This is a genomic window from Actinoplanes oryzae (genome assembly GCF_030757795.1).
GTDB lineage: Bacteria > Actinomycetota > Actinomycetes > Mycobacteriales > Micromonosporaceae > Actinoplanes.
The window spans coordinates 1-56473 of the sequence record NZ_JAUQWH010000011.1 but is presented as its reverse complement, the minus strand read 5'-3'; the positions used below and the strand labels follow the sequence as shown (position 1 = coordinate 56473).

Genomic DNA, 56473 nt, shown 5'->3' with positions numbered 1-56473 from the left:
CGCGCTCTTCAAGGCCACGCTGTTCCTGGTCGTCGGCATCATCGACCGGACGACCGGCACCCGCGACCTCCGGGAGCTCAGTGGCCTGGGCCGCGCCCATCCGGCGCTCGCCGCCGTGGCCGTCCTCGCCGTCGCCTCGATGGCCGGACTTCCGCCGCTCGCCGGCTTCGTCGGCAAGGAAGCGCTGTTCGCCGCGTTCGAGGGCCACCCCGCGGTGCTGGTTGCGCTGGTCGCCGGGTCCGCCCTGACTGTCGCGTACGGCCTCCGCTTCCTGTGGGGAGCCTTCGCCACCAGGCAGGACGTGCCGGCGCTGCGCCCGCTCAGCGCCGCCCTTGTCGCGCCCGCAGCCGTACTTGCCGTGGCAGGCGTGGCAACCGGTGTCATGGCGCCGTGGCTCGACCGTCTGCTCAACCCGGGCGCCGGCTACCACCTGGCCCTGTGGCACGGCTTCGGGCTGCCGGTGCTGCTGTCGCTCGTCGTGTGGGGTGCCGGCATCGGCGTGCACGCGTGGCAACGGGCCGGACGCACGTGGCCGGGGCGGGTGCTGCCCAGCGGAGAAGGCCTCTACCACCGGATCATGCGCGGGGTCGACCGGACGGCCGTCGAAGTCACCGGCGCGTCGCAGCGTGGGTCGATGCCGTTCTCGCTCGGGCTGATCCTCGTGACGCTGGTCGTGCTGGGCGGCGTCACGCTGCTGCTCGGCGCGCCCCGCCCGACCGGCCTGCGGCTGTGGGACACGCCGCTGCAGCTGGTCGTGGGCGTGGTGGTCGGTGCCACCGCGCTGATCGCCGCGCGGGCCCGGCACCGGATGACCGCGATGATCCTGGTGGGAGTCTGCGGTTACGGCGTCGCGGTGCTGTTCGTGCTGCACGGCGCGCCGGATCTGGCGCTCACCCAGTTCCTGGTGGAGACGGTCACGATCGTCATGTTCGTGCTGGTGCTGCGGCGGCTGCCGGTGCGCTTCTCGGCGCGGCCGCTGCGGGCCAGCCGGCTGCTGCGGGCGACGCTGGCAGCGGCGGCGGGGCTGGTGGCAGCGGGCATGGCCTACGCGGCGGTCAGCGGGCGGACGGCCCCGCCCATCTCGGGCGGCTTCCCGGATCTCGCGGTGTCCTACGGCGGGGGCCACAACATCGTCAACGTCGCCCTGGTCGACATCCGCGCGTGGGACACGATGGGCGAGATCTCGGTGCTGGTCGTGGCCGCCACCGGCGTGGCCAGCCTGATCTTCCGCCGCAGCTCGTCGCTGCGACGCCGCAGCGCCGAGCAGAACGTGCCCACCGCCGAGACCGGGCCGGGCTGGCTGCGCGCCGCGGACACCCCGGAGGAACCGCGACAGTCGATCATCCTGCAGGTCGTGGCGCGGCTGGTGTTCCACACGATCGTGCTGTTCTCCGTGTACCTGCTCTTCTCCGGTCACAACGCGCCCGGTGGCGGGTTCGCGGGCGGGCTGGTCGCGGGGCTGGCCCTGGTCACCCGCTATCTGGCCGGCGGCCGGCGGGAGCTCGACGCGGCGGCCCCGGTCGACGCCGGCCTCCTGCTGGGCGGGGGGTTGCTGCTGTCCGTCGGTACGGGCGCCGCGGCGCTCCTGGCCGGGGGAGAGGTGCTGCAGAGCGCGCTGCTCGACCTGCACGTGCCGCTGCTCGGCCACCTCCACGTGGCCACGTCGGTGTTCTTCGACATCGGCGTCTATCTGATCGTGATCGGCCTGGTGCTGGAGATCCTGCGCAGCCTGGGCGCCCATCTGGACCACGTCCACGAGGAAGAGCGAGTGACCCCGTGACCCCGAACCTGGTGTACGTCGTCCTGGTCGGCATCCTGTTCGCCACCGGCGTGTCGATGCTGCTCGAGCGCAGCCTGACCCGGGTGCTGATGGGCATGATCCTGCTCGGCAACGGGGTCAACCTGCTCATCCTGCTCGGCGGCAAGGCCGGCACCCCGCCGATCGTGGGGGACGGGCCGGCCGGGGCGATGGCCGACCCGCTGCCGCAGATCATGATCCTGACCGCGATCGTCATCACGCTGGGGATGACGGCGTTCCTGCTGGCGCTCGCCTACCGCAGCTGGGCCATGTCCGGCCACGACGAGGTGCAGGACGACGTCGAGGACCGCCGCATCATGGAACTCGCCGAGCGCGACGAGGGCTCGGGCGCCGACGACGACACGTCCGACGACCCGGCCACTTCTGCGGCTCCGCAGCCCGTGGGGGCCCCGCGATGACGTGGCTCGTTCCGCTGCCCGTGGTGCTGCCGCTGCTGGGTGCCGCCCTCACGCTCATGATGGCGCGGCGGCCGCGCGCCCAGCGTACGGTCAGCCTCTCGGTCCTGACCGTCACCTTGCTGGTGTCGGGCGCCCTGCTGTGGCTGTCGACCGTCGAGGGCCCGCAGGTCGTGGCCGTCGGCGGGTGGGTGGCCCCGCTGGGGATCGTGCTGGTGGCCGATCAGCTGGCCGCGCTCATGCTGGTCGTCTCCGCGGCGGTGACGGTGTGCGTGCTCGTCTACTCGATCGGGCAGGGCATGGCCGACGGCAGCGAGGAGACGCCGCTGTCGGTCTACCACCCGGCCTACCTCGTGCTGACGGCCGGCGTGACGAACGCGTTCCTCGCGGGCGACCTCTTCAACCTGTACGTAGGCTTCGAGATCCTGCTGGTCGCCAGCTACGTGCTGCTGACCCTGGGCGGCACGGCGTCGCGCATCCGGGCCGGCACCACGTACGTGGTCGTCAGTCTGTTGTCGTCGGTGATCTTCCTGACCGCGATCGGGCTCGTCTACGCCGCCACGGGCACGCTGAACCTCGCCCAGCTGGCATCGCGCCTCGACGAGCTGCCGGACGGGCTGCGGCTGATCCTGCAGGCGATGCTCCTGCTCGCCTTCGGCATCAAGGCGGCCGTGTTCCCGCTGTCGTCGTGGCTGCCGGACAGCTATCCGACCGCGCCCGCCCCGGTCACCGCCGTCTTCGCCGGGCTGCTCACCAAGGTCGGGGTGTACGCCATCATCCGTACGGAGACGCTGCTCTTCCCCGGCGGACGGGCGACCTCCGTGCTGCTCGTCGCGGCGCTGCTCACCATGCTCGTGGGCATCCTCGGCGCGGTGGCGCAGACCGACATCAAGCGGCTGCTGTCGTTCACGCTGGTCAGCCACATCGGCTACCTGCTCTTCGGCGTGGGGCTCGCGACGCAGCTCGGCCTGGCCAGCGCCATCTTCTACGTGGTGCACCACATCACCGTGCAGACGACGCTCTTCCTGGCGGCCGGCCTCATCGAGCGGCGCGGCGGCAGCTCCGCCCTGGACAAGCTGGGCGGTCTCGCCAAGCTGTCGCCGGTGCTGGCGATCCTGTTCCTGATACCCGCGCTCAACCTGGCCGGCATCCCGCCGTTCTCCGGGTTCCTCGGCAAGCTCGGCCTGATCCAGGCCGGCGTCGCCGACGGCAGCGTGCTCGCCTGGCTGCTCGTGGCGGGCGGGGTGCTGACGAGCCTGCTGACGCTCTACGCCGTCGCCCGGGTCTGGAACCTCGCCTTCTGGCGCACCCCGCACCCCGACATGCCCCGCACCGCGCTGCCGAAGCTCATGGTGTGGCCGACCGTCGCCCTGGTCACGCTCGGGGCGGGCCTGACCGTCGCCGCCGGGCCGCTCTTCGCCCTCGGCGACCAAGCCGCCGCGGAGCTGCTCGAGCGCACCGGCTACGTCGAAGCGGTGTTCGGAGGAGGACTGTGAGGGCCCGGGCCGTCGCGGCCGCCGGGCTGACCGTCATCTGGATGCTGCTCTGGGGCTCGTTCACCCCGCTCACCCTCGTCGGCGGCGCGGTGATCGCCGTGATCGTCCTGGCGGTCTTCCCGCTGCCGGCCGTCCCGCACACCGGCGCCGTCCACCCGCTCGGGGTGCTGCGCTTCGCCGGCCGCTTCGCCGCCGACCTGGTCGTCTCCAGCGTTCAGGTCGCCGTGCTGGCCTTCCGCTTCGGGCACGTCCCGCGCAGCGCCATCATCGCGGTGCCGCTGCGCGCGCCGTCCGACCTCGGCCTGACCCTGACCGCCGAGGCGCTGTCGCTGGTCCCGGGCAGCCTCGTCGTCGAGGCCGACCGCGCGCGGGGCGTCCTCTACGTGCACGTCCTCGGCGTCCCCGACGCGGCCGCCGCCGACCGCTACCGCCAGAGCGTCCTCGACCTGGAGGACCGCATCGTCCGCGCCTTCGGAGGCCACCCATGATCACCACCGTCGCCGTGCTCAGCACCGCCCTGCTCGCCACGGGCGCCACCCTCGCCCTGATCCGCGTCGTGCGCGGCCCGTCCGTCCTCGACCGCATCGTCGCCACCGACGTGCTCCTGGCCATCATCGTCGTGGCGATCGCCACCGAGGCGGCCTTCACCCGCGACGCGACCGCCCTGCCCGTCCTCGTGGTCCTGTCGATCCTCGGCTTCGTCGGCTCGGTCAGCGTGGCCCGCTTCTCCGGCAGGCCGCGATGACCGCCGCCCTGGACGCCGCCGCCTGGGCCTGCCTGCTCGCGGGCGCGCTCCTGAGCCTGTCCGCCGGGGTGGCGCTGATCCGCTTCCCGGACCTGCTCTCCCGCATGCACGCGGCGACGAAGCCGCAGGTGCTCGGCCTCCTCCTGGTCCTGCTCGGCTGCGCCCTGCGCCTGCGCGACCTGGTCGACATCACGACGCTGCTGCTGGTCCTGATCTTCCAGCTGGCCACCGCCCCGGTCGCCGCCCACATGGTCGGCCGAGCCGCCTACCGAGCCGGCCACCGCCGCGACGACCTCCTCGTCACCGACGAGCTCCGCACGGCCGCCAACCCGGCGCCACGCGCGGCGGGCGAACCGGCTCGGGAGGGCCGACGTTGAGCGACCGGCGACCCGTGCCGGCTGATCGCCTGTTCGGGGTTCTGTCGCACGAAGTGTGGACGGCACTCGTCGATGGGCGTTCTACAACAGGTCCAGCATGGTGTTGATCCGTGCTTCCAGGATGGTGTCGATGGCTCCGTCGATGCGGACGCTGACGATCGGTGCTGCGCGACCGCCGCCGGGTCAACCCATCGACCTGCTCGACGACGTGTCAGAAGACCCTCTGTTCGTGCCGGCGGCGAGGGCGAGACGGACGGTAATGCGTTCGTGTGCATGATCGGTACGCTGCAGAATGACGCCACCGTGATCATTTGAGGCTCGGCATGGGATGTGAACGACGCGATGGTGCTCATTGAGCCGCTGCGGAGCTGGCTGCGCACCGTGGCCGACGGGCCCGGTGTGCCTGACTACCTGCCCGAGCTCGCGGCACCGGGTCGGCTTCACGCGACAGCCAGTGGTGCCGACCTCGATGCCGGACCTGCGGAGTCGGCGACCGCGCTGCTGACGTTGGCGCGGGATGGCGATCTGGCGGCGCGAGGTGCAGCCCTGGATGCTCTTGGTGAGGCGGCGGTCAACTGGTGGCTGGCGCTCGACGAGGCTTTGCGGCAGCGCTGGTGGTGGGCCCCGCATTGGTCGCGCCGTATCGCCGCCGACCTGGTCGACGGCGATCTCGACACCTTGCGCTTGGTGGTGGCGGGCTGTCATCACGACGGGCGGATCCGCGAGGCGGCGGTCGTTCGGCTCGCCGAGCAGCGGCATCCGGTCGCGGTCGCGGTGCTGGCGTTGCGCGCCTGCGATCGGGTGGCGGAGGTACGGCAGGTGGCTCGGACGGCGATGACCGGCTGGTCGTCGCCGCCGGACGGCCCGGCGTTCACCTTGTTCGCGGAGTTGGCGTTCGCGTTGGGGGCGCGGCGTGAGGGCGCCTGGCTGGCCGAGCGTGTCGACGGGATGCTGCTGGACCTGCCGGCACCGCGGTTGGAGTTGTTGCTGGTGGCCCGGGATCGCCGGGTTCGGCGAGCGGCTTTTCGGGCCGCGATCGCGGCCGGTCAGTTGGATCAGGACCGGCTGATCGAAGCAGCAATCCGGGAGCAGGACCCGCTGATCCGGATGAAGTGCGCGCGTGTCGCGGTCGCTGCGGCCGATGCCGGACAGTTGCGTGCCTTACTTGCCAGCCGGACTGCGCTGGTACGAGCGGAGGCGTTGCGCGCCCTGATCGCGCGCGGGGACCTGGCGGTGGCGGAAGCGGCGTTGACCGATCGGCACCCGCTGGTGCGGGGAGTCGCTCAGTCGGCCCTGCGGCGGGCCGGTGTGGAACCATCCGAGCACTATCGGCGGTTGGCGGCGCAGACAACTCCGGCGCCGTCGGTGATAGCCGGACTCGGTGAGACCGGCAGGTCCGATGACGGCGAAGTAGTGATGCGGTGGCTGTCGCATCCTCAGGCCCGCGGACGCGTCGAGGCGATCCGGGCGTGGCGTCGCCTGGGCGTCACGCGTCCTGCCTCGCTCGTGCCGATGCTTCACGATGAGTCGGCGGCGGTCACCCGGCAGGCGGTGGCGATCCTGCGGCGCTACCCGGACGCCGTTGATCCTTCCGACCTGTGCTCCTTGCTCGGCGCGGCGAACCCGCCGCACATCCGGTTCGCAGGCTATCGGTTGTTGACCGGCGGCGATGTGTGGCAGCGGCTGGCCACGGGCTTGCGGCTCGTGGAGGACGCGGATCAGCGGTTGCGTGCCACTGCGAGAGCCGATCTCGCGGCGTGGCTTGAGCGGGAGGCGGCCATCTCCTATCGCGGGCCGAGCCGGGATCGCGCCGCTGAACTCGATCGCCTGATCGACAAGGCGCGCCCGATCCTCGGCGAGAGCAAGGTCCGGCTGTTGCGGTTCCACGCCGGTCTCGACAGCAGCGGCTGACCAGTCAGGCAAGGACTGCCGCCGGCCGGTCCAAGAGCTCTTCCCGCCTCGCCCTCGACCACCACCTGGAGGGCGCTCATCGCCTTGCAAACTCAAAGTTCGCCGAGAACGACGACCACCCGCAACCGGTCGAGCGCCAACGCCGTCCGGTCAGCAACGGGGTCTCGCTGACCGAGCGGCGCCTTGCGCAGCTTCCCGCCGACACCAGGCCCCTGCCGTCGGTCACCGCCTATGACGAATTGCTCCGCCTGCCTCATGCCGAGACCGCGACTATGCCGAAGCTTCTCCGCGTGCCCATGGCTGGACCCTTGGAGGAGGGGTCGCTTGTTGGCATAGTCTCCTCTCGTGTCGCCGGCGGACGGTGGATGCGGAGAAGGCTGAGGTTCCCAGCCGAGTGGGTCGATAGCCGATGTCTACCATTTCCGCATGGATCCAGCCGATCGAGGGTTGAACGCCGAGGAGTTGGCGGTCGCCGTGTGGGCGGCGACGGAACCCATGTCAGGGCGGTTCCACCCCACTGAGAAACGATCGGACTTGGCGGCGCTTTCGAATCGCTTCATTGAGCTGCGGCGCCACGGGCAGGGATACCTCGAAATTGGATTGCCGGACCGGGAGTACCCGCTCTTGACCATGGGGTTCCGGGAGAACCATGCGGTCATCCATCTCTTCACCAATGCTGATCAGGTGCTTCTCCTTGAAGGAGACGGCACTGCTCCCTCGACTGCTGAGGTTGAGGTCCCGGTCATTGATGACGCGGCGGTGTTCACCGGCGACTTCGTCCTCGATGTTGATCAGGCGTGGGATCGTGTTCGCAGCTTCGTCCGGACGGCATCGCCCAGTTGTCTGGGCCAGTGGTGCGAGCTGTAGCCGGCCGTGGAGACCTGGTTGAGGAACGCCGACACGGTCTCCGCGTGAGGTCGTTCCAGTCCAGGTTTGCGGGCGCGGTGCCGGTGCGCTGCTGGACGAAGACCAGCAGCAGGCGCAGCGCGTCGCGGTAGGCGGCGACGGTCCGCGGGCTGACCTGGCGTTGCCGGCCCAGCCGGTCGGTGAAGAACGCTTGCAGGATGGCCGCGATCAACGTCATGAGCGGGCCGCCTTCCCGATGCCTTCCCGGCGGGCCGCGGCCAGCGCGAGGAGTTCGGGCGCCGCGGACAAATACCAGTAGGTGTGGGCCGGTTCGCGATGTCCCAGACAGGTCGACAGCGACGGATCTTGGCCTGGACGTTGTCCTCGGTGCGATACCAGTGCAGCAGGGTTTGGATGGCGAAGGAATGACGCAGGTCGCGCAGCCGTGGTGGGTGAGGTGCGTCGATTCCGACGCCGGCGGCCGTGACGAGTTGCCGGAAGGCGGGGCTGACAACGGCGTAGATCAGCCTGCGGTTCGTGCGGGAGATGAAGAACGCGGGGTCCTTGGGCTGCGGTGCGGTCGCGGAGCGCAGCGTGTCGTATTCGCGTAGCGCCTGCATAACGCCGTCGTGCAGCGGAACCAGTCGAGACTTGCCGAACTTCGACCTTCCTGTGGCGTACCGGATCCATCCGCCGGCCTGCTTCCGCGCATCCTGCTGTCGTGGGGGCGTGCACTTTGGATCAGGGCCTCAGCGGGAGCGGCGCAGGAGCCAGACGAAGTAGGGGGCGCCGATCAGGGCCATCATCAGGCCGGCCGGGACCTGGGAGGGGGCGATCACCGTACGGCCGAGGGTGTCGGCCACGGCCACGAGCAGGCCGCCGAGCAGCATGGCCACCGGGACGATGCGGCCGTGGCGGGCGCCGACCAGGGCGCGGGCCAGGTGCGGGGCGACGAGTCCGGCGAAGCCGACCACGCCGATCGCGATGACGCTCACCGCCGCCGTGACGGCTGCGATGGTCAGGAGGGTGAGGCGCGCGGCTTCCCGGCGTACGCCGAAGATCCTGGGGGTGTCGTCGTCGATCGAGAGCAGGTCGAGCTGGCGGCGCAGGCCGACGACCGCGGGAGTGGCGAGCAGCAGCACGACCGTGACCGGCAGCACGTCGGCGAAGGTGCGGCCGTAGGTGGTGCCGGAGAGCCAGGTCAGGATGCGGGGCGTGTCCCACGGGTCGGCGCGCAGCAGCAGATAGGTGCTGATGTTGGTGAGCGCGTAGCCGCAGCCGATGCCGATGAGCAGGAAGCGGTCCGGCAGCAGGCCGCCGCGCCAGGCCAGGACGGCGATGACCGCGAAGGTGGCGAGGCCGGTCGCGACGGCGGTCACGACGAGGACGGGCCGGCCGGAGTCCAGTGCGATCACCGCGCCGAGGCCCGCACCGGCGGTGATGCCGAGCACGCCCGGCTCCGCGAGGGGGTTGCGGACCGTGCCCTGGACGACGGTTCCGGCCAGGGCGAGGGCGGCGCCGGCGGTGACCGCCGCCGCGACCCGGGGGGCGCGGTCGTCGAGGGCGAGCGCGATGAGGTCCGGCGCGGTGCCCTGCAGCCAGAGGGCGATGTCGCCGGTGCGGAGCCACAGGCTGCCGGCGAGCAGGCCGACGAGCGCCGCCGCGGCCAGCAGGACTGCCGCGACGATGACGACGAGCAGGAAGCGGCGGCGTGAGCGGACGGCGACGGGTGTCCGGGGTGCCTCGCGGGTCGCTCCCGCGTCGCGCAGCCGGAGGGCGAGGACGACAATGATCACGGCGCCGAGCAGCGCGGTCGGGATGCCGGTCGGGATCGAGGCGGCCGCCTGGGCGCCGAGGACCGCGCGGAGCACGACGTCGGCGAGCAGCACCAGCAGGGCGCCGGCGAGGCCGCACGCCGGGATCAGGAAGACGTGCCGGTTCAGGGCGCCGATGCGGTGGGCGACCAGGCGTACGGCGACGGGCGCGGCCAGGCCGACGAACGCGATCGGCCCGGCGAGGGTCACCGAGACGCTGGTCAGCAGGACCGCGCAGAGCACTGCGGCGACGCGGGTCGCCCGCACCGGTACGCCGAGCGAGGCGGCCGCGTCGTCGCCGAGCCCGAGCACGTCCAGGCGCCGGGACAGCAGCAGGGCGACGGCGAGCACGGCGACGATGACCGGGGCGGCGCGCGTGGCGGCGTCGAGGTTGAGCTGGGCGAGCGAGCCGCTGCCCCAGGCGTACAGGCCGGTGGTGCTGTCCTTGAACAGGATGAGCAGCATCGCCGTCGCCGCGTCGAGCGCCATGGCCACGGCCGAGCCGGCCAAAATCAGCCGGGTCGAGGCGAGGCCCGAGGCGGCGCCGACCAGGCCGAGGACGAGCACCGCGGCGAGCAGGCCCCCGCCGAAGGCGACGGCGCCCGAGGCCCACAGCGGCACCGAGAGGTGGAAGGCGGCGACCACGACCAGGGTGAAGTAGGCCCCGGCGGTGACGGCGAGGGTGTCCGGGGCGGCCAGCGCGTTGCGGGTGACCGACTGGAGCAGCGCGCCGCCGGCGCCGAGGGCCGTGCCGACGGCGATCCCCGCGGCCATGCGCGGCAGGCGCGAGCCGGTCAGCACGTCACCGATCGGGACGCCGCCGACGGTCTCGTGCGCACCGAGCAGGTAGCGCAGCAGGTCCCAGGTGCCCACTCCCGAGGTGCCCTGGGTGACGTTCCACAGCCCGGCGACGAGGACCGCGGCGAGCAGGGCGGCCAGGACGGCCGCCCCGCTCACGAGCCGGCGGGGGGTGGCGCTCACTTACCGGTCAGGATCTTCACGTAGGCGTCGATCGCCTGCTCGTTCGACTTCGGGCCGCCGGCGCCCCAGACGCCGTCGGGGAAGGAGTAGGCGCGGCCCTCCTTGACGGCCGGCAGCGACTTCCAGATCGAGCTCTTCTCCAGTTCGGGGACGTAGCTGTCCGGCACCTCCTCGCCGGCGTAGATGAGCATCGCGTTGCCCACGGCGGTGAGGCCCTCGATGTCGGTCTGCGCGAGCCCGTAGGAGGGGTCGACGCCGCCGCTGCCGTAGCTCTTGTTGATCTCGTCGGTCCAGGCCGGGGTCAGGCCGAGCTGCTCGCCGATCTCGGTGAAGAGGGCCCCCTTGCCGTACGGGCGGATGACGACGTTGCCGCCCTCGATCCAGCCGTCGAAGTGCAGGAACTCCTTGACCGGCAGGTCGACGCCGGCGACCTTCTGCTTCGCCTCGGCGAGGTGCTCGTCGAAGTGCTTGATCAGCTGGTCGGCCCGCTCGGTGCGGCCGGTGGCCGTCGCGATCGTGGAGAAGACCTTCTTCATGTTGGCGATCTGGCCCTTGGCGTCGGCGCCGACGGTCGCGAGCACGGGGACGCCGCGCTTCTCCAGCTTGGCGAGCAGCTCGTCGTCGGGCTGGTACGCCTCCATGACGATCAGGTCGGGCTTGGTGGCGTACAGCGCGTCGAAGTCGGGCTCCCCGCGCTGGCCGGCGTCGGCGACGCTCGCGGGCAGGGTCTCCGCCTTGACGTACGTGGCGTAGCCCTTCGGGTCGGCGGCCGCGACCGGCGTGATGCACAGCGAGAGCAGGTCCTCGGTCTGCTGCCACTCCAGGACCGCGACGCGCTGCGCGGGCTTGGCCAGCTCGACCTTGCGGCCGAGGCCGTCGGTCAGCGACACCGGGCCCGTCGCGGTCGTCGTGGTGTCGTCGGCGCAGTTCTGCGACGCGGGGGCCGACGGGGCGCCCGCGGCGGGCTCCTCGACGTCCGTGGTGCCGCAGGCGGTGAGCGCCGCCGCGGCCAGGGCCAGCGTCGCCGCCGAGGCCGCGAGACGGGTGGTGATCATGCTTCTCCTGAGAGGACGTGACGGGCGGGGTGCCGCCCGACGGGGTCGATGCGCAGGCGGCCGGTGCGCGGGTCGGTCGCGACCTCGACGCGCAGGTCGTACACCTCGCTGAGATGCTCGGCGGTGAGCACGTGCAGGGGGTCGCCGGCGGCGTGGACACGGCCGTTGCTCAGCAGCACGAGCGTGTCGGCGACGCGGGCGGCGTGGTCGAGGTCGTGCAGCACGATGCCGACGGCGACGCCGTGCTCCTCGGCCAGGTCGCGGACCAGGTCGAGGGTCTCGATCTGGTAGCGCATGTCGAGGTGGTTCGTCGGCTCGTCGAGCAGCACGACGCCGGTCTCCTGGGCGAGGCAGGCGGCGAGCCACACCCGCTGGAGCTCGCCGCCGGAGAGCTCGCCGACGGGCCGCTGGGCCTTGTCGCGTACGCCGGTGAGGGTCATCGCCCGGTCGACGGCCGCGCGGTCCGCGGGGGAGGGCCCGGCGAAGCGGCGCCGGTGCGGGTGCCGCCCGAACGCGACGACCTCGCTGACCGTCAGCCCGTGCGGCGCCTGCCGCGACTGCGAGAAGAGGGTGACCTCCCGGGCGAAGTCGCGGGCGCTGAGCAGCGACACGGCCCTGTCCTGGAGGACCACCTCGCCGCCGTCGACGCGGTGCAGCCGGGCGAGGGCGCGCAGCAGCGTGGACTTGCCGCTGCCGTTGGGGCCGATCAGCGCCGTGACGTGACCGGGCGTCAGCGTGACGGAGACGCCGTGCACGACGGCCGTCTTGCCGTAGCGCAGGACCAGCTGGTCGCCGCGCAGGACCGTCGTCCGCATCACCGCTCCGAAGTTAGGGTTGCCTTGCCTTACGGAGGCTAGGTGATGATCAAGTTTTTCCGCAATCCCGAAGTCAGGACAGGCGATACGGGATTCCGGACATCGCCCGGGCGGGCGTCACCTTCATCACCCGGCGGAAGGCGGCGATGAACGTGCTCGGCTGCGCGTAGCCCAGCCGCTCGGACACCTCCCGCACCTCGGCACCCGCCGACAGCAGAGCCAGCGCCTCGTGCACGCGCAGCGCCTGGCGCCACTGGGCGAACGACAGCCCGGTCGCCTCACGGAACGCCCGGGTGATCGTGCGGTCGCTCGTGCCCAGGGCGGCCGCCCACTCCAGCAGGCCGCGCTCGTCGGCCGGGTCCAGGAGCAGCGCCTCGGCGATCGGGTCGATCCTGGAGTCCCCGGGCAGATCCAGCGCGAACTGCCGCTCCGAGGGCTCGATCACGTCGAACACGACCGCCTCGGTGCGGGCGCGCGCCTCGATGGCGAGGTCCTCGCGGGTGAGGCGGAGCAGCAGCGACTCCAGCAGCGGGGTCACCGCGATCGACGTCGGCCCGGCGAACTCGACGGGGGTGCGCTCAGGCGCGAAGAAGGCGGCGTGCAGCTCGACCCCGGCCGTCAGCCGGCCGCCGTGCACGACGCCGGCGGGCACCCACAGGCCGAAGCCGGGCGGCACGGTGAAGATCCTGCCCCCGATCCGCGAGGTCAGCGTGCCGCCGCGCACCCAGACCAGCTCGTGCGCGGGATGCGTGTGCGGCGACCACTCCGTCGGCACCGCGAGCAGCCCGGACTCGGCGATGATCGCGAGCGCCGGCTCACCCGCCGGCATCGGCTCCCCGGCGAGCACCACCGTGCCCGGGTCTCGCCGCCATGTGCCGAGACCGACCTCCTGCGTCACCATGCGACCGAGCCTATTTCGTCTACTGTGGACCGCAATAATCCCTGGGAGGAGCAGCGTATGGACGAGGAGACGGCGCGGGCACTCGGGATCGACACGAGCGTCACGCACCCGGCGCGGCGATACAACTATCTGCTCGGCGGCACCGACAATTTCGCGGCCGACCGCGAGTCCGGCGACCTGATTCTGCGGGCATTTCCCGAAGTACGCGACACCGTGCGGGAAAATCGGAGATTCCTCGCGCGGGCGGTGCGATTCCTGGCGGCCGAGGCGGGCGTCGACCAGTTCCTCGACATCGGGACCGGGCTGCCGACCGCCGACAACACGCACGAGGTCGCGCAGCGGGCCAACCCCGCGGCCCGGGTGGTCTACGTCGACAACGACCCGCTGATCGCGCATCACGCCCAGGCCCTGCTGACGAGTACGCCCGAGGGCCGCACCCACTATGTCGAGGCCGACCTGCGCAACCCGGCCGCCATTCTGGGGCACCCAGCGCTGCGGGACGTGCTCGATCCCGGCCGGCCGGTGGCGGTGGTGCTCGCGGCGGTGCTGCACTTCTTCGAGCGGGACGCCGAGGCGGAGGGCATCGTGCGGACGATCGTCTCGTCCTTGCCGCCGGGCAGCTACCTGGTCGCCTCGCACGCGACCGTCGACACGGCCCCGCCGGAGGTGCGGGCGGCCTCCGAGGCGCTGAAGCTGGACGCATGGCCGCGGACGCGCGAGCAGTTCGGGCGGTTCTTCGCCGGCCTGGAGCTGGTGCCGCCGGGGATCGTGCTGGTGTCCGACTGGCGGCCCGAGGGCGAGCCGCTGCCCACGCCGCAGATCGGCGGCTACGCGGGCGTCGGCCGCAAGCCCTGACGTGCCCCGCCCGGCGCGCCTTGTCGGCACACCGGGCGGTTCGCTGTCAGGCGTGCGGGCACGCCAAGCGATTCGTTGTCAGGCGTGTGGGCGCGCCGGGCGGTTCGGCGTCAGGCGGTCGGCAGGTGCCAGGCGCCGGCGAGGCGGTCGGCGGCCTCGGGACCCCACGACCCCTCCTCGTACGGGTGCGGCTCGCTCGCCGAGTCCAGCACCGGCCCGACGATCCGCCACTCCTGCGCGATCGTCTCCTCGTGGGCGAAGCGCAGGTGGCTGCCGTCCATGGCGTCGTCGAGCAGCCGCTCGTACGCCTCCCGGCGCGCGCCGAAGACGTCGTCGAAGCCGGCCGCCAGCGCCACGGGCGTCGTGACGACCTCGGCACCCGGCTGCTTGGCCTGCAGGCTCAGCGTGATGCCGTCCTTCTTGCCCAGGCGCAGGCGCAGCAGGTTGGGCTCCGGGTTCGTGGCCGGCACCAGGCTGTGCGACGGCTGCTTGAACTCGATGACGACCTCGGTCGCCGTAGCCGGCAGCAGCTTGCCGGTGCGCAGGTGGAACGGCACGCCGGCCCAGCGCGGGGTGTCGATCGCGAGCGTCGTGGCCACGTACGTCTCCGTGCGCGAGCCCTCGGCCACGCCCGGCTCGTCGCGGTAGCCGGCGTACTGACCCAGCACCGTCGTCGCCGGGTCCATCGGCGCCGTCTTCTCCAGCACCGCCACCTCGGCCTCGCGGAAGCCCTCCGGGGACGCCGGCGGCTCCATCGCGAGCAGGGCGACCACCTGCAGGACGTGGTTCTGCAGGACGTCGCGGACGGCGCCGACCTTGTCGTAGAAGCCGGCGCGGCCCTGGGTGCCGAAGCTCTCGGCCAGCGTGACCTGCACGTTGGCGATGTGCTCGGCGCTCCACAGCGGCTCGAGCACCCGGTTGCCGAAGCGCAGCGCCGCGATGCCCTCGACGGCCTCCTTGCCGAGGTAGTGGTCGATGCGGAAGATCCGGTCCGCGGCGAACGCGCCGTTCAGCGTGGCGGCCAGCTCGGCCGACGACGCCAGGTCGTGCCCGAACGGCTTCTCGACGACGACCCGGCCGCGCCCGGCCAGCCCGGCGCCGGCGATGCCATGCACGACCGGCTCGAACACCGCGGGCGGGATCGCCAGGTAGAACAGCGGCGCCTGCGCGTCGCGCAGGGCGTCGGCGAGACGCTCGTACGTCTCGGGGGCGGCATAGTCGCCGGACAGCATCCGGAACCGGCCCGCCAGCGCCTCGAAGGCGTCCTCGTCGATCGGGCGGCCCGTCTCCACGACGGCCTTGCGCGCCGCGGCGATCAGCTGCTGGTCGTCCCAGGGTGAGCGGGCGACGCCGATCACCGGGCCGGTCAGCCGGTCGCGGCGGGCGAGCTCGTAGAGGGCCGGGAAGAGCTTCTTGGCGACCAGGTCGCCGGTGACGCCGAACAGCACCACCGCGTCGGAACGCGTGTCCATGGAACGGTCTTCTCTCACGCAACGGATTCGTTCTTCTTCCCGCGTGAACCTAAAGGCGCCCCCCGGGGATTCCACATACCGTCCCACCGTGATCTTGATTACGTCCGGTCGCGGAAAAGTGTCGTACCCCCGGCGCATGATGACCGGTATGGCGCAGCCCGCGACACCCTCCGGTCCTTCGTCCGCATCGGGATCTCCGCTGCCCGGGGCCCGGCACGAGCTGTCCGTGCAGGAGGCGCGGGCCCGGCTGGTGCCGCTCGCCCGCATGGCCGGGCTGACCGGGCAGGTGACGGTGCTCACGGAGGGCGGCCGGGCGGTCGCGGCGCTGGTCCCGGTCGCGATGCTCGACCGGTCCGGCGTGCCGTTGCCCGAGCCGCAGCGCGCCCGGTCGCCGGATGAGCAGCGCGTCGAGTTGCCGGATGGGCAGCGCGCCGGGTTGCCGGATGGGCAGCGCGCCGGGTTGCCGGTCGAGCAGCGTGTCGCGGTGCGGGAGCAGGGGCGCGCCCCGGTGCCGGAGCAGCGCGAGCCGGAGCGGGAGGGCGAGGCGGCCCGGCGGCGGGCCGTGGCCGAGGGGTGGCAGCGGCGGCTCGTGGCGCTGCGTGAGCAGTTGCTGGTGCAGCACCGGGCGCGGACGGCGGAGCTGCGGCGGGCGCTCGCCCAGGCGTGGGCGGCGCTCGACGAGGTGTGCCCGCCGGGCCGCGACCGGGCGCTCGACCAGCTGCGGGCCGAGCACCGGGCACTGGCGGCGGAGGAGCCCGGCACCGGACCGGCCGGCCGTCCGGCGGCCCGCTGAGCGCGGCGAGGACCCCTGCCGGACTTGACCGGTTGAGTGGGGTGTGAGCAGTGATGTGCCGGGGCTGACCAGTTACTGATCTTCCAAGTAAGCAGCTACCCGCCGGATCATCGCCGACTGCGTCACGGGGCCGGTGGATCGATCGAGGGGGAGCGAGCACGTGCGGAGTCCGGTAGGGATGGTGCAGGCGGATCCGGCGGGCCGCGACCCGTGGCAGGCCGGCCAGGCCCGGCTCCCGGGCGGAGCGCCGGCCACGGGGGGCGAGGTGCGGGTCGTGGTCCGGGCGCAGGACAAGCTGGATCTCGCCGGTGCGCGCGCGGTCCTCACCGCCGCGGGGGCGACCGTCACCGAGCGCCCGGAGCGGGCCCAGGTCGCCGTCCTCGTCGTGGACACCGATCCCGCCGCGGTCCTCGGCGAGGCCCCCGCCGGCCTCCCGGTGGTGATGGTCACCCCCGAGCTGACCGCGGAGCAGGCCGAGCCGGCCGCCCGCCGTCATGTCGTCGTCGCGCTCCCCAAGGCCGCGGTCACCGCCCGCGGCCTGGGCGCCGTCGTGGCCGCCGCAGCCCGGAGCGCGGCCCGTCCGACGGCCTCCCAGCTCTACGCGCAGTACCTGCACACGGTCGCCGAGGCCGCCGCCCGCCGCCGCGCCCAACCGGCCGCTCGCCTCGCCGGCCCGGCATCGGGGCGCCACCGCCCGCCGGCGTCAGCCCGGGCCGCACTCCCGGCGATGCCCTCCCGCGCCACGTCCGCCGGGGCGCCGCGCGGCACGACCCCGGCAGCCTCCCCGGCCATACCCCCGGCGCCGGCCGGCCAGTGGATGGCCGCGGACGGCGAGCCGGCCTGCGAGCTGACCGAGCGCGAGACGACCGTCCTCCGCCACGTCGCGAACGGCCTCGACACCGAGGAGATCGCCGCCGAGCTGGGCTGCAGCCGCCGCACCGTCATCAAGTGCGTCGGCGACGTGATGCATCGCTACGGCCTGCACAACCGCCCCCACGTCATCGCCTTCGCCATCCGCGCCGGCGCCCTGTGAGCGGTGGGTGATCCGTGCCGACGAGGCCACGGTTCGGCGCACAATCGTCAGCACCGTGAGGTGGTTCGTCTCCCGAACGAAGGATCGGAAGCCTGAGGGCGCCGATTCAAGAGCGGATCAGCGTCCCGCAGCATCACCGCGCGACATCGTGGGCCGGTGCGGTCTCTTCCGGGCGATCGGTTGCCCGTCTTTTCTCGGAATCACTGCAACCTGACGGGGGTCGCCACTCCTCTAGCACTCGACGAGAGGAGCACGACCGAGTGGACGCCGAGGCCGAGGAGGCTTTCCGGGAGTTCGTGAGCGCCAGGTTCCCGTCGCTGCGCGCGCTGGCGTACGTCACCTGCGGCGACTGGCAGGCCGCCGAGGACGCGGTCGCGGGGTCGCTCTCCCGGCTCTACCTGCGCTGGGGCAAGGTGGCCTCCCCGGACGCGTACGCGCGCACCATGGTCGTCCGCGCGGCGATCGGGGAGAAGCGCCGGCCGTGGCGGCGCGAGCGGTCGGCCGGTGACGCGTTCCCGGACGTCGCCGGGCCGGATCCGTCGGCGGACGTCGACGAGCGGTTGCGGCTGCGGGCGGCGTTGCGGCAGGTGCCGCCCCGGCAGCGGGCCGCGCTGGTGCTGCGGTTCCTGGAGGGGCTGAGTGTCGAGGAGACGGCCGAGGTGCTCGGCTGCACCGAGGGCACGGTGAAGAGCCAGACGAGCAGGGGGCTGGACACGCTGCGGGCGGTCCTGGCCGACGACGAGCTGCAGGAGGGAGCGGACCGTGTCCTTTCGGGTCGAGGACGTGTTTGAGGCCGTCCAGCACGGCGCGCCCGCGCCGCGGACCAGCACGGACGACATCATCGCGGGTGCGCACCGGATCCGGCGGCGGCGCCGGACGGCCGCGGTCGCGGGGGCGGGCGGTGCGGCCGCCGTCGTGGTCGCGCTGGTGACAGGCTTGACGGGTACGCCGCGGAGCGCGCCCCCGGCCCCGCCCGCCGCCACGGTCACGACCCCGCCCGTCGCCCGCAAGGTGTTCACCCAGCCGGCGGGCTTCGCGGCCGCCCTCGCGTCGTTCCGGATCGGGAAGTACCAGGTCGGCCCGGTGAACCAGGTGACGGCGGGCTACCAGGTGCTGCCCGTCTACCGCGACGGCTACGTGATCGGGGTCGACGACGAGGAGTACCCGCTCGCGGACGCGACGATCACCGTCTACCGGCCGGGCGTCTACGACCCGGCGATGTTCGGGGCGAAGGGCGAGTTCACCACCGCGTACGGTCCCGTCTCCACCGTGGACGTGGGCGGCTCCCGGGCGCTGGTCCGGGATCTGACGTACGCGCTGCCGGATCAGGACGCCATGAAGAAGTGGCTGGCGGGTCGCAAGGACGGCGACCAGGCGGCCGCCCGTGACCTGCCCCAGCTCAAGTACACCCGGACGGCCGTCGCCTGGGAGTACGCCGACGACGCCTGGGCGACCTTCCTGCCGGGCCAGGTCCGCGACCCGTTGACGCGCGCGGACACGCTGGCGATCGTCGCCGGGGTCAGCCCGGCGGCCGGGCGCCCGCTGCGGATGCCGTACACCTTCGGCTGGCTGCCCGGCGGCTGGCAGACGGTGGGCGTGACGCAGAACGCCGAGGGCATGTCCGACGTCGTCTCGCAGGTGGTGCTCCATGACGGCCCGCTGACCCGCGAGGAGCAGGCCGGCCCGGTCGACGACAGCCTGCCCGGCGGGCTGCTGCGGGTCTGGACGGGCACCCCGAAGGGCAGCGCCGAGCGCGACGCGGGTCAGCGGATCACCTGTGACGAGCAGATCGCGAACTGCGTGATGGTGCTCGACCCCGATCACTTCGCCGAGTTCCAGGGGGTCGGCAAGGGCGTCACGGTCAAGGACGCCCTGCGGATCCTGACGTCGCTGAAGCCGGCCCGGGTCCGCGACCAGTCGGCCTGGCCGCGCGCCGAGTGACGGCCGGTCCGGTCGAGCGGCCAGCCGGGCTGGCCGCGAGCCGGGTGACGGTCGGCCCGGTCGAGCGATCAGTCGGCCTGGCCGCGGGCAGAGTGACGGCCGGTCCGGTCGAGCGATCACCCGGCCCGGCCGCGGGCCGGGTGACGGTCACTCCCGGTCGAGGGTGTCGACCAGCAGGTCGAGCACCTGCTTGAGGGCGGCGATCCGCTCCGGGTCGCCGCCGTAGCGCCGGCTGATGCTGCCGGGGATGTCGCACGCCCGGGCGCGCAGCTGCGTGCCGGCGGGCGTGAGGGTCAGCAGGACGCGGCGCTCGTCGGCGCTGTCGCGGACGCGGTCGATCAGGCCGGCCGTCTCGAGCCGCTTGAGCAGCGGGGTGAGCGTGCCGTTCTCCATGTGCAGGCGGGCGCCGAGCTCGCCGACGGTCAGCGGGGTGCCGGCCTCCCACAGCGCCAGCATCGCCGTGTATTGCGGGTAGGTCAGGCCCAGGTCGGCCAGCAGGGGCGCGTATGCCCGGGTGACCAGGCGGCTGGCCGTGTAGAGCGAGAAGCACAGCTGATCGTCGAGCCGCAGCGAGGCAGTCATGTCTTACACGATACTATCGTGAACGATAGTTAGCCTCGAGCGAAGGAGTCCGCCATGCAGGCGATCTACACCGCTGTCGCCACCGCCTCCGGTGACGGCCGCAACGGTCACACCCGGACCGACGACGGCCAGCTCGACCTCGACGTCCGCATCCCCAAGGAGATGGGCGGCCCCGGCGGCGCCACCAACCCCGAGCAGCTGTTCGCCGCCGGCTATGCGGCCTGCTTCCACTCCGCGCTCAAGGGCGTCGCGCGGCGGGCCAAGGTCAGCATCGACAACACCGAGATCACCACCCGCGTCGGCATCGGGTCGATCGGGGAGAACCGGTTCGGCCTGAGCGTCGAGCTGGACCTGCACGCCCCCGGCCTCGACCGGGAGACCGCGCAGCAGCTGCTCGAGGCTGCGCACCAGGTCTGCCCCTACAGCAACGCCACCCGGGGCAACGTCGAGGTCACCCTCAGGGTGATCTGATCCGGGGGACGTGTCGATCGGCGGCATGCCGGGTCGTCATCGTGGTGGAAGGCCCACACCGAGGAGGATGACGACATGCGCTACACGCTGCTGATGCACTACACCGAGCAGACCGACGAGACGCTCGGCGCCGAGGCGATGGCCGAGGGGCGGCGCGCCATGACCGACTACACGGCGACGCTGCACCAGGCGGGCGTGCTGATCGCCGCCGAGGTGCTGCAGCCCTCGGCGGGCAGCACCACCGTCAGCCGGGCGGGCGGGGAGCTGCGGATCCAGGACGGGCCGTTCGCCGACACGAAGGAGCAGCTCGGCGGCACCTTCGTCATCGACGTGCCCGACCTCGACGCGGCGATCGAGTGGGCGGGCCAGGTGCCGGCCGCGACCTGGGGCACGGTCGAGATCCGGCCGGGCGCCATGTACGTGGCCGACGGCGTCTGGCGCCCCAACGCATGAGCGGCGACGCGGCGCGGGCTGCCGCCGAGCGGGTGGCCCGCACCGCGTACGGACGCCTCGTCGCCCTGCTCGCCGCGCCGGCCGGGGACCTGGCGCTCGCCGAGGACGCCCTCGCGGGGGCCTTCGAGCGGGCGCTGAGCACCTGGCCGGGCGCCGGCGTGCCCGCCAATCCCGAGGGGTGGCTGCTGACCGTGGCCCGCAACCGGATCCGCGACGTGTGGAAGTCGGCCGCGCACCGCACGAGCGCACCCCTGGAAGACGCCGCCGGGCACGACGCGGTGACGCCGATCGACGACCTCGACCCGGACGCGATCCCCGACGAGCGCCTGCGCCTGCTCTTCGTCTGCGCGCACCCCGCCATCGACGCCGCCGCGCGTACGCCGCTGATGTTGCAGACCGTGCTGGGCTTCGAGGCCGCCCGGATCGCCACCGCCTTCGCCGTGCCACCCGCCGCCATGGCGCAGCGGCTGGTCCGGGCCAAGCGCAAGATCCGCGACGCCCGGATCCCGTTCACGGTGCCCGACCGGCAGGCGATGCCCGCGCGGCTGCCGGCCGTGCTCGAAGCGGTGTACGGCTGCCACGCCCTCACCTGGGACCAGGGCGACGGGGAGGCGCAGTACCTCGCGGTCACCCTGGCGGCGCTGCTCGGCACCGAACCCGAGGCGTGGGGGCTGGCCTCATTGATCACGCTGTCGCTGGCCCGGGCGGGCGGCCGGGGCGAGCGCTATGTCCCGATCGAGCGGCAGGACCCGCGTACGTGGGATGCGCAGTTGATCGTGGAAGGCGGCCTGCTCCTGCGCCGGGCCGGCAGCGGGCCGCCCGGGCGTTTCCAGCTGGAGGCCGCGATCCAGGCCGTGCACTGCGACCGGGCCCGCACCGGGGTCGTGGACTGGGCGGCGCTGCGGGTGCTCTACACGGCGCTGGTGCGGGTGGCGCCCAGCCTGGGCAGCCGGGTCGCGCTGGCCGCCGTGACCGGGCGCACCGACGGGCCGGACGCCGGCCTGACCGAACTCGCCACACTCGACGCGGCACAGGTGGCGTCGTTCCAGCCCTATCACGCCGTCCGCGCGGACCTGCTCGCCAGGGCGGACCGTCCCGCCAAGGCGGCCGAGGCCTACCGGACCGCGGCGGCGCTCGCGACCGATCCGGCCGTCAGGGACCACCTCGCCGCCCGTGCCGGTGATAGGAATGGCGGGTGAACCCCTTCAACGATCTGGACGCGTACGTACGTCTGCCCCGCCTCGAAGGGCTGCACCTGTCCCCGGACGGGCACCGCCTCGTCGTGGCAGTGGGCACGCCCGCCAAGGACAACTCGTCGTACGTCACCGCGCTCTGGGAGGTCGACCCCGGGGGCACCCGCCCGGCGCGCCGGCTGACCCGCAGCGACAAGGGCGAGTCGGCGGCCGCCTTCACCCCCGCCGGGGACCTGCTCTTCGTGTCCGCGCGGCCGCGGCCCGGCGACGACGCCGAGGAGCCGGGATCCGCGCTGTGGTCGCTGCCGGCCGGCGGCGGTGACGCCCAGGTGGTGGCCGCGCCGCGCGGCGGCGTGCGGCAGGTCGTCGTCGCCGGCGACGGGACGGTCCTGCTCGGGTCGGCCCTGCTGCCGGCGGCGGCGAGCACCGAGGCGGACGCGGAGGCGCGCACCGGGCGCAAGGAGGCGGGCGTCTCGGCGATCCTGCACGAGGAGTTCCCCGTGCGCTACTGGGACCACGACCTGGGACCCGACCGCACCCGGCTGCTGGTCGCCGGCGTCGCGGAGCGGCTGGAGCTGCGCGACCTCACCGGGCACGCGGGCTCGGCCCTGGACGACACCAGCCGGTGGGACCTCGCGCCGGACGGGCGTACCGTCGTCACCACCTGGAGCGTCCCGGAGGCCGGCGGCTCGCGACGGGTCACCCTCGTGGCGATCGACACCGAGTCGGGGGAGCGGCGCACGCTTGCGGACGACCCCGGCCACGACTACGAGGCGCCGCGCATCTCGCCCGACGGCACGCAGGTCGCCTTTCTCGCGCAGCGCCGGTCCACCCCCGGGGAGCCCGGCGACTCGTGGCTGGCGCTGGTGCCGCTGGCCGGCGGCCCGGCCCGCGACCTCACCGCCGGCTGGGACAGGCTGCCCGGCCGGCCACGGTGGACGCCCGACGGCGCCGCGCTGGTCACGGCCGCCGACGACCTCGGCCGCTCGCCGCTGTGGCGCGTCGACGCGGGCACCGGGGAGGTCACGCGGCTGACGCCGGACGAGGGCGCGTACTCCGACGTCGTGGTCTCGCCGGACGGGCGCTGGGCGTACGCGTTGCGCTCGGCGATCGACAGCCCGCCCGCCCCGGTACGCGTGGCGCTGAGCGGTGCCCCCGAGGTGACGCACCTGCCGGGGCCCGCCGAGCCGGTCACCGTCCCCGGACGGCTCGAGGAGATCACCACGACCGCCGCCGACGGCACACCCGTACGCGCCTGGATCGCGCTGCCGCACGAGGCGAGCGCGGAGGCACCCGTCCCGTTGCTGCTGTGGATCCACGGCGGCCCGCAGAGCTCGTGGAACGCCTGGTCCTGGCGCTGGAACCCGTGGCTGGCCGTGCAGCGCGGCTACGCGGTCCTGCTCCCGGACCCCGCCCTGTCCACCGGCTACGGCACCGCGTTCATCCGCCGCGGCTGGGGCGCCTGGGGCGCGGCGCCCTACACCGACCTGCTGAGCCTGACCGACGCCGCCGAGGCCCGGGCCGACATCGACGCCACCCGCACGGCCGCCATGGGTGGCTCCTTCGGCGGCTACATGGCCAACTGGGTCGCCGGGCACACCGACCGCTTCCGGGCGATCGTCACGCACGCGTCGCTGTGGGCGCTGGACCAGTTCTCGGGCACGACCGACGCCTCGTACTACTGGACGCGCGAGATGACCCCCGAGATGACGCTGGCCCACTCCCCGCACCGCTCGGCCGCCTCGATCACCACCCCGATGCTGGTCATCCACGGCGACAAGGACTACCGCGTCCCGATCGGCGAGGGGCTGCGGCTGTGGTGGGAACTGCAGTCGGGCGAGCACCCGGAGCGGCACAAGTTCCTCTACTTCCCGGACGAGAACCACTGGATCCTCAAGCCCGGCAACGTACGAGCCTGGTACGAGACGGTGTTCGCCTTCCTGGCCCAGCACGTCCGCGGCGAGAAGTGGGAGCGCCCGGAGCTGCTCGGCTGAGCTGACAGCCGGGGGCGGGTCCTACGCGGGCATCCGCAACAGCAGCGACCCGCCCCACACCAGCGCGCCGATCGTGCCGGCCAGCAGCACGAAGCTCCACACCGCCGACGGGACGAGAGTGAGCTCGCTGAGCCGGGTCGTGTCGTTCTCCTTGACCGTCCAGTCCCCGCGCGTGGCGTGCAGGATCATCCGCTGCACGGCACCGATGAGCAGGAGCCAGACCCACACGTAGGCGGCCAGCATCAAGTGCTCCTCCCGCGCCTTCGTGGTCACCTGGAAGAGGACCACCAGCAGCGCGGGCACGATCAGCCAGCCGATCAGTCCCCGCAGCGTCGGCAGCATCAGCACCAGGAAAGCCATGCTGGCCCACAGCACCATGACCGGCTCGGTGTGCAACAGAAGCCACGCGGCGAACAGGCCGAACAGCGAAGGCCCCGCGTAGCCCGCTGCCGCGATCACGATGCTGAGCGGCCAGAACGGGATCTCGTGCAGGGTGCCGCCCTGCCCGTCCCGGGTAAAGGTGATCTTGCGGACGGCTCGCAACAGCGCGACGGCGGCCATGGCGTGCCCGCCCTCGTGCGCGACGACGACCACGAACTTCGTGATCGGCCACAGGGGCACGGCGAGGATCCACGCGAGCATGGCCGCGTGCCACATCGCCGTGTCCGTCCCGACCGCCATTCCGGCAGGCTAGGCCGGGTGCGGGCCAGATCGGGATCGGCCGACGGGACCGGCCGTTCCGGCTAGGGTCCGCGGTTCGGACGGGGCGTCGGAACCAGGCCGCGTCCGAAACGGACCCTACGGGGCCCGCATGGCGGGGGAGGCGTAGACGGACGGCACCCGGAAGCCGGCCAGCCAGGCGGTCAGCCGCGCGGCCTCGTCGTCGAGCGCGCGCCGGGCCCGGGCGGAGACCCGCTCGAGCAGCCGCACCTCGACCACCCCGGCGGCGTCCTGGACCCAGCACCCGACGACCCGCCCGTCCACCCAGGCGGTGGACCCGGCGTTGCCGCTGCGGTCGAACAGCGGGTCCCGGTGCGGCCCGAGGTAGAAGTCGCGCTCCTTCCAGCCCATGACGGTCGGGTCCAGGACCGGCAGCAGCGCCGCCCAGTCGCCCGGGCCGGCCGGCTCGGCCACGTCGTCCGGCAGCACCCATCCCGTCCGGCCGCCGTCCAGCGTCACGGCGACCGCGTCGAGCTCGGTCAGGGCCGTGCGGACGGTCGTCTTGGTCGACCCCAGCCACCACACCAGGTCGTCCTCGGTCCCCGGGCCGAAGGTGCGCAGCCACCGCCGCACGATCTCCCGATAGCCCTCCTCCGCCTTCGCGGGCTCGGGATCCGCACCCAGCCAGTGCCGCGTCAGCGTCCAGCGTGGCCGCGACGTGTGCCACCCGCCCGTGTTGGCGCCGCGCATCACCTCACCCGAGGCCCCGAGCTGCGTGAGGATCCGGGACGCCGTCCAGCTCACCCCGGGCGTCACCGCCACCTTCACATCGATCATCGGTACGGCCCGCCGCACCTCCGCCGCGGTCAGCCCCTCCGGCGCCGCGGCCAGCACGTCGAGCACCTGCTCCCGGGCCCGGTCGAGCCACCCCTCGCCGTCCGCGTCGATCCCCGCCTTGACCACGTCCTTGACGATGGCGACCCGCTCGTTGCGCGCCACCCGCGCCGCCGGCCCGCCCCACGCCGCCGCCACCAGATCCCGCGGAAACACGAACAGCGTCCGCCGCATGGCCAGCTGCTTGACCACCGCCCGGTCCTCCTGCAGCGCCGCCGTCACGTCGCCCGCCGTCAGGCCCGTCGCCCGCGCCCAGCTGGAGAGGTAAACCGTCGCCGGCTCGGTCGCGTGCAGCACCGTCATGGCCCGCACGACATCCTCCGCCGTCGTGACCCGGTGCCCGGGCGCCAGCGCATGCCGCGTGGCCAGCCGGGCCCGCCGCTCCTCGTCCGTCACGTGCCGCATGCCGTCATGCTGGCACAGGGGTATGACACAACCGGCTCAGTCGTCCTCGGCGAAGACGAGCTTCCTCGGTTCCTCCTCGGCCGGGCGGCCGCGGAGGCGGGCGATGATGCGCGGCAGGTACGGCACGACGAAGGCGAGGACCGCCAGCGTCAGCAGCGCAGCGGTCAGCGGCCGGTCCACGAAGGTGGTCAGGTCGCCGTTGGCCACCAGGAGGGCCCGGCGGAACTGGACCTCCATCATCGGGCCGAGGATGAGGCCGAGAATGACCGGGGCGATGGGGAAGTCGAAATGGCGCATGCCGAAGCCGATGACCCCGATGGCGTACGCCAGGAAGACCTGGTTGACGCTGCCCGTCGCCGCGTAGACGCCCAGGGTGGCGAAGACGAGGATGCCGGCGTAGAGGATCGGCCGCGGGATCTGCAGCACCTTGACCCAGACGCGGATGAGCGGCAGGTTCAGGACGAGCAGCAGGACGTTTCCGACGTACAAGGAGGCGATCAGGGCCCACACCAGTTCGGGCGAGGTGTCGAACAACTGCGGGCCCGGCTGGAGGTTGAAGATCTGGAAGGCCGCCAGCATGACCGCGGCCGTCGCGGAGGTCGGGATGCCGAGCGTCAGCAACGGGACGAGGACGCCGGAGAAGGCCGCGTTGTTGGCGGCTTCCGGGCCGGCGACCCCTTCGATCGCGCCCTTGCCGAATTCGGCGCGATGGGCGGCGCGGTGCTTCTCCCAGGTGTACGACAGGAAGGTCGGCACGTCGGCACCGCCGGAGGGCAGGGCGCCGAACGGGAATCCGAGTGCCGTGCCCCGCAACCACGGGCCCCACGAGCGGCGCCAGTCGTCGCGGCTGAGCCACGGCGACTTTCCGGGGGTGACCGGTGCGAGGCGAGCGGGCAGCGGGCGGCTCGCGACATGGAGGGTCTCGCCGATGGCGAAGAGGCCGACGATGACCACGACGACGTCGACGCCTTCGAGCAGTTCCATGGTGCCGAAGGTGAAACGGGCCTGGCCGGTGAGCGCGTCGATGCCGACCAGACCCAGGAACAGGCCGAGGATCAGGGACATCAGCCCGCGTACGATCGATCGTCCCACCAGGGCCGTCACGGCGACCATCGCGAGCAGGGCCAGCGCGAAGTAGTCCGCCGCCCGGAAGGTCGTGGCGAGCCGGGCCACCGGCTGGGCGAGCAGGCTGAGCAACAGGGTGGAGATCGTGCCCGCCACGAAGGAGCCGATGGCCGCCGTGGCGAGGGCCGCCTTGGCGCGTCCGCGGCGGGCCATCTGGTGGCCCTCGATCGCGGTCGCCACGGAGGCCGATTCGCCCGGGGTGTTGAGCAGGATCGACGTGGTCGAGCCGCCGTACATGGCGCCGTAGTAGATGCCGGCGAACATGATGAACGTCCCGATCGGATCGTCGAGGCTGAATGTCACGGGCAGCAGCAGGGCGATGGTGAGCGCCGGGCCGATGCCGGGCAGCACGCCGACGAAGGTGCCGAGGGTGACGCCGGCGGCCGCGTACAGCAGGTATTGCGGGCTGAGCACCGTGCCGAAGCCGGACAGCAGATCGCCGAAGACGGTCACAGCGGCAGCACCCCCGCGGGCAGGAAGATGTCGAGCAGCCGCGTGAAGGCGAAATAGATCGCCACCGGCAACAGCACGGCCACCGCCGCGTCGCGCAGCGGATTGCGGCTGCCGAGGACGCGGGCGACCACGAGGACGAAGGCGGCGGCGGAGACGACGAATCCGGCGTACTCGAGGGCGATCGCGAATCCGGCCAGGCTCGCGGCGACCCCGGCCGGGCCCCACCAGTGCGGCCTTTCCTCCGGTTCGTCGCCGGCGGCGCGGAATTGCGAGACCAGGTACGCCGCCGCGACGCCGGCCCACGCCACCGCGACGACCACCGGGGCCAGGCGCGGACTCTGCAGGCCGAGGTCACCGTCGGCCGCCGCGAGCGCCGACCACGTCAATCCCACCCCGGCGAGGACGAGCACCGCGCCGAGAACCACGCCGCCGGTGCGCAGGCGGGTCTCCATTCAGCCGAGCCCGATCTCGGTCAGCACCGTGGTGATGCGCTGGTTCTCGCTCTTGAAGTACGCCTTCGCCTCGTCCCCGCTCCGGTAGAAGTCCTCCCAGCCCTGTTGCTGAAGCGCCGTCTGCCATTGCGGGGACGAGTGCAGCTTGTCGACGAAGGACGCGACTGCTTTCTCGGTCGGCGCGTCGAGGCCGGGCGGGGCGACGACGCCGCGCCAATTCATGAGCTCGACGTCGTACCCCTGCTCCTTGATGGTGGTGGCCGGCGCCCCAGCGCCCACATCGACGCCCGTCGCGCCGGAAACCGCGAGCGCGCGCACCTTGCCGGAGGCCACCAGGTCCTTGAACTCGCTCTGGCCGGACACCGCCGCGGTCAGATCCCCCGAGAGCAGGGCCGCCTTGGCCTCGCCGCCGCCGGAATAGGCGACGTATTTCATCGCCGCCGGATCCGCGCCGGCCGCCTTGCCCAGCAGTCCGACGAGAATCTGGTCGGTGCCGCCCGCGGAGCCGCCGCCCCAGCTGATCGACGCGGGGTCCGCCTTGGCGTCGTCGAGCAGCTGGCGGAGAGTCCGATATTTCGAGCTCGCCGGGACGACCACGATCTCCTGCTCGGCGGTCAGCGTGGCGATCGGCGTCACCTGGTCGAGCGTGACCGGCGACTTGTTGGCGACCACGCCGCCGACCATCACCAGGCCCATGACCATCAGGTGGTGCGCGTCACCGGCGTTCTTGGACACCAGCTGCGCCAGCCCGATCGTCCCGGCCGCGCCGGTGACGTTGTAGACCTCGACGGCCTCGCCCCCGGCCAGCTTGGCGTCGGTCAGGGCCTTCTGCATCGTCCGCGCGGTCAGGTCCCACCCGCCCCCGGGCGCGGCCGGCACCATGAGCTGCAGCGTCTTGGCCGGATAGGCGACGTCACCCGATTCCGTACGCCCGCCCGCGGTGTCTTTCTCGCACCCGGCGGCACCGGCGGCGAGCACCACGGCCAGCCCCGCGGCGACGACATGCTTCCTCACGACCGCACCTCCGCGTTACGTCCATGTTGCAGAGATGCTGCACGCGCGGGCGGGCGCCGGTCACCGTTCCGGTCGTGAAGGTTCTTCTGGTCTTTGTGGTACGGACGCCAGCAGCGTCAGTTTGTCGGCGTCCTCGGTGCCGGGGTCGGCGTGGTAGACGGCGACGGTCAGGTGCTGGGCCTCGGCGACGATCAGTTTCTCCCGGTTGAGCCGGAGGTCGCCGACGAGCGGGTGCCGCAAGCGCAGGACCGCACCCTGCCGGCCGCCGATGTCGTGGCGGCCCCAGAGCCGGCGGAAGCGGGGGCTCTCGCGGGAGAGCCGGTCGACCAGCTCCACGCAGCGGGGGTCGTCGGCGCGGGTGCCCACCGACTGGCGGAACGCGGCGACGATGCCCGTCGTGGCGAGCTCCCAGTCGACGAAGAGGTCGCGTTCGCCCGGGTCGAGGAACACGTCGAGCAGCCGGTTGCCCCCCTCGGCCAGCCGGGGCGACAGGGCCGTCGCGAGCGGGTTGGCGAGCAGCACGTCGAGGTGGCGGCCCTCGACGAAGGCGGGCAGGGGCAGCGCGCCGACCATCTTGCGGACGCCGTCGGGCACGGTCTCGGGGCTCGCGTGCCGGGGCTTCCGCTCGCCGGCCAGCGCGAGGAGGTACGCGACGCTCGCCTCGTCGAGCCGCAGCACGCGGGCCACGGCCTCGAGCACCTGCGCCGACGGGTTACGGTAGCGCCCCTGCTCGAGGCGGAGGTAGTACTCGTTGCTGATGCCGGCGAGCATGGCGACCTCCTCACGCCGCAGCCCGGGCACGCGGCGCACCCCGGCGGCGGTGATGCCGGCCTGCGCCGGGGTCACCAGCTCGCGGCGGGCCCGGAGAAAGTCGCCCAGCGGGTTCGTGGTCACACTTCAAGGTAGCCGGACTACCAGGATCGAGGCGGTACTGCCTGGTTTCCGCGGTGGCGCCGACAGTTACTCATATGCACATTCTGGTCACCGGGGGATCCGGGTTCATCGCGGGGCACTGCATTCTTCAGCTGCTCGACGCGGGACACGACGTTCGTACCACTGTCCGCTCCCTGTCGCGGGAGGCCTCCGTACGCTCGGTGCTGGGTGACGATCCCCGCCTGAGCTTCGTCGCGGCGGACCTGACCCGGGACGAGGGCTGGCCCGAGGCGGTGGCCGGCGTCGACGTCGTGCTGCACGTGGCGTCGCCGGTGCGCCCCGGGCACGTCGAGAACGAGGACGACGTGATCGTGCCGGCGCGGGAGGGCGCGCTGCGGGTGCTCCGCGCCGCCCGGGACGCCGGCGTCCGCCGGGTGGTGCTCACCTCGGCGTTCCATGCCGTGGGCTGGGGTCATCCGCGGTCGGACCACGTGTTCACCGAGGCCGACTGGACCGTGCTGGACGGGCCGGGCGTGGACGCGTACGCGAAGAGCAAGACCCTGGCCGAGCGGGCCGCCTGGGACTTCGTCGCGGGGACCCCGATGGAGCTGGTCACGCTCCTGCCGGTCGCGGTGCTGGGACCCGTGCTGGGCGGCGAGGTGTCCGGGGCCAACCACGTCGTGCAGCGCATGCTGGCCGGGGCGATGCCCGGGTTCCCGCACCTGTTCCTGCCGATCGTGGACGTCCGGGACGTGGCCCGCGCGCACGTGCTCGCGATGACGGTCCCGGCCGCGGCGGGGGAGCGCTTCCTGCTCTCCAACGGGCCGGCCCGGGAGCTGAAGGACATCGGCGCGACGATCCGGACCCGGCTCGGCGCGGCGGCGGCGAAGGTGCCCACGCGTACGGTGCCGAACGTCGTCGTCCGCGCGGCGGCGCTGGTGAATCCGGAGTTCCGGGCCTTCGCCCCCGAGCTCGGCTTCGCGAAGCGCACCTCGAACGAGAAGGCGCGCCGCGTGCTGGGGTGGTCGCCGCGTGATCCGGAGGAGGCGATCGTGGCGGCCGCGCGGAGCCTCGCGCCGGCCGTAAGAGTGTGACTTCCGCCACTCTCGCGACGTTCCTGCTGGTCCGCGGCTTTCGGGCGCCCCATATTGCTTTGTCCTGACGTAGGGGGAGGTTGGCAGAGTGGTCCCCGTGGACACACGGGGACCCGCACGCTTCCTCTGGGCGCTCGGCCGGCAGCTGCGCGGCCGGGTGCTGCTCGGCGCCATGTTCGGCACGCTGTGGTACGTCAGCCTGGCCTTCACGCCGTGGCTGATCGCCCAGGCGATCGATCGGGGCCTCGCCCCGCGCGACCCCGGGGCCCTCGCCGCCTGGATCGCGGTGGTGCTGGTGGTCGGCCTGTCGAGCGCCGGGCTGGGCATCATGCGCCACCGGTCGATGACCAAGCTGCGGCTGGGCGCCGCCCTGCACACGGCCGAGGCGGTCCTGGCCCACGCCACGCGGCTCGGTGCGGCCCTGCCCCGGCGGGTCACCTCCGGCGAGGTGGTGACCATCGGCATCGCCGACGTGTGGACCGTCGGCCGGGCGATGAACGTGGGCGGCGTCGGGGTCGCGAGCGTCCTGGCCTATGTGACGGTGGCGGTGCTGCTGTTCCGGACGTCGCCGCTGCTGGCCGTGGTGGTGCTGGCGGGCGTACCGGTGCTGGGGCTGGTCCTGGCCCCGCTGCTCGCGCGCGTGCAGGCGGCCGCGTCGCGCTATCGCCGGCGGCAGGGTGACCTGGCGGCGCAGCTGGTCGACGTGCTCGGCGGCCTGCGCATCCTCAACGGGCTGGGCGGCAAGGAGGGGCACCTGGAGGCGTTCCGGCGCAGCTCCGCCGAGCTGCGGGAGCTGGGCTACCGGGTGGGGCGCTCGAGCAGCTGGGTCGGCGCGCTCGGCGAGGGGCTGCCCGGCATCTTCCTCGGCGTCGTGGTCTGGCTGGCGGCGCGGCAGGCGGCGGCGGGCGAGCTGACGGCGGGGGAGCTGGTCGCGGTCTACGGCTACACGGCCATGCTGACCATCCCGGTCAACGTGCTGATCTTCTGCGGCTTCGACATCACGCGCGGGCTGGTGGCGGCCCGGCACGTGATCGCCTTCCTGGCCCTGCCGCCCGAGCCGGTCGCCGGGCAGCCCGGGCCGGCCGGACCCGCCGCGCTGCACGACCCGGCCTCCGGCGTCGTCGCGGAGCCCGGCCGCCTGACCGCGCTCGCCGGGGCCCGCCCGGCCGATGCCGCCGCGGTGCTCGAGCGGCTCGGACGCTACGGGCCGACCGACGCCACCTGGGGCGGCGTCCGGCTCGACAGCATCTCCCGCGACGAGGTCCGCGCGCGCATCCTGGTCGCCGAGCACGACGCCGGCCTCTTCGCCGGCTCCCTGCTCGACGTGGTGACCGGCGCCGCGCCGCCCGGGCGCTTCGACGCGGCGATCGCCGCCGCGGCCGCCCACGACATCGGCGCGCCGGAGCACCCGGTCGAGTGGGCCGGCCGCAACCTCTCGGGCGGCCAGCGGCAGCGCGTCCGCCTCGCCCGCGCGTTCCACCAGGAGCCGGAGACGCTCCTGCTGCCCGAGCCCACCTCCGCCCTCGACGCCCACACCGAGGCGGCCATCGCCGGGCGGCTGCCCGCGGCCCGGGCCGGGCGCGCCACCGTCGTCGCCACCACGTCCCCGGCCCTGCTCGACCGCGCCGACGTGGTGCACTACCTGGTCGACGGGCGGGTGGCCGCCAGCGGGACGCACCGCGAGCTGCTCGGCGCCGCCCCGGGCTATCGGCGCCTGGTCGCGCGCGTGTTCGGGGAGGAGGACCGATGAGCACCACGCTGCCCGTCGCCGGCACCCGGCAGGTCGTGCGGGCCGCCGGCCGGCTGATCGCCGCCGACCGCCGGGCCGTCGCCGTCATGATGGCGCTCAACGCGCTGGCCGCCGTCGCCGCGCTCGGCGGGCCCTGGCTGCTCGGCCGGATCATCGACGCCGTCGCCGCGGGCGAGGGCGCCGCCGGCGTCGACCGCCTGGCCGTCGCCGTGCTGACCTGCGCGGTCGTCCGCACGGTCGTGTCCCGCTACGCGCTGCGGATGGGCTACCGCTTCGGCGAGCGCACCGCCGCCCGCATCCGCGAGGGCTTCCTGCGCCGGTCGCTGGGCCTGCCCGCGTCGGTCATCGAGCGCGTGCCCACCGGCGACCTCACCGCCCGCGGCACCACCGACGTCGACGCGGTCGCCACCACCCTGCGCGACGTGCTGCCCGAGCTGCTCGTCGGCTTCGTGCAGCTGGTGCTGATCGCCGTCGCCGTGCTGGTCCTCAGCCCGCCGCTCGGCGCGGTGGGCCTGGTCGGCTTCACCGGCATCTGGTTCATCACCCGGTGGTACCTGCGCCGCGCCCGGGCGGCCTATCTCACCGAGGGCGAGGCCAACTCCGTCATGGCCGAGGAGCTCGCCGCCACGACCGCGGGCGCCCGCACGGTCGAGGCCTTCCACCTGCGCGAGCAGCGCCTGGCCGCCGGGCACGCGGCGCTGGCGGAGACCCGGCGCACCCGGATGGCGACGCTGCGGCTGCGCACGATGTTCTTCCCGATGGTGGAGATGTCCTACGTGCTGCCGGTCGTCCTCATCATGGCCGTCGGCGGCGCCCTCTACTTCCGCGGCTCGGTCACGCTCGGCACGGTCGCCGCGGCGATCCTCTACCTGCGCCAGATCGTCGGCCCGCTCGACAGCATCATGATCTGGATCGAGCAGTTGCAGAGCAGCAGCGCCTCCTTCGCCCGGGTCGAGGGCCTGGCCGCCGTGCCCGCCGAGCCGCCCCGGGCGATCGGCGCGCCGGCCGGTGACCGCATCGAGGTGCGGGGCGTGCGCTACGCGTACGGGCCGGGGCCGGACGTGCTCCGCGACGTCGACCTGACCGTCCGCCCGGGTGAGCGCCTCGCCGTCGTGGGCCTGTCCGGCGCGGGCAAGTCCACCCTCGCCCGCCTCATCGCCGGCGTCGACCGCCCCGGCGCGGGCACGGTCACCGTGGGCGGCGTGCCCGTCGCCGACCTGCCCCCGGACGAGCTGCGCCGCCAGGTCGTGCTGGTCACCCAGGACCACCACGTCTTCCGCTCGACCCTGCGGGAGAACCTCATGGTGCCCGCCCCCGACGACGCGCTGCGCCGCGCCCTCAAGACCGTCGGCGCCGACTGGGCCGACGACCTCGACGCCGACCTGGGCGAGCACCCGCCCGACGGCGGCCAGGCCCAGCAGCTCGCCCTGGCCCGCGTCCTGCTCGCCGACCCCCACACGGTGATCCTCGACGAGGCCACCGCCCTGCTCGACCCGCGCGCGGCCCGCACCGCCGAGCGAGCCCTGGCGGCGGTCCTGCACGACCGCACGGTGATCGCCATCGCCCACCGCCTCCAGACCTCCCACGACGCCGACCGCGTCGCCGTGATGGACGCCGGCCGCATCATCGAGCTGGGCAGCCACGACGACCTCCTCCGCGCGGGCGGCCCCTACGCTGCCCTCTGGCACTCCTGGCACGGCGAGTGAGACCGCCGGCCGGCTCGGATGCGCGCCGCCTCCCCGTTTTTCGCGGGCGTGAGACGGTCGCGGCGCTCAGTTGAGCGGCCGCGTCCAGGTCGCCGTCGAGTCACACCTGTCGAACGTGGCGCCGGAGAACATCGCCTTCCGGTCGGCGAGGGCGATGTCGTCCGGGTCCGGGGCCTTGACCTCGATGCCGCAGGTGCCGGCCTCGACCAGCAGGATGCTCTCGCCGTCCGGCCCCTCGGCGACCCAGGCCGGATGCCCCGCCACCTTGCCGGCCGGTGTCGCCTGGTCGCGCAGCTCGGTCCACGGCGTCGTCGTCGCCGTCCACGCGCTGATCTCCAGCGGTGCCCGGGCGCCGGTCGTCGACGAACCGCCCAGGTAGAGCTGCGGGACGCCCGTGTCGCCGCCGAAGCCGAGCGTGGCCTGCTGCCCGTCCTGAAACTCCCGGTCGTCGGCGTAGGAGAACGACATCGGCAGGTCGCCCGGGATCTTCCGGAAGTGCATCGGCACCAGCGGATCCTCGGGGGCGGTCAGCCGGACGTCGGCGGCGATGGCGAACATCTCCGCCCGGAGCGCGCCGCCCTTGGTGCGGAACTGCTCCGGGGCGTCCTGGCCGTTGATGACGGTCACCCAGGCGCCGGACTTGTCCTGCCAGCCGAGCGTGGGCACCTCGAAGTCGCCCACGGAATCGCTCCTGATCTCCGGCGGCTCGGTCGGCGCGGTGACGGTCGTGGTGCCGAACCACGCCGCATGCCCGGCGACCCGCACCTGCTCCCCGCGCCGCAGGTCCCTGGCGTCGTACATGCCGGGGTCGTAGACCCGCACCATCGCGGCGCAGCAGGTGTCTCCCTTGCTGCTCGTCGTGAAGGGCACCATCCACTGCAGGGCGCCGCTGGTCCCGCGCCGCCAGGTGTACGCGGACCCGCCCGCCGGCGCCACAGTCAGCTGACCGAGGTCCCGATAGTGCCCCGGGGCCGGCGTCGGCACGAAGGACGTCGCCACGGAGGGCGTCGGCGCGGAGGGCGTCGGCACGGGTTCGCGGGAGGGCGGCGTCGACACCGTGACCGGCTGCGGCGTGGTGGGCGGCGCGTGGTCGGCGCGCAGCCGGGCGGTGACCGGAAACGCGGCCGCCGCTCCCAGCACCACGGTCGCGGCGGCCGCCACGGCGGCCCACTGCCGACGGCGCCTGACCCTCGCCGCCCCGGCCAGGACCCGCTCGGTCAGGCCCGCACCGTCGGAGGCCTGCGCGGCGCGGATCTCGATCGTGCGCACCACTTCGTCGATGCCGGTCATGCCTGGACTCCTTCCGTGGTGTGCGTGACGCGGAGGCTGGCGAGCGCCCGGCTGGCGTACCCCCGGACCGTGCCGGGACGGCAGCCCAGCACCTCGGCGATCTCGTCGTCGCTCAGCCCCTCGTAGTACCGCAGGACCAGGACGACCCGCTGCTGGCGTGGCAGTCCGGCGAGCCACGCCCAGACCTCGGGATCAGCGCGTACGGGCGGCCGCGCCGGCGGGTCGTGCCGATCCAGCGGCACCAGCAGGAAGCGCCGGCGACGCTTGCGGGCCAGGAACTCGTTGGTGACCATCGTCCGCACGTAGGCGTACGGCTCGGCGAGGTCCCCGATCCGCTTCCACCGCACCAGCGCCCGGGTGAGCGCCTCCTGCACCACGTCGTCGGCCTCGCCGCTGTCCCCGCACAGCGCCGCGGCGTACCGCAACAGTGCGGGCAGCCGAGCCGCCGTGAACTCCTCGAACCGCATCCCGGTCCCTTCGCCGATCTCCGGTGTCCCGCCCTTCAATGCCATCGGGGCCACGATCCGTTGTGCGCTCCGCCGTGAAGTTTTCGCGATCAGTCGGGGCCGCCGGGCATCCAGGAGATGCTGCGTGAATCACGCACGCTAATAGCGCTGCGGCGGGGGCGCGAGCGGTCTACCGTCCGGGCATGGCGGACGTCGAGGTGCTGCAGGGCGATCCGCACCGGCGCGTGGTGCGGATCGGGGACACGGTGCGACGGCCGGTGCACCCGTGGTCGGCGAGCGTGCATGAGTTGCTGCGGTTTCTCCAGGAGGCCGGTTTCCCGTACGCGCCGAAGTTTCTGGGGATCGACGACGACGGCCGGGAGGTGAACAGCAGGTGCTCGACATGGCGCTGCGGCTCGCCGCCGAGGGCCGTCAGCCGCAGCTGGCGTGGCGCGAGGACGGCACGCTCGACGAGACCGCGGCGCGCATCCGCTGGGCGCGGGCGCACCGGCATCTCATGGAGTGATCCAGCGGTAGCGGCGTTGCGGGCGCCCGACGGGTCCGTACCGGAGACGCACTTCGGCCTTTCCCGACGCGACGAACCATTCGAGATAGCGCCGGGTGCTCACCCGGGACAGGCCCGCCCGCCCGGCCCACTCCTCGGCGGACAGGTCCTCGGCGCTGGCGCGCATCACCCCGGCGATCAGGCGCGAGGTGTCCGGGGTGAGACCCTTCGGCATCGGTACGCCCCCCGCGCGCACCGCCACGAACAGCTCGTCCACCTCGGACTGCCCCACATCGGCGGAGCCGGCGAGCCGGTCGTGCACCGCCGCGTACCTCTCCAGGCGGTCCCGCAGCACGTCGAAGCCGAACGGTTTCAGCAGGTAGTGCAGCACGCCCCCGCGCAGCGCCGAGCGCACGGTCGGGACGTCGCGGGCGGCCGTGACGGCGAGGACGTCCGGGCCGCCGTCCGCCGTGGCGCGCAGGCGGCGCAGCACCTCGAGCCCGGTGATGTCGGGCAGGTAGATGTCGAGCAGCACCAGGTCCGGGCGCAGCTCGCCGGCCTGGGCGAGCGCGTCCGTGCCGGTGTGCGCGGCGCCGACCGTGGTGAACCCCGGCACCTTGTCGACGAAGCCGCGGTGCACCCGGGCCACCATGAAGTCGTCGTCCACGACAAGGACACGGATCACCGGGCCTCCTTCGCCAGACGCGCGGTGAAGGCCGATCCGCGCACCGACACGTCACCCCCTCGACGCGTGCAGATCAGCCGGACCAGGGCGAGGCCGAGCCCGTGGTGGCCGTCCGCCGTCGCCTTGGTGCTCCAGCCCTGCTGGAACACCTGATCCGCGAGCGCCGGGGCCACCCCGGGCCCCGAGTCGGTCACCGTGACGGTGGCGCCGTGGACGCGTACCGAGATCGACCCGCCCGGACCCACCGCGTCCAGCGCGTTGTCGACCAGATTGCCCACGACGGTGACCAGATCGGCGGAGAGCCGGTCGCCGACCGGCGGCAGCGCGGTCTCCGGGTCGAGGGTCAGCGTCACACCCTGCTCGGCGGCCAGGGCGGCCTTGGCGATCAGCAGCGCGGCGAGCGCGGGGTCGCGCACGGCGGCCGTGACGGTACGGTCGAGGCGCTCGCGCAGCTCGCTCGTGCGCGTGATGTACCGCACCACCTCGTCGTGCTCGCCCAGCTCGACCAGCCCCGAGATCGTGTGCAGCCGGTTCGCGAACTCGTGCGCCTGCGCCCGCAGCGTGTCCGTCGTGTGCCGGCTGACGTCGAGCTCGCGGCGCAGGGCCGTCAGCTCGGTGCGGTCGCGCAGCGTGGTCACCGATCCGGCCGCGCGCCCCTGCAGCACGACCGGGCGGCGGTTGAGGACCAGCACCCGGTCGTCGCTCAGCACCACCTGGTCGGCGCCCGGCGACCGGCCGGTGAGCACGTCCAGCAGCGCCGCCGAGATCCCGGAGTCCGACAGCGGGCGGCCGACCGCGTCGGGACGCAACCCCAGCAGCCGTACGGCCTCGTCGTTGACCAACGTCACCCGGTGCGCGGGATCCGTGCCGATCACGCCCTCACGGATGCCGTGCAGCATCGCCTCCCGGTGCTCGACCAGGCCGGTGATCTCGCGCGGCTCCAGCCCCAGCGTCTGCCGCTTGACCCGGCGCGCGACCAGCAGCGACCCGCCGACGCCCAGCACGGTCCCGAGCACCAGATAGGTGAGCAGGTTCGTCAGGGCGCTCGCCAGCTGGTCGGCGAGCGTCGGGTACGCGCGGCCGACCACGATCAGCCCGAGGAACCGCCCGTCGGGCTCGCGCAGGACCGGCACGTGCGCGACCAGGGCGTCCCCGACGACACCGACCCACGAGCGGCCGGACAGGGCGGGGCTGCCGGCGAGCGCGGCGGGGCGCCCGGCGTCGGGCCCGGTGACCACGGTGCCGGCGGCGTCGGTGATCGTGACGTAGGACGCCCCGGACACGGCCCGCGCGCTCTCCGCCACGGTCTCCAGGGCGTCGCGGCCGAGCGGGTCGCCGAGCCCGAGGCGTACGGTCCGGTTGATCGCCGTGTTCTCGCCCACCGAGCGCAGCCGCTCGCCCTCCACCCGCCGGAACGCCGCGTCCGCCTCGGCGATCGACACCGCCGCCACCGCACCGGCCACCAGCAGCACGATGGCCAGCTGAAGGGCGAGCAGCTGACCGGCCAGCGAGAGCCGCTGTCTCATGCCCCGATCCTGCCGCCACACTGTCGGGATGAGAAGGCGCGTGCTGCTGGGCGGCGCCCTGGGTGCGCTGGCCGGTTGCCGGGGTGCCGCGGGCGGCGTCCGCGTCATGGTCCCCAACCCGCCGGGCAGCGGCTACGACATCACCGCCCGCGTGCTGGCCCGCGAACTGGGCGCCGAGGTCTTCAACCTGCCCGGCGGCGGGGGAGTGGTCGGCCTGCGGCGCCTGGCGTACGAGCACGGCAACCCCGACCTGCTCATGCTCATGGGCCTCGGCCTCATCGGCGCCCAGCGCACGGCCGACGTGACCCTGCGAGGCACCGCCCCGGTCGCCCGCCTGGTCCAGGAACCGGCCGTCATGGTCGTGCGGCGCGACTCCCCGTACGGCTCCCTCGACGACCTGATCGAAGCCTGGCGTGCCGACCCGCCCGCAGTCCCCGCGGGCGGCGGCTCCTCGGCAGGCGGCCCCGACCACCTCGTGACCATGCTCGTCGCCGAGGCGGCCGGCATCACCCCGGCCCGCGTCGCCTACCGCCGCCACGACGGCGGCGGCGACCTCCTGGCGGCGCTGCTGGGCCGCGAGGTGGCCTTCGCCATGTCCGGCCCCGGCGAGTACGCCGGCCAGATCGCCTCCGGCCAGCTCCGAGCCCTGGCCGTGACCAGCGCCGACCCGGTGCCGCTGCTGGCGGTGCCGACCGTACGCTCGGCCGGCCTCAACGTGACCTTCACCAACTGGCGAGGCCTCGTCGCCCCGCCGGGCCTGCCCGCAGCGGACCTCGCCGACCTGCGCGAGACGATCGCGGATCTGGCCGGGTCGGCGCCGTGGGCGGACGCATGCGCGCGCTTCGGCTGGTCAACGGCCTACCAGGACGGTCCCGCCTTCGCCGGCTTCATCGCCGACGAAACCGCCCGCGTCACCACCCTCCTGAGCCGCCTCGGCCTCGCGTAGCCGGACGCCGCCTCGGCCTCGCGTAGCCGGACCCGACCCGCACGGCAGATTCCCGTGGGAGAACGGCTACGGGTATCCGCCGCACGCCAGCCCTTGATCGCGAACCCGGAAACCCTGCCACCAGCAAAGGCAGAGAGCCAGTGAAGCCGTGTCCCGGCTACGGAACGACGGGCACCGTCCTTGTCCGGCCGGTCCTGGTGGGCGAACCGCTGGGCACGTACGCGATCGCCGGGGCCCAGCCCAAGGCCTTCGCGGAGAAAAGGGTTGCTCTGTTCTGCTCAGCATGTGACCTACTGATCCTGCGACACCTCGAAGGCGCCGTCTTCGACGCCGATTCTCAATGCTTCACCGCAGGTCACTTCGTCGCCGATGGGGTCGCCCGCGACGACCGGTCCTTGGAGCAGCCTGACGACTGACAACAATCAGTGGCCGATATCACCCTGAGGCCATGCTTCCGCACGCTCCGTACAATTTGTGTCCGGTCTAACCAGTTCTGTTGGGTTTTGTCTTGTCAATCTGTAGGTGCATTGACTCTCCTCATTGGACTTCAATAACCTTTGCTTGACGGCAAACACGGGGGGTTCTAAAAGGCTGGATTCGCGGGCGGCCTCGTATGCGCTGCCCCTTTGTGCTTTTCCATTGCCTGCTTCGATCCGCCATTCTGTCGCCATTCCTGATTCTCTGGCAGCACCCGCCTTGACGCGCATCGGGTGGTCGGGCGGCGTTCTTCCGTGCCCGGAAACGGCTTCCGGGCACCTGGATGGGAGTGCAATGACACGGCATCGTGCCGCCTTGCCGGTGGCCACGGTTGTCCTGACCGCCTCGTCCCTCATAGGGGTGGGCGGCTCGCCGGCTTCGGCCGAGGAAGTCCCTTCGGCCGCTGCGGTGATCGAGCCGGTCTTCTCGCCGAAGACCGGCGACAAGGTTTGGCTTTACACCAGTCCCGCTCGTAATGCGGTGGCCTCGACGGCGGCGGTGGCCGATCCGCCGTCGGTGCCGAAAGGCACCGGGCCCGTTCGCGGCGCGACTCAGGTGTCGTTCTCGTTGACCGACCGGCTCGACATGAAGGTGAACGTCGGCTCGGGCAATCTGCTGCTCACCAGCACCGAATTGACCCTGCCGGGTATTGCCGGCAACACCACCCTCGGCGCGTCGTTCAACAGTCTGCTGCTCGGCACGAACCTGCCGAACGGCTCCCTCGGTCCGGGCTGGCGCAGCCGCAGCGGTGCCGATGTCCGGCTGTACGAAGCCACCTCGGACGGCTCGGTCACCTATGCCGCCGCGGACGGTGTGGTCGGTAAGTTCACCAAGTCCGGCAGCGGCTACACCGCCCCGGGGGTGTTCAAGGCGAGTCTTGCCAAGGATGGCTCCGGGTGGAAGCTGACCGAGCACGACTCGGGCAAGGAACTGTTCTTCACCGCTGACGGTGTGCTGGACAAGACTGAGGACCGCAACGGCAACGTCACCGACTACACCTACAGCGGCGCCAACTGGGCCACCGTCGTGTCCGACAAAGGCACTGCCCCGGGCAAGACCGTGGAAGTCGGCTACACCGACGGCAAGATCAGCCGGTACCGGCAGTGGGCCGATGGCAGCACGTCGCGCACCGCCACGTACGCCTACGACAGCTCGGGCCGGCTGCAGAACATCCAGTCGACGAGCTACCGCAGCACGTCCTTCGAGTACAGCAGTGCAGGGGATCTGACCCGGATCACCACCGACGCCGACGACACGCGCGTCGACATCACCTACGACGGACAGCACCGGGTCACCTCGGTCAACCAAGTCACGGTCAACGCCACCGGCGAAGGCTCGATGACCCGGTTCGCGTACACCTCGAGCACGCAGACCGATGTAGCGGATCCCCGGCAGAACCTGTCGCAGCCGGTGACCTCGGTGCCGCACACCACCTACACGGTCGACGACCAGAAGCGGGTCACCAAGACCGTCGACCCGGCGGGCAACGAGCGCAGCGACACCTACACCCCGTTCAGCGACGTCGCCTCCTCGGTGTCACCCGAAGGCGGCACCGTCACCAACACCTACGGCGCCAACGCCGGGGAGTCGCTGACCAAGTCAGCCTCGCCGAGCGGCTCCAGTGCGAGTGCCGCCTACGCGAACGCGGCCACCTCGACCAACCCGACGGCGAACTTCCAGCCGTCCTCGTCGATCGACACCCAGGGCAACAGCAGCAGTTACACCTACAACGGCGCCGGGAACCAGACCTCTGCCAAGGACGCGCTCGCGGCTGAGGCCAAGGTCGACTACAACGACGACGGCACGGTCAAGAAATCGACCGATCCGGGCAACGACACCAACGGCACCACCTACACCTATGACGCGAACAAGCAGCTCACCAAGCTGACACCCCCGACCGGCAGTGGCCTGCCGGTCAAAACCTTCACCTACGACGCGTACGGACGACTGAGCACCGCCACCGCCGGGTCCTGCACCACCACCTACACCTACGACACCCAGGACCGGCAGCTGACCAGCGAGTACTCCGGCACCAGCTGCCCAAGCACCACCACCGTCACCTTCCAGTACGGCGCGGGCGGCAACCTGCTGACCCGCACCGACGCGACCGGCACCACCACCTGGCAGTACGACCAGCTCAACCGGATGCGCATCCGCACCGCCCCGAACACCCCGGTGCAGACCTACCGCCCCGACCCGGCCGGCAACCTCGAGCAGCTCATCGACGGCCGTGGCACCACCAAGTACTACTACAACACCCGCAACTGGCTCGTGCGCCTCGACACCGCAGGCGGCACCCGCTACAACTTCACCTACGACAAGAGCGGCAACCGCACCCACACCTACTTCGCCGCCAACGACACCAACAGCACGTGGGCCCTGCACACGCAGACCACCTACGACAAGTCCGACCGGCCGACCCGGATCACCTCCACCCGTGACTCGGTCACCCCGGTCAAGGTCTTCGACACCACCTACTGCTACGCCAAGTACGTTTCCGGGCAAGCCTGCTCGACGGCCAAGGACGACGACACCGGCCTGCGGCAATGGCAAAAGGATGAGATCGCCGGCACGGTCAGCGAGTTCAGCCATGACAAGGGCAACCGGCTGACCAAGGCCACCAACTACGCCGGCAGCACCTATGAGTACACCTACGACACCAACGGCAACCGCAAGACCGTCGTCCGTGCCGGCACCACCACCCAGTCACTTGCCTACAACTCGGGCAACCAGATCACCACCACCGGCAACACCTACGACGCACGCGGCAACCAGACCCGCGTCACCGAACCCGAGATCGGCACACTGCAGTACAACGCCGCCAACCAGATGACCTACGCCTACGGCCCCGGCGGCTCCGCCGACTACACCTACGCCGGAACCGACCAGGTCGAACTGGCCACGGCGGGCACCTTCAAGCTCAACTACGGCATGGAGGACCAGCACGGCATGGCCTGGCTGCAGTCCTGGACCAACGGCAACAACCAGACGGTCTACGTCGAACGCGACGGACTTGGCACCCCGCTCGGCCTGCGCGTCGGCACCACCGACTACGCCTACGTCCAAGATGGACTTGGTTCGATCGTTGCCGTCGTGGGTAGCAACAAGACCGTGGCCGCCACCTACACCTACGACCCCTACGGCACCGTGCAGTCCACCAGCACCGAGACCGCCCTGGGCCAAACCAACATCATCCGCTACGCGGCCGGCACCTACGACCCCTACACCCGGCTCACCCGGTACGGCCAACGCTGGTACGACCCCAACCAAGGCCGCTTCACCCAGCAAGACAGCCTTAGCTTCATCGGGGACCCGAGCAATGGAAACCGCTATGCATATGCGGGTGCCAACCCTGTCAATTACACCGATCCCACCGGCAACTTCCCCCCGCTCAAGGACTTCACCGAGAACATCGGTGCAGGAGCCGGCGCCTCAGCCTTCCTAGGCCTTTTGGTCGTCGGAGGATGTGTCACGCTCAGTGTCGCCTGCGTAGCGGGCGGGTTTGTGCTGGGCAGCATCGGGGCGACGCTCGGTGGCATGGCCGGTTCAGCAATCGGTGGCGGCACACGGGAAGACGTTGCCGACGCTGGCGCGGTCGGCCTGCTCACCGGGCCTTTTGCAGCGATTTTCTGAACAGGAACACACCGCTCCCTGCGTCCGGAGGTATGCAAATGACAAACGGCGATACATCCAGGGCGAACGTGCGAGCAGCAATCAAGTTCGTAGCCTGGGGCGTGGCGGTGACGGTGGTACTTAGCGTGCTGGGCCTCTTCCTGCCCGATGTCCCAGTGGTCGTTCTCGCCGTCGCGTGGATGGCCACCATCCTCACGTTGTTTGCTGTGGCGTTCGCGAGAAGCAGGCGTACCAGGCGATAACGCTGGCTGCCCGGCTGCTGCACCAAGCAGCCGGGCAGCGGGACGTGTCCATGCTGAGTGCCGCTGGACACTGTCGCTGTTCGGCGGGGTGCTGGTGGAGGTGTCGGGCGTGAATCAGCTACCGGCCTCGTGTACCGCTGTGCCGCCCTCGGCGCCTCCGCAGCACGCACGGCATCCGCCGCTTCTACGGCTGCTACTCGAACCACCCGAACCACACCGTCCTGGCCCGCAAGCTGCAGAACTACCTGCGGTGGCGCAACGCCAACGTCCGCCACCCCGACGTGCTGACCGCGCAGCGTCGCGAACGAGCCCGGGTCCGCAGCGAGCGTCAGCAACGCTGGGGCCGGCCCCGAACGAGGGCCGTCTAACGGATCAGAACCGGTGAACGTTTGTGGTCATCGCACTAGCTTCGGGTGGTGCGTGTTGTCGGCGCCGCGCTGCTCGGTGCAGCCTTCGCCCCCGCCGTGCTGTCCGGATTCGCGTTAGGCACGGCGCTTGTCGGCGCAGGCATGGTCGGTCTGGCAGGAGGAGCTTTCACTCTAGGAGGAATCAATGATTGTCGACGGGACGGAGACTGTTCTTGACAGCCCGAAGCAAACTTCTCACAGCTGTCCTCGTCGGTGTGGCACTTGGCGTCTTGACAGCCGCCCTCTCTTCCGGTGACGGGACTTGGCGAGCAGTTTGGGTACTCGTCGCTATAATCGGACTGGTTCTGCTCCTCGGGGGGGTTCTTATCGGAAGGCGCAAGGCTGAGAAGGATTAGCTTCTCAGAGGATCAAACTCCCTTCAAGTGCGGAAATTAGATAGCTGGTGCCCTGGCCAGGAACGTTTGGGGTGTTGGGGTCAGCCCGCTCGGATGGCGGTTTGGTCCCAGCGCCATTGTCGTTCGTTGCGGACGCAGGCTCGGTCGCGGCATTGTGCGGCCAAGACGTCGAGGTGGCCGGCGTGGGCGTTGCGTCAAAGCAGATAGGTGCAGTTTCCTGGCCGGGACGGTGTGGTTCGGATCGTTCGAGCCGGCCAAGATCCGCAATTGGTGCCGGTTCTTGCAAACCTTGCGGCGACCCGGTTCCGGTAGAGCGGACCGAAAGCCGCGAACCTCTGGCTCCCATGCTCGGCTCTGGCGCGAACTAGATATTCTGGTTGTGCGTTTCAGTTCCACGACCACGAGGGGTACGGTCCGGTCCACGCCGAGCAGGTCGACGCGGCGGCGGAGGTCCCGAACTCCTCGGAGACCACAAGCACGTCGTCGACGATCATGTCCAGCTTCGCCCGGAGCAAACGTTGCAGGCCGGCGCGTTCGAGGATCTGCTCAGCGGCAACGGTGGTCGACGGACTCGATCAACTGATCAGTGGTCATCTCGAACTAAGGCACCGGCACATTCTGACGCCTGCGAATCCTAGGCGGAAGCCGCTGGAAACGCCACCATGCCTACTAGCGTGGAGTCATCACGCACAACACGACGAAGGCGCGAACCCTGCGGTTCGCGCCTTCGTGTACTGCGAACTATGTGGGCCGCGCAGGGATTGAACCCCGTCAGCTTGGACAGCTACGGCGCGGCCGGAGCGGACGAGGCCCTGCTGTGGTTCCTCGAACTGCTTCACGACGGGCGGGAACCGCGCCATCATCCCGGGTGGGACCGGTATTTTCCCGCGGCGCCTTGGCGCCGCGGCTGGCGCAACTGATCAGTCGTCCCGCAGGCGAGCCTGTCCTGACCGACGATGGCCTCGTCTATGTGCGACGCCGCTTCTACGACGGCCGGGTCAGGGCTTGCGGCCGATGCCGCCGTACTGGTCGGTGCTGGTCTGGTCGTCACCGGGGTCGGGGTGCCAGCGGACCACGGGGACGATGCCCGGCTCGACCAGGTCTAGGCCGGTGAAGAAGCCGGCGAACTCCTCCGGCGTCCGCAGCAGGTAGGGGACGGCGCCGCTGGTGTTGTAGGCGTCCTGGGCCAGGTTGATGCCGGCGTCCTGCCGCTCCTGGAGGCTGCCGTCGCTGAGGGAGACGTAGCTGCCCGGTGCCAGGCCGGCGACCAGGGTGGTGACGATGTGGCGGGCCTCGGCCGTGGAGGGGATGTGGCCGAGGACGCCGTTGAGGACGAGGGCGACCGGGCGGGTCAGGTCGAGGTCCCGGGCGGCGGCGGCGAGGACCGTCGCGGGCTGCTGGAGGTCGGCTTCGGCGTAGGTCACGCCGGTGGTGCCGGCCAGCATGGCGCGGCCGTTCTCCAGGACGTAGGGGTCCTTGTCGACGTAGACGACGCGGGCGCGGGGGTTGGCTCGCTGGACGATCTGGTGGGTGTTGTCGGCGGCCGGCAGGCCCGCGCCGGCGTCGAGGAACTGGGTGATGTGCGCCTCGGTGGCGAGCCAGGTGACGGCCCGGGTGAGGTAGCGGCGGGACTCGCGGGCGAGCTCGGAGATGCCGGGGAAGACCTTGAGATACTCGGCTCCGGCCTCGCGGTCGACGGGGAAGTTGTAGGAACCGCCCAGCCAGTAGTTCCAGATGCGGGCGGACTGCGGCACTGTCGTGTCCGGCTGGCTCATGCCCGCCATCGTGCCTCCGCGTTTCCGGGTTGTGGACGCCGTCGCGTAATCTCGCAAACTTCCCCCAATCGTGTGGCATCAGGAGATTCACAACCATGACTGTGTACGGCCAAGAGCCGCGCCGGGGTGCCGTCGGCCGCATGCACCCCGCCGTCCTCGCCCTCGTCGCCGTGGCGGTCCTCGTCGCCGCGGGCATCGGCGTCTGGCTCGTCACCGGGTCGTCGGACGGCACTCCCCAGCCGGCCGCCGCCGCGGTGACCAGCGCGTCCGCGAAGCCCCAGCCGTCCCGCACGTCGCCGGCGCCGGTCAAGCTCGCCGCGGGCTCGTGGCTGCTGTCCCCGTGGGGCGACAAGGATTCCTTCCTGTCGGTCGGTGACGACGGTTTCGCGGTCTTCTCCGCCGACGAGCGCATGGTGCTCACCGTGAGCGCCGGGCTCGCCGACGACGCGTGCTTCTCGTTCCGCGAGCCCGGCGGCGGCTGGCTGCGCCACTTCGACTACCGGCTGCGCTTCGACAAGGCCGACGACTCGGACCTGTTCCGCGAGGACGCCACGTTCTGCCCGGTGTCCGGGGCGCCCGCCGGCGCCGTGCGCCTGAAGTCCAAGAACTATCCGGATCATGTGCTGACGCGGCGCAGCGACACCGAGCTCTACATCGACGAGCTCAGCGACCAGCCGGCGACGTCGTTCCTCGTCCAGCCCGCCTGAGCAGCTCCTCGAGGTTCCGCTCGCCGTCGCGCGTCTGGGCGCCGGCGGCGAGCGCGCCGCGGAGCAGCTGCTCCGCGGCGGGACGGGCGAACTGGCTCGCCCACGCCTCGTGCTCGCGCAGCATGCCGGCGCTCAGGTCGTACGGCGGAATCGCGCTCTTGACCGCTGCGATCGTGCCCTCGGGCAGGTCGGCGATGGCGCGGGCGAGCCGGTCGACGAAGCCGTCGAGCTCGCCGGCCGGCAGGGCGCGGTTGATCCAGCCGTAGCGCTCGGCGGTCTCCGCGTCGAAGAGGTCCGCGCCGAGGACGATCTCCAGCGCGCGGTTGCGGCCCGTGCGGTGCAGCAGATACTGCGTACCGCCGCCGCCGGGCACGATGCCGCCGAGCACCTCCATCTGGCCGAGGCCGGCCCGGCCGACGGCGGCGAAGCTCAGGTCCGCCGCGGCGACGAACTCGGCCCCGCCGCCGCGGGCGAGTCCGGCCAGCTTGACGATGGTCACCTGCGGCGCGGTGCGCACGGCCTCGCCGAGGGCCTGGAAGACGTTGAGGCCCTCCGGCGCCCCGGCGGTCGGGTCGGCGATCGCCTCCGCGTCGTCGACGAGCGTCATGTCGACGTGGGCGAGGAAGAACTCCGGGTCGGCGCTGGAGAAGACGATCACCTTGGCGGTCCCGTCGCCGCGCAGCTCGTGCAGCAGCGTCATCAGCTCGCCCATCATCGGCAGGCTGAGGACGTTGACGGGCGGGTTGTCGAGGACGACGGTGACGACGCCGCGGTCGCGGGTCACGTGCAGGGTGCTCATGGGTTTCCTTGGCTAGGTATGCGTTGGATACCTAGACTGCTGGTGATCAGCGAAGGGGCGCAAGAACGCACTTTCGGCATCCCAGGGATCATGGAGGATACCCAGCGTGACCGAGGCACCGGTGTTCCGCGTCGACTGCCCGAGCCGGCCGATCCTCGACCAGATCGCGGACAAGTGGTCGATGATGGCGATGGAGGTGCTGACCGAGCCGCAGCGCTTCAACCAGATCAAGCGCCGCCTCGAGGGCATCACCCAGCGCGTGCTCACCCAGACGCTGCGCCGGCTCGAGCGCAACGGCATGGTCGAGCGGCGCGTCCTGCCGACCTCGCCCGTGGGCGTCGAATACTCGCTGACGCCGCTCGGGGAGTCGCTGCGCGAGCCGTTCTCGCACCTCTACTGGTGGACGGTCGAGCACGCGGACGAGATCACCGAACGGCAGCGGGCCTACGACACCCGCAAATCGGTTGCGGGCCCGGATATCGTGGTGGAGTGATGGTGGCGGGTGACGACGACATCTCCGGGTGATCTCCCCCCGGAGCCTGCGTCGCCGTTCCCTTTTCCCGTCACTCTTCCGAGGTCACCTCACCATGTCTTCCATCGTGTGTTCCACGCTGTCCTTCTCGTGGCCGGACGACACCCCGGTCTTCACGGGGCTGTCCCTGACCGTGCCGGCCGGGCGCACCGGCCTGGTCGCCGCCAACGGCGCCGGCAAGTCCACGCTGCTCCGGCTGATCACGGGCGAGCTGCGGCCGGCCGCCGGGTCGGTCACCGTGCACGGCACGCTCGGCTATCTGCCCCAAGACCTGCCTTTCACAGGTACGCAGTCCGTGGCGCAACTGCTCGGCGTCGACCGTACGATCGCCGCGCTGCACGCCATCGAGTCCGGTGATGCCGCGGAGGAACACTTCACCGCGGTCGGGAGCGACTGGGACGTCGAGGAGCGTACGCGGGCCGAACTGGACCGTCTCGGACTCGGCGACGTCGCGCTGGACCGTCGGCTCGACACGCTCAGCGGCGGCGAGATCGTGTCGCTGGGGCTCGTGGCGCAGCTGCTCCGGCACCCCGACGTGCTGGTGCTCGACGAGCCGACCAACAACCTCGACCGGGCGGCCCGGGCCCGGCTCGCCGGCGTCGTCCGGGGCTGGGCCGGCTGCCTGCTCGTGGTCAGCCACGACCGCGAACTGCTCGAGGAGATGGACCGGATCGCGGCCCTCGACCACGGGGAGATCCGCTGGTACGGGGGCGCCTTCACCGCGTACGAGGAAGGTCTGCGCGCCGAGCGGGAGGCGGCCGCCCAGCAGTTGCGTACCGCCGAGCAAGATCTCAAGCGGCAGAAGCGCGAGCTGCAGCAGGCGCGCGAGCGGTCCCAGCGCCGGGCATCGACCGCCGCCCGCGGGCTGGCCGATGCCGGGCTGGCGCGACTCTTCGCCGGGAACATGAAGAACAGCGCGCAGGTCTCGGCGGCGCGCACCTCCGACGTGCACGCCTCGCGGGTCGCCGCCGCCCAGGCCCGCCGCGACCAGGCCGACCGGGCGGCCCGCCAGGACGACCGGATCGCGCTCGACCTGCCCGGCACGCGCATCCCGGCCGGCCGCACGGTCTTCGAGGGCGCCGGCCTGATCATCCGCGGACCCGAGCGGATCGCCCTCACCGGGGCCAACGGCGCGGGCAAGACCACGCTGCTGCGCCTCGTCGAGCGGTCGGTGGCCCCGGCGGTCGGCCGCGTCGCCTCCCTGTCGCAGCGCCTCGACCTGCTCGACCCCGGACGGACGGTCGCGCAGTGCCTGGCGGACGCCGCCCCCGGCCGTACGGACGCCGAGCGCATGACGCTCCTCGCCCGCTTCCTGTTCCGGGGCGACCGCGTGCACCTGCCGATCCGCGTGCTCTCCGGCGGCGAGCGGCTCCGGGCGACCCTGGCGTGCGTGCTCTTCGCCGAGCCGGCCCCGCAGCTGCTCCTGCTCGACGAGCCGACCAACAACCTCGACCTGGTCAGCGTGGCGCAGCTGGAGAGCGCACTGGTGGCGTACGAGGGGGCGTTCGTGGTGGTGAGCCACGACGAGCGCTTCCTGTCCGCGATCGGCGTGAATCGGCGGATCCGCCTGGAAAAAGGGCGCCTGACCTCGGACGGGCGTCACGCGCCGGAGTGAAGGGGCCACGGATCGCTGCTCCGGCGGCTATGTTCCGTGACCATGGAAGAGCGATTCTGGCTCGAGTCATGGGCCGAGGGCGGAACCAAGACAAGTTTCCACCTGCGCGAGGTGCACCCGCACGCGGCGCTCCTGGCGGAGCAGGGCCTCCTCGCCGACGCGGCGGTCCTGGTCCCGCTGTGCGGCAAGTCGGTCGACCTGCTCTACTTCGCCGAACACGCCCGCCGGGTCGTCGGCGTCGAATTCGTGCCGGAAGCGGTGGAACAGTTCTTCGCCGACAACGGCCTCACCCCGGCCGAGGACCCGCCCGGCGTCTTCACCGCCGGCAATCTCCAGATCCGCCGGGCCGACCTGTTCCAGCTGACACCGTCCGACGTGGGCCCGATCGACCTGGTCTACGACCGCGCCTCCCTCATCGCCTTCCCCGAGGACATGCGCGCCCGCTACGTCGCCAAAATGATCGAACTCATCCCCCCGGGGGCGCGCTATTTCATCAACACCCTCGAGTACCGGCCCGTGCTGCCCACCCCGCCCTTCACGGTCGGCCCGGACAAGATCGAGGAGTATTACGGGCGGCACTTCACGATCGAGCACGTCCGCCGGGAGCCGCGCCCGGACCACCGCATGGTCGAGAAGTTCGGCCTCGACCACCTCACCGAGCACGGCTTCCTCCTGACCCGCAAACCACTGGCTCCCTGAGAAACCTCTGCCTTGCGGCCCCCAGATCGTTGCGGGCCCCGGCCGAATCCGCCCCGTGAACCCGGGCCGAGCGTCAAGGAGGCACCGGTAACGGGACCGCGCTTCGTCTCCGTCACCCAGCGCTCCTGGCACGTCGCGCCGGCATGGCCGGCCAGAAGGTCGAGCAGCAGCCGCATCCCATGCCGGTAGCCGGCGAGGCGTGTCCCGGCTTACGTGGGCGAACGCGCCGGCCACCGCCGCGAGCCCCTAGTCGACCGGTGCGGTGCACAGATCGCCGGCGGGCTGCGGCGGCCGATCCGGTGGTCAGGCGCCGGTAATTGTCGGGGTGGTGGCCAGGAAGGTTGCTCGCTCCTGGAGGAAGGTGCGGAGGTTCTGGGCCTCGGTGGCGACGGATTCGGGGTTGGCGCCCTTCACGGTGGTGAGGAGGGTGGTGAGGGTGTCGACGGCGGTCAGGGCTGATTGGTTTCCGTAGATTTGCTGGTAGAGGGTGCGGTAGGCCTTGGCGTAGGTGTCGTGGAAGGCCGGGTTCGCCAGGAACTTCTCCTTGAGGGCGTTGCCGCCGCCGAAGCCGCCGCCGCCGGGGCGTTGGCCGCCTTGGTTCTCGCCGGCGGCGGCGCGGGGGCCGCCGCCGGTCATGGTGGTGGCCTGGGTGGGATCCTGGGTGGCGTTGCCGGAGAAGGTGAGGTTCCAGTCCCAGCCGACGACCTGGAACTTCCTGGTGGTCAGGTCGTACCAGAGGTAGTAGTTCTTGCCCGGGCCGGCCATGTCGTCGAAGTTGACCAGCAGGTTCTGGGCGGCGACGTAGCGGGCGAAGGAGTCGACGTCGACGTGGTCGGCCAGGTGGGCGGCGAACTCCTTGTCGTCCGCGGTGGTGACCCAGCGGATCAGGTCGATGACGGGCTGGGTGTCCTGGCTGCCCTTGAGGTTGATCTGCTTGAAGTCGTCGGCGTAGTCGGTCGGGTCGTCGCCCTGGTCGGTGAACTGGCTGGTCGACAGGGCCTTGTAGAGCACGCCGTCGCGGCCGACCGTGGCGGCGAAGTTCTCGTCGGGGTGCTCGACGATCAGGCGGGCCGTCGTGGGGCGATCGTTGACGGTGAAGCTGCTGTAGGCGTACCGCTGGGTGGGTTGGTCCGCCGCCGCGAGGACGGTGAGGGAGACGGCCTCGTTGAGGACGCTCGCGCCGCCGCCCATGCCGCCGACGCGGACGGCGATCTCGCGGTGGCCCTGGTAGCGGCGGCCCTCGACGTACTCGTCGAAGCGGATCAGCCAGGGCAGGGTCTCCGGCTCCTCGGCCTTGAGCGACGTCCGCCCGCCGCCGAAGCCCCCGCCACCCGGACCACCCCCGCCGGGAGGACCGCCGGGAAAACCGCCGGGAGCCGCCGCGCCGCCCGGGTCAGCGGCGCCCGGGTCAGCGGCGCCGGGAAAGCCCCCGCCCGGTGCGCCACCGCCGGGAAAGCCCGGTCCGCCGGCCTGGCCACGCCCACCCCCGAACCCGTTCTGCCGGGACTCGCCGTCGCGGGTGAGCCCCTGCAGCGTCGAGTTTCCCTTCAGCCGGATGCCCACGCTGGGCACGGCGGTGCCGTCCACCGTGAGGTCGGCCTCGAGGAAGTCCTTCTCCCCGTCCTTCCAGAACGAGTCGAGCAGCCGCTCGTAGTCGTCGTCCCGGAAGGTCAGTTTGATCTCGTGCGCCACGGAGGCGTCGAACAGGTCCCGCGACCCGGCGATGTCGATCGTCACGTCGTCGCCGCTCTCGGCGCTCGTGCTGGTGACCAGCGGCGCCACGCGCACGGTGCTGAACACCACCGCGCACGCGACCACGACCGCCGCGCACGTGGCGAGCAGCTTCCAGTAGTGCCGGACGCGCACCGGGATCCGGTGCCGCAGGCGCCTCTGCGGGGCCATCACAGGTCCGTCTGGTCGTACCCGGTGAGGACCGTCACCCGCTGCCCGCCGGTGCGCTCGCCCAGCGCGGTGACCAATGTGCCCGGCTCGGTGCCCTTCTTGAGCCGGACCGTGTACATCATTTCGGTCAGCGCGCCGCCGCGGATCGATTCCATGCTGATCAGCTCGAACTCGCTGGTGTGGGCGATGAGGACGTCCTGGATGTGTTCGGTGTAGGTGCCGTCCGGCGGGACCTGGACCTTGACGACCTGGCGCTGCACGTTCGAGGCGAACCAGTTGAAGCGGAACATCACCACGATGACCAGGCTGATCACCACGGCCGCGACGATCGCCAGGGTGTAGAACCGCGTGCCGGTGGCCATGCCGACGCCCATCACCAGGAAGATGAACCCGACGTCGCGGGTCTCCTTGATGGCGTTGCGGAAGCGCACCACGCTCAGCGCGCCGACCAGGGCGAACGCGCGGGCGATGTTCGAGCCGACCACGAGCATGATGAGCGAGATCAGCATGCCGAGGATGACCAGCGTCTGCACGTACGACTGGCTGTAGGACACGTTGCGGTGGGTGAACCGGTAGACCCACGCCACCATCGAGCTCAGCAGGAACGACAGCACCATGGCGATGGCGATGTCGCCGACGCTGAAGGTGCCGGACAGGTCTTGGACGTCAAAGGGCATGGGAGCCGGGCCTCACGGATTCGTCGGGGATGTGGAAGATCGAGCGCGGGGCGCGGCCGAACGCCTCGACGCTCTGGCAGTACTTGGAGACCCGGACGACCGACAGGTTCATCCGGGCGGCCAGGTCGGTGAGCCAGGAGGGGACGCGCTCGTTGGCCTTGAACTCGACGACGCTGAGCCGCGCGGGCACGATCAGCCTGTTCTCGGCGTCCGCGGCGAAGCCGAAGTCCCGGTCCCGGCCGCGGATGCGGTGGTCCATCGTCACGCGCAGCCCGAGGTCGGCGTCCCGCCCGACGAAGGCCTCCCGCTGATAGCCGGTCATCGCCACCGGCCGCAGGTCCAGCAGCGACACCAGCTCGAGCACCTCCTCGAGGAAGGCCCGCTGCCCCGGGTCGTGCGCGACCATCAGCCGCCGGTCACAAAGATCCAAGGCCTGCCGGTACGGCAGAGCGACGCGCCGCTTCTGCGTGACCCGGTTGACCCGTTGCTTGATCTCGACGTGCACGAGCGTGTCGTCGTCCACGGTGAACCGGTCGCCGTAGTGCCGGACGCGCAGCTTGCGCCGGAACTTCAGCCCCTCGATCTTCTCCCAGTAGAACCGCAGGTCCCGGGTGTCGTAGTAGGTGCTCCACACCCCGTAGCCGCCGTCGCCGGCGTGGCTGTCGAGGTCCATCCGGGCGGCCAGCTCGGCGCGCAGCCCGGGGACCCGGTCGCTGGGCAGCAGGTACTTGATCTCGTACCGGTTGAACGAGTGCAGCTTGCCGGGCGCGCGCAGCGCGTGCCCGGCATGGTCGTCGGCCCGGGGCGTGGTGGTCGCGCCGGCGGCGGCGGGCGGCGGCGGGGCGTGCTGCGGCTCGGAGCGGCGGCGCCGGAGGGGCAAGCGCTTCATGGTTGTCTATATGAAGGGCTGCACGACAGGGGAAGCTCGGACCGCGCTGTGAATAGCCTGGGAACGAGAGATGGACAGCAGGTGGACGGGAGGTGTCGTCAGCGGCCCCGGCGGCCGAATCCGCCCGCGGGGGCCTCACCCGCGGTGACGGTCGCGATCTGCTGCGCCGAGCCGAGCGTGCCCGAGGCGGCCAGCCCGCCGGTACGGTCGGCCGACGCGGTGCCGCCCGAGGAGATCGTGTACTTGTCGCCCTTGGTGACCGCGGACGAGGAGTACACCAGGTTCTCCGTCTCCTTGGCGGTGACGAACGTGGCGAGCAGCGTGCCGTCGGCGCCGGTCACCTGCAGCGTCGTCCCGGCCGGCACCGCGGTGTCGAAGGTCGCCGACAGCCAGCCCTGCGCGGAGTCCTCGCCCGGCGCCACGGCCATGCCGGAGCTGCCCGCCGCCGCGAGCACACCGCCGCTGACGGTGAAGGTGCCGTTGACGTCCAGGGCGCCGTTGCCCCGCTGGGCGGGACCGTTGACCACCACGGTGCCGCCGGTGATGCTCGCCGTGCCGTTGGAATCGAGGCCGTCGCCCTCGGCGTCGATGACCAGGGTGCCGCCGGAGATCGTGGCGTCGAAGGGGCCGGCCTGCTCGCCGAAGCCGCCGCCCGTCGCGGCCGGGTCCTCGCCCGCCGCGTTGAGCCCGTCGTCGCGGGAGACGATCGACGTGTCGCCGCCCGCCACGGCGATGTGCGCGGCCTCGATGCCCTCGACCGAGGATGTGACGCGCACGGTCCCGGCGTCGATCCGCAGGGCGTCCTCCGCGTGCACGCCGTCGTCGCCGGCGGCCGCCGCCAGGGCCACCCCGCCCAGCCGTACGGAACCATCGCTGTGCACGGCATCCTCGGACGCGTCCACGGTCGCCTTGCCGCCCTCGAGCACCGTGATCACGCCGGACTTCAGGCCCTTCGCCGACGTGTCGTCCGCCGGGGTCACCTGCGCGCCGCCGCCCGACCGGATGCTGACCGTACCCGCGGTCTGGACCAGGTCCGTCACGGCGTCGGCGCCGTCGCCGCCCGCGGTCACGGTCACCGTGCCGCCCGAGATCGCGACGTAGCCGGCGTCCGCGTCCTCCTCGTTGTCCGCCTTGAGCCCGTCGCCGCCGGCCGTGACCGCGATCGTGCCGCCCCGCACGACCAGGTAGTCCTTGCCCCGGATGCCGTCGTCCTTCGCGGTCACGGTCACCGTGCCGGACTCGATGACCAGCCCGTCCTTGGCCGCGACCGCGTCGTTGGCGTTGCCGGTCACGGTGAGCGACCCGCCGCCGGCGACGGACAGGTCGCCCGCGCTGAACAAGGCGGCGTTGACGTCGGCGCCCTCGGCGTACGCGGTGGTGTCGGCGAGGGTGTTCGTGCTGCCGTCGGCCAGCTGGATCACGAGCTGCCCGGCCTCGACGGCGGCGATCGCGGCGCCGGTGGTGCTGGTGACGTGCGCGCCGTCGAGCACCAGGACCACGGTGGCGTCCTTGGCATTCACGACGATCTGCCCGTCGGCGAGGGTTCCCGAGATCCTGTACGTCCCGCCGGCCGTGATCGTGACGATCGAGTCCTTCGCGGTGACACCGTCACCCGACGCGCTCGCCGAGTCGCCGCTGAGCGTGACGGACACGGGATCGGCGCTCGGGGCGGCTGTTTCGTGCACGGTGGTGTTCGCGGCGAGCACGGCGGCGGCGCTCTGGGTGGCGTCCACGCTCACCGTGGCGCCGGTGGTCGCGGCGGCGTCGGGGGTGTCCGGGGAGTCGGAGGTGCAGGCGGACAGGGCGGCGGCGGCGAGCACGGCCGAGCCGACGGCGGCGGCGAGACGGATGCGGACCTTCATGCTGACCCCTCGGGACGGGTGGGCGCGGACAGGACGCCCGCGGGGAAGTGGCGGCGCAGGACGGGGTGCCAGCGGTTCGTGGCGGGGAGGCCGGGACGCAGGGCGGCGAGACCGGTCGCGTACTTCGACAGCGGT

General features: G+C 72.1%; 50 protein-coding genes and 1 pseudogene (1 of these 51 cut by a window edge). 28 read left to right on the top strand and 23 right to left on the bottom strand.

Translation table 11 applies throughout. The features are described from left to right. From RBH18_RS06225 to RBH18_RS06190, 8 genes are all read left to right on the top strand, one after another. A protein-coding gene (locus RBH18_RS06225; protein WP_306204977.1) for a Na+/H+ antiporter subunit A crosses the window boundary here: on the top strand, positions 1–1780 show its 3' portion. Its footprint begins 944 nt before the window's first position; the window shows 1780 of its 2724 coding nt (coding positions 945–2724); its start codon lies beyond the left edge, outside the window; the stop codon is at positions 1778–1780. Beyond that, positions 1777–2217, top strand: a complete 441-nt coding sequence (locus tag RBH18_RS06220) for a Na(+)/H(+) antiporter subunit C (RefSeq protein WP_306204976.1) — start codon at positions 1777–1779, stop codon at positions 2215–2217. The genes RBH18_RS06225 and RBH18_RS06220 overlap by 4 nt, the downstream gene beginning before the upstream one ends. Then, the gene (locus RBH18_RS06215; RefSeq protein ID WP_306204975.1) at positions 2214–3710 is read left to right on the top strand and encodes a Na+/H+ antiporter subunit D; all 1497 of its coding nucleotides are present in this window, start codon (positions 2214–2216) and stop codon (positions 3708–3710) included. Before RBH18_RS06220 ends, RBH18_RS06215 begins: the two co-directional genes overlap by 4 nt. Next, entirely contained in the window at positions 3707–4198 is a 492-nt protein-coding gene (locus RBH18_RS06210) for a Na+/H+ antiporter subunit E (RefSeq protein ID WP_306204974.1), read from the top strand. The genes RBH18_RS06215 and RBH18_RS06210 overlap by 4 nt, the downstream gene beginning before the upstream one ends. After that, the gene (locus tag RBH18_RS06205; RefSeq protein WP_306204973.1) at positions 4195–4455 is read left to right on the top strand and encodes a monovalent cation/H+ antiporter complex subunit F; all 261 of its coding nucleotides are present in this window, start codon (positions 4195–4197) and stop codon (positions 4453–4455) included. Before RBH18_RS06210 ends, RBH18_RS06205 begins: the two co-directional genes overlap by 4 nt. Beyond that, the gene (gene mnhG, locus RBH18_RS06200) at positions 4452–4832 is read left to right on the top strand and encodes a monovalent cation/H(+) antiporter subunit G (RefSeq protein ID WP_306204972.1); all 381 of its coding nucleotides are present in this window, start codon (positions 4452–4454) and stop codon (positions 4830–4832) included. The genes RBH18_RS06205 and mnhG overlap by 4 nt, the downstream gene beginning before the upstream one ends. Positions 4833–5162: 330 nt before the next feature. Beyond that, positions 5163–6743, top strand: coding sequence for a hypothetical protein (locus tag RBH18_RS06195; protein ID WP_306204971.1), 1581 nt, complete (start codon positions 5163–5165; stop codon positions 6741–6743). Between the two features lie 426 nt (positions 6744–7169). Continuing rightward, complete coding sequence (locus tag RBH18_RS06190) at positions 7170–7610, top strand: hypothetical protein (RefSeq protein WP_306204970.1); 441 nt, start codon at positions 7170–7172, stop codon at positions 7608–7610. Here RBH18_RS06190 and RBH18_RS44065 read toward each other — a convergent pair. The 5 genes from RBH18_RS44065 to RBH18_RS06170 all read right to left on the bottom strand — a co-directional run bounded on the left by RBH18_RS44065 (position 7535) and on the right by RBH18_RS06170 (position 13155). Beyond that, complete coding sequence (locus RBH18_RS44065; RefSeq protein WP_372338875.1) at positions 7535–8275, bottom strand: tyrosine-type recombinase/integrase; 741 nt, start codon at positions 8273–8275, stop codon at positions 7535–7537. The two genes, RBH18_RS06190 and RBH18_RS44065, sit on opposite strands and share 76 nt — an antisense overlap. Positions 8276–8338: 63 nt before the next feature. Next, positions 8339–10384 (bottom strand): iron ABC transporter permease, encoded by a 2046-nt coding sequence (locus tag RBH18_RS06185; RefSeq protein ID WP_306204969.1) that lies wholly within the window; start codon positions 10382–10384, stop codon positions 8339–8341. Further along, positions 10381–11439 carry an iron-siderophore ABC transporter substrate-binding protein gene (locus tag RBH18_RS06180; RefSeq protein WP_306204968.1) on the bottom strand — a complete coding sequence of 353 codons (1059 nt, stop codon included), beginning with the start codon at positions 11437–11439 and terminating at the stop codon, positions 10381–10383. Before RBH18_RS06180 ends, RBH18_RS06185 begins: the two co-directional genes overlap by 4 nt. After that, entirely contained in the window at positions 11436–12254 is an 819-nt protein-coding gene (locus RBH18_RS06175; RefSeq protein ID WP_306205016.1) for an ABC transporter ATP-binding protein, read from the bottom strand. The genes RBH18_RS06180 and RBH18_RS06175 overlap by 4 nt, the downstream gene beginning before the upstream one ends. 73 nt (positions 12255–12327) lie before the next feature. Further along, on the bottom strand, positions 12328–13155 hold the full coding sequence (locus RBH18_RS06170) for a helix-turn-helix domain-containing protein (protein WP_306204967.1): 828 nt from the start codon (positions 13153–13155) through the stop codon (positions 12328–12330). 57 nt (positions 13156–13212) lie between these two features. Between RBH18_RS06170 and RBH18_RS06165 the strand changes: the two genes are divergently transcribed. Beyond that, positions 13213–14010 (top strand): SAM-dependent methyltransferase, encoded by a 798-nt coding sequence (locus RBH18_RS06165; protein ID WP_306204966.1) that lies wholly within the window; start codon positions 13213–13215, stop codon positions 14008–14010. Between the two features lie 110 nt (positions 14011–14120). On the opposite strand, the gene zwf is transcribed toward RBH18_RS06165, so the two are convergent. After that, entirely contained in the window at positions 14121–15482 is a 1362-nt protein-coding gene (zwf, locus tag RBH18_RS06160) for a glucose-6-phosphate dehydrogenase (RefSeq protein ID WP_306204965.1), read from the bottom strand. Positions 15483–15618: 136 nt separating this feature from the next. Between zwf and RBH18_RS06155 the strand changes: the two genes are divergently transcribed. The 4 genes from RBH18_RS06155 to RBH18_RS06140 all read left to right on the top strand — a co-directional run bounded on the left by RBH18_RS06155 (position 15619) and on the right by RBH18_RS06140 (position 19249). Beyond that, positions 15619–16275 (top strand): hypothetical protein, encoded by a 657-nt coding sequence (locus RBH18_RS06155; protein WP_306204964.1) that lies wholly within the window; start codon positions 15619–15621, stop codon positions 16273–16275. Between the two features lie 160 nt (positions 16276–16435). Then, positions 16436–17308 (top strand): helix-turn-helix transcriptional regulator, encoded by an 873-nt coding sequence (locus RBH18_RS06150; protein ID WP_306204963.1) that lies wholly within the window; start codon positions 16436–16438, stop codon positions 17306–17308. Positions 17309–17568: 260 nt separating this feature from the next. After that, positions 17569–18099, top strand: a complete 531-nt coding sequence (locus RBH18_RS06145) for a SigE family RNA polymerase sigma factor (RefSeq protein WP_306204962.1) — start codon at positions 17569–17571, stop codon at positions 18097–18099. Then, complete coding sequence (locus RBH18_RS06140) at positions 18071–19249, top strand: hypothetical protein (protein WP_306204961.1); 1179 nt, start codon at positions 18071–18073, stop codon at positions 19247–19249. The genes RBH18_RS06145 and RBH18_RS06140 overlap by 29 nt, the downstream gene beginning before the upstream one ends. Before the next feature lie 147 nt (positions 19250–19396). Here the strand turns inward: RBH18_RS06140 and RBH18_RS06135 are convergent, their stop codons facing one another. Further along, the gene (locus tag RBH18_RS06135; RefSeq protein WP_306204960.1) at positions 19397–19831 is read right to left on the bottom strand and encodes a MarR family winged helix-turn-helix transcriptional regulator; all 435 of its coding nucleotides are present in this window, start codon (positions 19829–19831) and stop codon (positions 19397–19399) included. Between the two features lie 54 nt (positions 19832–19885). Between RBH18_RS06135 and RBH18_RS06130 the strand changes: the two genes are divergently transcribed. The 4 genes from RBH18_RS06130 to RBH18_RS06115 all read left to right on the top strand — a co-directional run bounded on the left by RBH18_RS06130 (position 19886) and on the right by RBH18_RS06115 (position 23942). Then, positions 19886–20302 carry an organic hydroperoxide resistance protein gene (locus RBH18_RS06130; protein WP_306204959.1) on the top strand — a complete coding sequence of 139 codons (417 nt, stop codon included), beginning with the start codon at positions 19886–19888 and terminating at the stop codon, positions 20300–20302. A 75-nt stretch (positions 20303–20377) separates the two neighbouring features. Next, positions 20378–20755, top strand: a complete 378-nt coding sequence (locus RBH18_RS06125) for a YciI family protein (protein WP_306204958.1) — start codon at positions 20378–20380, stop codon at positions 20753–20755. Continuing rightward, a complete protein-coding gene (locus RBH18_RS06120; protein ID WP_306204957.1) occupies positions 20752–21954 on the top strand; it encodes an RNA polymerase sigma factor in 1203 nt (400 codons plus the stop codon). Before RBH18_RS06125 ends, RBH18_RS06120 begins: the two co-directional genes overlap by 4 nt. After that, positions 21951–23942: a S9 family peptidase gene (locus RBH18_RS06115; protein ID WP_306204956.1), complete on the top strand. Its 1992-nt coding sequence runs from the start codon at positions 21951–21953 to the stop codon at positions 23940–23942. Before RBH18_RS06120 ends, RBH18_RS06115 begins: the two co-directional genes overlap by 4 nt. Before the next feature lie 21 nt (positions 23943–23963). On the opposite strand, the gene RBH18_RS06110 is transcribed toward RBH18_RS06115, so the two are convergent. From RBH18_RS06110 to RBH18_RS06085, 6 genes are all read right to left on the bottom strand, one after another. Further along, the gene (locus RBH18_RS06110) at positions 23964–24623 is read right to left on the bottom strand and encodes a M50 family metallopeptidase (RefSeq protein ID WP_306204955.1); all 660 of its coding nucleotides are present in this window, start codon (positions 24621–24623) and stop codon (positions 23964–23966) included. Positions 24624–24740: 117 nt separating this feature from the next. Next, the gene (locus RBH18_RS06105) at positions 24741–25901 is read right to left on the bottom strand and encodes a winged helix DNA-binding domain-containing protein (protein WP_306204954.1); all 1161 of its coding nucleotides are present in this window, start codon (positions 25899–25901) and stop codon (positions 24741–24743) included. Positions 25902–25937: 36 nt separating this feature from the next. Further along, the gene (locus tag RBH18_RS06100; protein ID WP_306204953.1) at positions 25938–27479 is read right to left on the bottom strand and encodes a tripartite tricarboxylate transporter permease; all 1542 of its coding nucleotides are present in this window, start codon (positions 27477–27479) and stop codon (positions 25938–25940) included. Next, entirely contained in the window at positions 27476–27931 is a 456-nt protein-coding gene (locus RBH18_RS06095; protein ID WP_306204952.1) for a tripartite tricarboxylate transporter TctB family protein, read from the bottom strand. Before RBH18_RS06095 ends, RBH18_RS06100 begins: the two co-directional genes overlap by 4 nt. Further along, positions 27932–28945 (bottom strand): Bug family tripartite tricarboxylate transporter substrate binding protein, encoded by a 1014-nt coding sequence (locus RBH18_RS06090; protein ID WP_306204951.1) that lies wholly within the window; start codon positions 28943–28945, stop codon positions 27932–27934. A gap of 60 nt (positions 28946–29005) precedes the next feature. Beyond that, positions 29006–29839, bottom strand: a complete 834-nt coding sequence (locus tag RBH18_RS06085) for a helix-turn-helix domain-containing protein (protein ID WP_306204950.1) — start codon at positions 29837–29839, stop codon at positions 29006–29008. A 74-nt stretch (positions 29840–29913) separates the two neighbouring features. Here RBH18_RS06085 and RBH18_RS06080 point away from each other — a divergent pair, with 74 nt between their 5' ends. The 3 genes from RBH18_RS06080 to RBH18_RS06070 all read left to right on the top strand — a co-directional run bounded on the left by RBH18_RS06080 (position 29914) and on the right by RBH18_RS06070 (position 34368). Further along, positions 29914–30912 (top strand): SDR family oxidoreductase, encoded by a 999-nt coding sequence (locus RBH18_RS06080; RefSeq protein WP_306204949.1) that lies wholly within the window; start codon positions 29914–29916, stop codon positions 30910–30912. Between the two features lie 172 nt (positions 30913–31084). Then, on the top strand, positions 31085–32662 hold the full coding sequence (locus RBH18_RS06075; RefSeq protein ID WP_306205015.1) for an ABC transporter transmembrane domain-containing protein: 1578 nt from the start codon (positions 31085–31087) through the stop codon (positions 32660–32662). Beyond that, on the top strand, positions 32659–34368 hold the full coding sequence (locus RBH18_RS06070) for an ABC transporter ATP-binding protein (protein ID WP_306204948.1): 1710 nt from the start codon (positions 32659–32661) through the stop codon (positions 34366–34368). Before RBH18_RS06075 ends, RBH18_RS06070 begins: the two co-directional genes overlap by 4 nt. 66 nt (positions 34369–34434) lie before the next feature. Here the strand turns inward: RBH18_RS06070 and RBH18_RS06065 are convergent, their stop codons facing one another. Further along, the gene (locus RBH18_RS06065; protein WP_306204947.1) at positions 34435–35658 is read right to left on the bottom strand and encodes a hypothetical protein; all 1224 of its coding nucleotides are present in this window, start codon (positions 35656–35658) and stop codon (positions 34435–34437) included. Further along, a complete protein-coding gene (locus RBH18_RS06060; RefSeq protein WP_306204946.1) occupies positions 35655–36170 on the bottom strand; it encodes a SigE family RNA polymerase sigma factor in 516 nt (171 codons plus the stop codon). The genes RBH18_RS06065 and RBH18_RS06060 overlap by 4 nt, the downstream gene beginning before the upstream one ends. Before the next feature lie 328 nt (positions 36171–36498). Between RBH18_RS06060 and RBH18_RS06050 the strand changes: the two genes are divergently transcribed. Beyond that, positions 36499–36630, top strand: a complete 132-nt coding sequence (locus RBH18_RS06050) for an immunoglobulin domain-containing family protein (RefSeq protein ID WP_306204945.1) — start codon at positions 36499–36501, stop codon at positions 36628–36630. On the opposite strand, the gene RBH18_RS06045 is transcribed toward RBH18_RS06050, so the two are convergent. Further along, a complete protein-coding gene (locus RBH18_RS06045) occupies positions 36620–37294 on the bottom strand; it encodes a response regulator (protein WP_306204944.1) in 675 nt (224 codons plus the stop codon). The two genes, RBH18_RS06050 and RBH18_RS06045, sit on opposite strands and share 11 nt — an antisense overlap. Further along, entirely contained in the window at positions 37291–38820 is a 1530-nt protein-coding gene (locus RBH18_RS06040; protein ID WP_306204943.1) for a sensor histidine kinase, read from the bottom strand. The genes RBH18_RS06045 and RBH18_RS06040 overlap by 4 nt, the downstream gene beginning before the upstream one ends. Positions 38821–38848: 28 nt before the next feature. On the opposite strand from RBH18_RS06040, the gene RBH18_RS06035 reads away from it, so the two are divergent. The 3 genes and pseudogenes from RBH18_RS06035 to RBH18_RS06025 all read left to right on the top strand — a co-directional run. Further along, positions 38849–39766, top strand: a complete 918-nt coding sequence (locus RBH18_RS06035) for a tripartite tricarboxylate transporter substrate binding protein (RefSeq protein ID WP_306204942.1) — start codon at positions 38849–38851, stop codon at positions 39764–39766. 798 nt (positions 39767–40564) lie between these two features. Continuing rightward, positions 40565–43876, top strand: coding sequence for an RHS repeat-associated core domain-containing protein (locus RBH18_RS06030; RefSeq protein ID WP_306205014.1), 3312 nt, complete (start codon positions 40565–40567; stop codon positions 43874–43876). A gap of 433 nt (positions 43877–44309) precedes the next feature. Continuing rightward, positions 44310–44486: pseudogene (locus RBH18_RS06025) on the top strand (IS630 family transposase); the annotation flags it as partial. Between the two features lie 1393 nt (positions 44487–45879). Here the strand turns inward: RBH18_RS06025 and RBH18_RS06020 are convergent. Next, positions 45880–46656: an SAM-dependent methyltransferase gene (locus RBH18_RS06020; protein ID WP_306204941.1), complete on the bottom strand. Its 777-nt coding sequence runs from the start codon at positions 46654–46656 to the stop codon at positions 45880–45882. A 95-nt stretch (positions 46657–46751) separates the two neighbouring features. Here RBH18_RS06020 and RBH18_RS06015 point away from each other — a divergent pair, with 95 nt between their 5' ends. After that, a complete protein-coding gene (locus RBH18_RS06015; protein WP_306204940.1) occupies positions 46752–47363 on the top strand; it encodes an AbfB domain-containing protein in 612 nt (203 codons plus the stop codon). On the opposite strand, the gene RBH18_RS06010 is transcribed toward RBH18_RS06015, so the two are convergent. Further along, on the bottom strand, positions 47320–48162 hold the full coding sequence (locus tag RBH18_RS06010; protein ID WP_306204939.1) for an enoyl-CoA hydratase/isomerase family protein: 843 nt from the start codon (positions 48160–48162) through the stop codon (positions 47320–47322). The genes RBH18_RS06015 and RBH18_RS06010 overlap by 44 nt on opposite strands. A 106-nt stretch (positions 48163–48268) precedes the next feature. Here RBH18_RS06010 and RBH18_RS06005 point away from each other — a divergent pair, with 106 nt between their 5' ends. The 3 genes from RBH18_RS06005 (at position 48269) to RBH18_RS05995 (ending at position 51008) form a co-directional block, all read left to right on the top strand. Beyond that, entirely contained in the window at positions 48269–48655 is a 387-nt protein-coding gene (locus tag RBH18_RS06005; RefSeq protein WP_306204938.1) for a winged helix-turn-helix transcriptional regulator, read from the top strand. A 94-nt stretch (positions 48656–48749) separates the two neighbouring features. Then, positions 48750–50309 (top strand): ABC-F family ATP-binding cassette domain-containing protein, encoded by a 1560-nt coding sequence (locus RBH18_RS06000; RefSeq protein ID WP_306204937.1) that lies wholly within the window; start codon positions 48750–48752, stop codon positions 50307–50309. Positions 50310–50351: 42 nt separating this feature from the next. Further along, positions 50352–51008 carry a class I SAM-dependent methyltransferase gene (locus RBH18_RS05995; RefSeq protein ID WP_306204936.1) on the top strand — a complete coding sequence of 219 codons (657 nt, stop codon included), beginning with the start codon at positions 50352–50354 and terminating at the stop codon, positions 51006–51008. A gap of 303 nt (positions 51009–51311) precedes the next feature. Here RBH18_RS05995 and RBH18_RS05990 read toward each other — a convergent pair whose 3' ends face one another. From RBH18_RS05990 to RBH18_RS05975, 4 genes are all read right to left on the bottom strand, one after another. Then, entirely contained in the window at positions 51312–52910 is a 1599-nt protein-coding gene (locus tag RBH18_RS05990) for a CotH kinase family protein (protein ID WP_306204935.1), read from the bottom strand. After that, a complete protein-coding gene (locus RBH18_RS05985) occupies positions 52910–53587 on the bottom strand; it encodes a DUF4956 domain-containing protein (protein ID WP_306204934.1) in 678 nt (225 codons plus the stop codon). Before RBH18_RS05985 ends, RBH18_RS05990 begins: the two co-directional genes overlap by 1 nt. Further along, a complete protein-coding gene (locus RBH18_RS05980) occupies positions 53577–54476 on the bottom strand; it encodes a polyphosphate polymerase domain-containing protein (protein WP_306204933.1) in 900 nt (299 codons plus the stop codon). The genes RBH18_RS05985 and RBH18_RS05980 overlap by 11 nt, the downstream gene beginning before the upstream one ends. A 98-nt stretch (positions 54477–54574) precedes the next feature. Beyond that, entirely contained in the window at positions 54575–56338 is a 1764-nt protein-coding gene (locus RBH18_RS05975; RefSeq protein ID WP_306204932.1) for a carbohydrate-binding domain-containing protein, read from the bottom strand. Positions 56339–56473 lie beyond the last annotated feature (135 nt).

Excerpts from the sequence above, each read along its gene's own strand:
- RBH18_RS06215 (WP_306204975.1), top strand. The coding sequence starts at position 2,214 with ATGACGTGGCTCGTTCCGCTGCCCGTGGTGCTGCCGCTGCTGGGTGCC.
- RBH18_RS06205 (WP_306204973.1), top strand. The coding sequence starts at position 4,195 with ATGATCACCACCGTCGCCGTGCTCAGCACCGCCCTGCTCGCCACGGGC.
- mnhG (WP_306204972.1), top strand. The coding sequence starts at position 4,452 with ATGACCGCCGCCCTGGACGCCGCCGCCTGGGCCTGCCTGCTCGCGGGC.
- RBH18_RS06190 (WP_306204970.1), top strand. The coding sequence starts at position 7,170 with ATGGATCCAGCCGATCGAGGGTTGAACGCCGAGGAGTTGGCGGTCGCC.
- RBH18_RS06180 (WP_306204968.1), bottom strand. The coding sequence starts at position 11,439 with ATGATCACCACCCGTCTCGCGGCCTCGGCGGCGACGCTGGCCCTGGCC.
- RBH18_RS06175 (WP_306205016.1), bottom strand. The coding sequence starts at position 12,254 with ATGCGGACGACGGTCCTGCGCGGCGACCAGCTGGTCCTGCGCTACGGC.
- RBH18_RS06170 (WP_306204967.1), bottom strand. The coding sequence starts at position 13,155 with ATGGTGACGCAGGAGGTCGGTCTCGGCACATGGCGGCGAGACCCGGGC.
- RBH18_RS06165 (WP_306204966.1), top strand. The coding sequence starts at position 13,213 with ATGGACGAGGAGACGGCGCGGGCACTCGGGATCGACACGAGCGTCACG.
- zwf (WP_306204965.1), bottom strand. The coding sequence starts at position 15,482 with ATGGACACGCGTTCCGACGCGGTGGTGCTGTTCGGCGTCACCGGCGAC.
- RBH18_RS06155 (WP_306204964.1), top strand. The coding sequence starts at position 15,619 with ATGATGACCGGTATGGCGCAGCCCGCGACACCCTCCGGTCCTTCGTCC.
- RBH18_RS06135 (WP_306204960.1), bottom strand. The coding sequence starts at position 19,831 with ATGACTGCCTCGCTGCGGCTCGACGATCAGCTGTGCTTCTCGCTCTAC.
- RBH18_RS06130 (WP_306204959.1), top strand. The coding sequence starts at position 19,886 with ATGCAGGCGATCTACACCGCTGTCGCCACCGCCTCCGGTGACGGCCGC.
- RBH18_RS06125 (WP_306204958.1), top strand. The coding sequence starts at position 20,378 with ATGCGCTACACGCTGCTGATGCACTACACCGAGCAGACCGACGAGACG.
- RBH18_RS06120 (WP_306204957.1), top strand. The coding sequence starts at position 20,752 with ATGAGCGGCGACGCGGCGCGGGCTGCCGCCGAGCGGGTGGCCCGCACC.
- RBH18_RS06110 (WP_306204955.1), bottom strand. The coding sequence starts at position 24,623 with ATGGCGGTCGGGACGGACACGGCGATGTGGCACGCGGCCATGCTCGCG.
- RBH18_RS06105 (WP_306204954.1), bottom strand. The coding sequence starts at position 25,901 with ATGCGGCACGTGACGGACGAGGAGCGGCGGGCCCGGCTGGCCACGCGG.
- RBH18_RS06095 (WP_306204952.1), bottom strand. The coding sequence starts at position 27,931 with ATGGAGACCCGCCTGCGCACCGGCGGCGTGGTTCTCGGCGCGGTGCTC.
- RBH18_RS06080 (WP_306204949.1), top strand. The coding sequence starts at position 29,914 with ATGCACATTCTGGTCACCGGGGGATCCGGGTTCATCGCGGGGCACTGC.
- RBH18_RS06075 (WP_306205015.1), top strand. The coding sequence starts at position 31,085 with ATGTTCGGCACGCTGTGGTACGTCAGCCTGGCCTTCACGCCGTGGCTG.
- RBH18_RS06070 (WP_306204948.1), top strand. The coding sequence starts at position 32,659 with ATGAGCACCACGCTGCCCGTCGCCGGCACCCGGCAGGTCGTGCGGGCC.
- RBH18_RS06065 (WP_306204947.1), bottom strand. The coding sequence starts at position 35,658 with ATGACCGGCATCGACGAAGTGGTGCGCACGATCGAGATCCGCGCCGCG.
- RBH18_RS06060 (WP_306204946.1), bottom strand. The coding sequence starts at position 36,170 with ATGGCATTGAAGGGCGGGACACCGGAGATCGGCGAAGGGACCGGGATG.
- RBH18_RS06040 (WP_306204943.1), bottom strand. The coding sequence starts at position 38,820 with ATGAGACAGCGGCTCTCGCTGGCCGGTCAGCTGCTCGCCCTTCAGCTG.
- RBH18_RS06035 (WP_306204942.1), top strand. The coding sequence starts at position 38,849 with ATGAGAAGGCGCGTGCTGCTGGGCGGCGCCCTGGGTGCGCTGGCCGGT.
- RBH18_RS06020 (WP_306204941.1), bottom strand. The coding sequence starts at position 46,656 with ATGAGCCAGCCGGACACGACAGTGCCGCAGTCCGCCCGCATCTGGAAC.
- RBH18_RS06015 (WP_306204940.1), top strand. The coding sequence starts at position 46,752 with ATGACTGTGTACGGCCAAGAGCCGCGCCGGGGTGCCGTCGGCCGCATG.
- RBH18_RS06010 (WP_306204939.1), bottom strand. The coding sequence starts at position 48,162 with ATGAGCACCCTGCACGTGACCCGCGACCGCGGCGTCGTCACCGTCGTC.
- RBH18_RS06000 (WP_306204937.1), top strand. The coding sequence starts at position 48,750 with ATGTCTTCCATCGTGTGTTCCACGCTGTCCTTCTCGTGGCCGGACGAC.
- RBH18_RS05995 (WP_306204936.1), top strand. The coding sequence starts at position 50,352 with ATGGAAGAGCGATTCTGGCTCGAGTCATGGGCCGAGGGCGGAACCAAG.
- RBH18_RS05990 (WP_306204935.1), bottom strand. The coding sequence starts at position 52,910 with ATGGCCCCGCAGAGGCGCCTGCGGCACCGGATCCCGGTGCGCGTCCGG.
- RBH18_RS05985 (WP_306204934.1), bottom strand. The coding sequence starts at position 53,587 with ATGCCCTTTGACGTCCAAGACCTGTCCGGCACCTTCAGCGTCGGCGAC.
- RBH18_RS05980 (WP_306204933.1), bottom strand. The coding sequence starts at position 54,476 with ATGAAGCGCTTGCCCCTCCGGCGCCGCCGCTCCGAGCCGCAGCACGCC.
- RBH18_RS05975 (WP_306204932.1), bottom strand. The coding sequence starts at position 56,338 with ATGAAGGTCCGCATCCGTCTCGCCGCCGCCGTCGGCTCGGCCGTGCTC.